General features: G+C 62.1%; 51 protein-coding genes and 2 pseudogenes. 27 read left to right on the top strand and 26 right to left on the bottom strand.

Annotated features, from left to right (window positions below):
* Window positions 1–83: 83 nt before the first annotated feature.
* Both AC0L2R_RS31595 and AC0L2R_RS31590 read right to left on the bottom strand, forming a co-directional pair.
* Window positions 84–1976 carry a L,D-transpeptidase family protein gene (locus tag AC0L2R_RS31595; protein WP_473513583.1) on the bottom strand — a complete coding sequence of 631 codons (1893 nt, stop codon included), beginning with the start codon at window positions 1974–1976 and terminating at the stop codon, window positions 84–86.
* A 344-nt stretch (window positions 1977–2320) separates the two neighbouring features.
* Window positions 2321–3232, bottom strand: a complete 912-nt coding sequence (locus tag AC0L2R_RS31590; protein WP_473513581.1) for an alpha/beta hydrolase — start codon at window positions 3230–3232, stop codon at window positions 2321–2323.
* Between the two features lie 47 nt (window positions 3233–3279).
* On the opposite strand from AC0L2R_RS31590, the gene AC0L2R_RS31585 reads away from it, so the two are divergent.
* Complete coding sequence (locus AC0L2R_RS31585) at window positions 3280–3732, top strand: MarR family winged helix-turn-helix transcriptional regulator (RefSeq protein ID WP_091590958.1); 453 nt, start codon at window positions 3280–3282, stop codon at window positions 3730–3732.
* Window positions 3733–3737: 5 nt separating this feature from the next.
* Here AC0L2R_RS31585 and AC0L2R_RS31580 read toward each other — a convergent pair whose 3' ends face one another.
* The gene (locus tag AC0L2R_RS31580) at window positions 3738–4349 is read right to left on the bottom strand and encodes a pyridoxamine 5'-phosphate oxidase family protein (protein WP_473513579.1); all 612 of its coding nucleotides are present in this window, start codon (window positions 4347–4349) and stop codon (window positions 3738–3740) included.
* A 65-nt stretch (window positions 4350–4414) separates the two neighbouring features.
* A complete protein-coding gene (locus tag AC0L2R_RS31575) occupies window positions 4415–4768 on the bottom strand; it encodes a gamma-butyrobetaine hydroxylase family protein (protein ID WP_023801862.1) in 354 nt (117 codons plus the stop codon).
* 326 nt (window positions 4769–5094) lie between these two features.
* Here AC0L2R_RS31575 and moaA point away from each other — a divergent pair, with 326 nt between their 5' ends.
* From moaA to AC0L2R_RS31530, 9 genes are all read left to right on the top strand, one after another.
* Window positions 5095–6090, top strand: coding sequence for a GTP 3',8-cyclase MoaA (gene moaA, locus AC0L2R_RS31570; protein WP_027151755.1), 996 nt, complete (start codon window positions 5095–5097; stop codon window positions 6088–6090).
* A 148-nt stretch (window positions 6091–6238) separates the two neighbouring features.
* Window positions 6239–7159: a DMT family transporter gene (locus AC0L2R_RS31565; RefSeq protein WP_473513577.1), complete on the top strand. Its 921-nt coding sequence runs from the start codon at window positions 6239–6241 to the stop codon at window positions 7157–7159.
* 63 nt (window positions 7160–7222) lie between these two features.
* Window positions 7223–7732: a molybdopterin-guanine dinucleotide biosynthesis protein B gene (mobB, locus tag AC0L2R_RS31560; protein ID WP_473513576.1), complete on the top strand. Its 510-nt coding sequence runs from the start codon at window positions 7223–7225 to the stop codon at window positions 7730–7732.
* Between the two features lie 234 nt (window positions 7733–7966).
* A complete protein-coding gene (locus tag AC0L2R_RS31555) occupies window positions 7967–8749 on the top strand; it encodes an ABC transporter substrate-binding protein (RefSeq protein WP_473513575.1) in 783 nt (260 codons plus the stop codon).
* A 113-nt stretch (window positions 8750–8862) separates the two neighbouring features.
* The gene (locus AC0L2R_RS31550) at window positions 8863–9576 is read left to right on the top strand and encodes an ABC transporter permease (RefSeq protein ID WP_287220749.1); all 714 of its coding nucleotides are present in this window, start codon (window positions 8863–8865) and stop codon (window positions 9574–9576) included.
* On the top strand, window positions 9573–10406 hold the full coding sequence (locus AC0L2R_RS31545; protein WP_128172519.1) for an ABC transporter permease: 834 nt from the start codon (window positions 9573–9575) through the stop codon (window positions 10404–10406). The genes AC0L2R_RS31550 and AC0L2R_RS31545 overlap by 4 nt, the downstream gene beginning before the upstream one ends.
* A gap of 62 nt (window positions 10407–10468) precedes the next feature.
* A complete protein-coding gene (locus AC0L2R_RS31540) occupies window positions 10469–11338 on the top strand; it encodes an NAD(P)-dependent oxidoreductase (protein WP_473513588.1) in 870 nt (289 codons plus the stop codon).
* An 8-nt stretch (window positions 11339–11346) separates the two neighbouring features.
* The gene (locus tag AC0L2R_RS31535; protein WP_473513572.1) at window positions 11347–12048 is read left to right on the top strand and encodes a DNA alkylation repair protein; all 702 of its coding nucleotides are present in this window, start codon (window positions 11347–11349) and stop codon (window positions 12046–12048) included.
* Entirely contained in the window at window positions 12011–12574 is a 564-nt protein-coding gene (locus tag AC0L2R_RS31530) for a GNAT family N-acetyltransferase (RefSeq protein WP_473513570.1), read from the top strand. Before AC0L2R_RS31535 ends, AC0L2R_RS31530 begins: the two co-directional genes overlap by 38 nt.
* Before the next feature lie 31 nt (window positions 12575–12605).
* Here AC0L2R_RS31530 and AC0L2R_RS31525 read toward each other — a convergent pair whose 3' ends face one another.
* Entirely contained in the window at window positions 12606–13961 is a 1356-nt protein-coding gene (locus AC0L2R_RS31525; RefSeq protein WP_473513568.1) for a DUF7986 domain-containing protein, read from the bottom strand.
* A gap of 321 nt (window positions 13962–14282) precedes the next feature.
* Here AC0L2R_RS31525 and AC0L2R_RS31520 point away from each other — a divergent pair, with 321 nt between their 5' ends.
* On the top strand, window positions 14283–14849 hold the full coding sequence (locus AC0L2R_RS31520) for a DUF3299 domain-containing protein (protein ID WP_473513566.1): 567 nt from the start codon (window positions 14283–14285) through the stop codon (window positions 14847–14849).
* Between the two features lie 11 nt (window positions 14850–14860).
* Here the strand turns inward: AC0L2R_RS31520 and AC0L2R_RS31515 are convergent, their stop codons facing one another.
* The 4 genes from AC0L2R_RS31515 to AC0L2R_RS31500 form a co-directional block, all read right to left on the bottom strand.
* On the bottom strand, window positions 14861–15352 hold the full coding sequence (locus tag AC0L2R_RS31515; RefSeq protein ID WP_006333679.1) for an Lrp/AsnC family transcriptional regulator: 492 nt from the start codon (window positions 15350–15352) through the stop codon (window positions 14861–14863).
* Between the two features lie 119 nt (window positions 15353–15471).
* Window positions 15472–16089: a uracil-DNA glycosylase family protein gene (locus AC0L2R_RS31510; protein ID WP_473513564.1), complete on the bottom strand. Its 618-nt coding sequence runs from the start codon at window positions 16087–16089 to the stop codon at window positions 15472–15474.
* Window positions 16090–16103: 14 nt separating this feature from the next.
* Window positions 16104–16715, bottom strand: coding sequence for a glutathione S-transferase (locus tag AC0L2R_RS31505; RefSeq protein WP_473513563.1), 612 nt, complete (start codon window positions 16713–16715; stop codon window positions 16104–16106).
* Window positions 16716–16852: 137 nt separating this feature from the next.
* Window positions 16853–17476: a thermonuclease family protein gene (locus AC0L2R_RS31500; protein WP_473513561.1), complete on the bottom strand. Its 624-nt coding sequence runs from the start codon at window positions 17474–17476 to the stop codon at window positions 16853–16855.
* 75 nt (window positions 17477–17551) lie between these two features.
* Here AC0L2R_RS31500 and AC0L2R_RS31495 point away from each other — a divergent pair, with 75 nt between their 5' ends.
* Window positions 17552–19072 carry a sensor histidine kinase gene (locus tag AC0L2R_RS31495; RefSeq protein WP_473513559.1) on the top strand — a complete coding sequence of 507 codons (1521 nt, stop codon included), beginning with the start codon at window positions 17552–17554 and terminating at the stop codon, window positions 19070–19072.
* A gap of 72 nt (window positions 19073–19144) precedes the next feature.
* Here the strand turns inward: AC0L2R_RS31495 and AC0L2R_RS31490 are convergent, their stop codons facing one another.
* Window positions 19145–20140, bottom strand: a complete 996-nt coding sequence (locus tag AC0L2R_RS31490; protein ID WP_473513557.1) for a nicotinate-nucleotide--dimethylbenzimidazole phosphoribosyltransferase — start codon at window positions 20138–20140, stop codon at window positions 19145–19147.
* 182 nt (window positions 20141–20322) lie between these two features.
* On the opposite strand from AC0L2R_RS31490, the gene AC0L2R_RS31485 reads away from it, so the two are divergent.
* Both AC0L2R_RS31485 and AC0L2R_RS31480 read left to right on the top strand, forming a co-directional pair.
* A complete protein-coding gene (locus AC0L2R_RS31485; protein WP_027151770.1) occupies window positions 20323–20556 on the top strand; it encodes a DUF1289 domain-containing protein in 234 nt (77 codons plus the stop codon).
* Window positions 20557–20563: 7 nt separating this feature from the next.
* Window positions 20564–21268, top strand: a complete 705-nt coding sequence (locus AC0L2R_RS31480) for a TIGR02281 family clan AA aspartic protease (protein WP_473513555.1) — start codon at window positions 20564–20566, stop codon at window positions 21266–21268.
* Between the two features lie 4 nt (window positions 21269–21272).
* On the opposite strand, the gene dusA is transcribed toward AC0L2R_RS31480, so the two are convergent.
* Window positions 21273–22268, bottom strand: a complete 996-nt coding sequence (gene dusA, locus AC0L2R_RS31475; protein WP_473513553.1) for a tRNA dihydrouridine(20/20a) synthase DusA — start codon at window positions 22266–22268, stop codon at window positions 21273–21275.
* A gap of 193 nt (window positions 22269–22461) precedes the next feature.
* The gene (locus AC0L2R_RS31470; protein WP_473513552.1) at window positions 22462–25308 is read right to left on the bottom strand and encodes an ATP-binding protein; all 2847 of its coding nucleotides are present in this window, start codon (window positions 25306–25308) and stop codon (window positions 22462–22464) included.
* Window positions 25309–25508: 200 nt separating this feature from the next.
* On the opposite strand from AC0L2R_RS31470, the gene AC0L2R_RS31465 reads away from it, so the two are divergent.
* From AC0L2R_RS31465 to AC0L2R_RS31440, 6 genes are all read left to right on the top strand, one after another.
* Window positions 25509–26783, top strand: coding sequence for an epoxide hydrolase family protein (locus AC0L2R_RS31465; protein WP_473513550.1), 1275 nt, complete (start codon window positions 25509–25511; stop codon window positions 26781–26783).
* 31 nt (window positions 26784–26814) lie between these two features.
* On the top strand, window positions 26815–27231 hold the full coding sequence (locus tag AC0L2R_RS31460; RefSeq protein WP_473513548.1) for an organic hydroperoxide resistance protein: 417 nt from the start codon (window positions 26815–26817) through the stop codon (window positions 27229–27231).
* A gap of 66 nt (window positions 27232–27297) precedes the next feature.
* The gene (locus AC0L2R_RS31455; RefSeq protein ID WP_473513546.1) at window positions 27298–28356 is read left to right on the top strand and encodes an alpha/beta fold hydrolase; all 1059 of its coding nucleotides are present in this window, start codon (window positions 27298–27300) and stop codon (window positions 28354–28356) included.
* A 19-nt stretch (window positions 28357–28375) separates the two neighbouring features.
* Window positions 28376–28888 carry a cytochrome P460 family protein gene (locus tag AC0L2R_RS31450; protein ID WP_473513544.1) on the top strand — a complete coding sequence of 171 codons (513 nt, stop codon included), beginning with the start codon at window positions 28376–28378 and terminating at the stop codon, window positions 28886–28888.
* A 115-nt stretch (window positions 28889–29003) separates the two neighbouring features.
* Window positions 29004–29780: an alpha/beta fold hydrolase gene (locus AC0L2R_RS31445; RefSeq protein ID WP_473513542.1), complete on the top strand. Its 777-nt coding sequence runs from the start codon at window positions 29004–29006 to the stop codon at window positions 29778–29780.
* Entirely contained in the window at window positions 29777–30745 is a 969-nt protein-coding gene (locus AC0L2R_RS31440) for a quinone oxidoreductase family protein (RefSeq protein WP_473513540.1), read from the top strand. The genes AC0L2R_RS31445 and AC0L2R_RS31440 overlap by 4 nt, the downstream gene beginning before the upstream one ends.
* 61 nt (window positions 30746–30806) lie before the next feature.
* Here AC0L2R_RS31440 and AC0L2R_RS31435 read toward each other — a convergent pair whose 3' ends face one another.
* Window positions 30807–30956 (bottom strand): hypothetical protein, encoded by a 150-nt coding sequence (locus AC0L2R_RS31435; protein WP_473513538.1) that lies wholly within the window; start codon window positions 30954–30956, stop codon window positions 30807–30809.
* 642 nt (window positions 30957–31598) lie between these two features.
* A complete protein-coding gene (locus AC0L2R_RS31430) occupies window positions 31599–32525 on the bottom strand; it encodes a LysR family transcriptional regulator (protein ID WP_473513537.1) in 927 nt (308 codons plus the stop codon).
* On the opposite strand from AC0L2R_RS31430, the gene AC0L2R_RS31425 reads away from it, so the two are divergent.
* Complete coding sequence (locus AC0L2R_RS31425) at window positions 32524–33192, top strand: phosphoribosyl-AMP cyclohydrolase (protein ID WP_473513535.1); 669 nt, start codon at window positions 32524–32526, stop codon at window positions 33190–33192. The genes AC0L2R_RS31430 and AC0L2R_RS31425 overlap by 2 nt on opposite strands.
* A gap of 77 nt (window positions 33193–33269) precedes the next feature.
* On the opposite strand, the gene AC0L2R_RS31420 is transcribed toward AC0L2R_RS31425, so the two are convergent.
* Together AC0L2R_RS31420 and AC0L2R_RS31415 are read right to left on the bottom strand one after the other, a co-directional pair.
* The gene (locus AC0L2R_RS31420; protein WP_473513533.1) at window positions 33270–33686 is read right to left on the bottom strand and encodes a hypothetical protein; all 417 of its coding nucleotides are present in this window, start codon (window positions 33684–33686) and stop codon (window positions 33270–33272) included.
* A gap of 95 nt (window positions 33687–33781) precedes the next feature.
* Window positions 33782–34009: a hypothetical protein gene (locus tag AC0L2R_RS31415; RefSeq protein ID WP_473513531.1), complete on the bottom strand. Its 228-nt coding sequence runs from the start codon at window positions 34007–34009 to the stop codon at window positions 33782–33784.
* Window positions 34010–34059: 50 nt separating this feature from the next.
* Here AC0L2R_RS31415 and AC0L2R_RS31410 point away from each other — a divergent pair, with 50 nt between their 5' ends.
* Together AC0L2R_RS31410 and AC0L2R_RS31405 are read left to right on the top strand one after the other, a co-directional pair.
* Entirely contained in the window at window positions 34060–34266 is a 207-nt protein-coding gene (locus AC0L2R_RS31410) for a hypothetical protein (RefSeq protein WP_473513530.1), read from the top strand.
* A gap of 24 nt (window positions 34267–34290) precedes the next feature.
* Window positions 34291–34470: pseudogene (locus tag AC0L2R_RS31405) on the top strand (FAD-dependent oxidoreductase); the annotation flags it as partial.
* A 158-nt stretch (window positions 34471–34628) separates the two neighbouring features.
* Here the strand turns inward: AC0L2R_RS31405 and AC0L2R_RS31400 are convergent.
* From AC0L2R_RS31400 to AC0L2R_RS31390, 3 genes are all read right to left on the bottom strand, one after another.
* Window positions 34629–35957: an aspartate aminotransferase family protein gene (locus AC0L2R_RS31400; protein WP_473513587.1), complete on the bottom strand. Its 1329-nt coding sequence runs from the start codon at window positions 35955–35957 to the stop codon at window positions 34629–34631.
* A gap of 85 nt (window positions 35958–36042) precedes the next feature.
* Complete coding sequence (locus AC0L2R_RS31395; RefSeq protein ID WP_473513528.1) at window positions 36043–36768, bottom strand: phosphotransferase enzyme family protein; 726 nt, start codon at window positions 36766–36768, stop codon at window positions 36043–36045.
* A gap of 609 nt (window positions 36769–37377) precedes the next feature.
* Window positions 37378–38046 (bottom strand): haloacid dehalogenase type II, encoded by a 669-nt coding sequence (locus AC0L2R_RS31390; RefSeq protein WP_473513526.1) that lies wholly within the window; start codon window positions 38044–38046, stop codon window positions 37378–37380.
* On the opposite strand from AC0L2R_RS31390, the gene AC0L2R_RS31385 reads away from it, so the two are divergent.
* Window positions 37951–38241: a hypothetical protein gene (locus AC0L2R_RS31385; RefSeq protein WP_473513589.1), complete on the top strand. Its 291-nt coding sequence runs from the start codon at window positions 37951–37953 to the stop codon at window positions 38239–38241. The two genes, AC0L2R_RS31390 and AC0L2R_RS31385, sit on opposite strands and share 96 nt — an antisense overlap.
* Here the strand turns inward: AC0L2R_RS31385 and AC0L2R_RS31380 are convergent.
* Window positions 38238–39302, bottom strand: a complete 1065-nt coding sequence (locus AC0L2R_RS31380; protein ID WP_473513585.1) for a LysR family transcriptional regulator — start codon at window positions 39300–39302, stop codon at window positions 38238–38240. The genes AC0L2R_RS31385 and AC0L2R_RS31380 overlap by 4 nt on opposite strands.
* On the opposite strand from AC0L2R_RS31380, the gene AC0L2R_RS31375 reads away from it, so the two are divergent.
* The 3 genes from AC0L2R_RS31375 to AC0L2R_RS31365 are packed head-to-tail and all read left to right on the top strand — an operon-like array spanning window position 39210 to window position 42068.
* Window positions 39210–40379, top strand: coding sequence for a four-carbon acid sugar kinase family protein (locus AC0L2R_RS31375; protein WP_473513525.1), 1170 nt, complete (start codon window positions 39210–39212; stop codon window positions 40377–40379). The genes AC0L2R_RS31380 and AC0L2R_RS31375 overlap by 93 nt on opposite strands.
* Window positions 40366–41379, top strand: coding sequence for a 4-hydroxythreonine-4-phosphate dehydrogenase PdxA (gene pdxA / locus AC0L2R_RS31370; RefSeq protein WP_473513523.1), 1014 nt, complete (start codon window positions 40366–40368; stop codon window positions 41377–41379). Before AC0L2R_RS31375 ends, pdxA begins: the two co-directional genes overlap by 14 nt.
* Window positions 41376–42068, top strand: coding sequence for a 4-hydroxythreonine-4-phosphate dehydrogenase (locus AC0L2R_RS31365; RefSeq protein ID WP_473513521.1), 693 nt, complete (start codon window positions 41376–41378; stop codon window positions 42066–42068). The genes pdxA and AC0L2R_RS31365 overlap by 4 nt, the downstream gene beginning before the upstream one ends.
* Before the next feature lie 112 nt (window positions 42069–42180).
* On the opposite strand, the pseudogene AC0L2R_RS31360 reads toward AC0L2R_RS31365, so the two are convergent.
* From AC0L2R_RS31360 to AC0L2R_RS31335, 6 genes and pseudogenes are all read right to left on the bottom strand, one after another.
* Window positions 42181–42376, bottom strand: a pseudogene (locus AC0L2R_RS31360) (ISAzo13 family transposase); the annotation flags it as partial.
* A 19-nt stretch (window positions 42377–42395) separates the two neighbouring features.
* Window positions 42396–43850: an aldehyde dehydrogenase family protein gene (locus AC0L2R_RS31355; protein ID WP_473513519.1), complete on the bottom strand. Its 1455-nt coding sequence runs from the start codon at window positions 43848–43850 to the stop codon at window positions 42396–42398.
* Complete coding sequence (locus AC0L2R_RS31350; RefSeq protein ID WP_473513517.1) at window positions 43847–45121, bottom strand: NAD(P)/FAD-dependent oxidoreductase; 1275 nt, start codon at window positions 45119–45121, stop codon at window positions 43847–43849. The genes AC0L2R_RS31355 and AC0L2R_RS31350 overlap by 4 nt, the downstream gene beginning before the upstream one ends.
* A 61-nt stretch (window positions 45122–45182) precedes the next feature.
* Window positions 45183–46352 carry an alanine racemase gene (locus AC0L2R_RS31345; protein WP_473513515.1) on the bottom strand — a complete coding sequence of 390 codons (1170 nt, stop codon included), beginning with the start codon at window positions 46350–46352 and terminating at the stop codon, window positions 45183–45185.
* Between the two features lie 19 nt (window positions 46353–46371).
* Entirely contained in the window at window positions 46372–47364 is a 993-nt protein-coding gene (locus AC0L2R_RS31340; RefSeq protein ID WP_473513513.1) for a GNAT family N-acetyltransferase, read from the bottom strand.
* Between the two features lie 128 nt (window positions 47365–47492).
* Window positions 47493–48800, bottom strand: coding sequence for an NAD(P)/FAD-dependent oxidoreductase (locus AC0L2R_RS31335; RefSeq protein ID WP_473513511.1), 1308 nt, complete (start codon window positions 48798–48800; stop codon window positions 47493–47495).
* Between the last annotated feature and the right edge of the window lie 292 nt (window positions 48801–49092).

The raw sequence follows: 49092 nt of genomic DNA, 5'->3' as shown, positions 1-49092 counted from the left end.
CCCAGCCAGCATGTTGAATCAAATCCCCGCTGATTTGGGAATCCCCCTTCGATTCAGCCTCTCTTCATCCCGCTCTAGCATCCTCAGATCGCCGGCGAGCGCACTGCTTGCGTGCTGTCGAGCGCCTGCTGCAGCCGCGCGTCGCGGTCGTAGACGTCGCTGAAATATTCGACCTTGCCGGACATATCAGGCCAGGCGGTGAAATAGGCGACATAGACCGGGATCCTGCGCGCTACCTTCTCCGTCGCATGTCCGTGCTTCAGCTTCTCCGCGATGTCATCGACCGAGGTGCCGAGCACGGCCGCTGCCATGCCGCGCGGATCCTGCAGGCGAACGCAGCCATGGCTGAGCGCGCGCATGTCACGCTGGAAAAACGTCTTTTGCGGCGTGTCGTGCATGTAGATGGCGTGCTTGTTGGGGAACAGGATCTTCAGTTCGCCCAGCGCATTGGCCTCGCTCGGCAGCTGGCGCACGCCATAAGGTATTTTTGCGCCATAGGCGCCCCAATTGACCGAGGAGGACGGAATGCGTTTGCCGCGCGCATTGACCACTTCGTAGCCGGCGCGGTCGAGATAGCCGGGATCCCTGCGCAGCCGGGGCAGCATCTCGTTGACGAGGATCGACTGCGGCACGCCCCAATAGGGATGGAAGTCGACCTGCTCGAGCTGGTCGTAGAAGAAGGAAGTCTGGTTGGTGGTCTTGCCGATGACGACGCGGGTCTTCAGCTTCTCCTCGCCATTTTCGATATAGCTCGCGGTAAACGCCGGCTGGTTGATGAAGACACGCGGGCTGCCGAGATCGGATGGCAGCCAGCGCAACTCTTCCAGCGCGACCTGCACCTTTTGAATCTTGTCGGCTTTGGACGTCCCGACCAGCGCCGCGACGGTGCGCGGACCGATGACGCCGTCGCCCTTCATGCCAGCCTTTTTCTGCACCGCCTTGATGACCGGCACCAGTTCCGGATCATAGACCTCGCTGGTGGCGAGCCTGGCCAATATCTCGCCATAGGCGCCGCCCATCTCGTCGTCGAGATTGCGCGCGATCTTCGCCAGAAGCTTCGGCAGTTCGGGGCTGGTCTCTTCCGGCTTCAGCAACAGCTTGGGATCGACGACGATGTCGTCGTCGGCGCTGGCCTGAAGTGATTCCAGTTCGACGCGCAGTGCCTGGTATTCGGCGTTCTGCGGATGCCGTGATTCGAGATAGGTGCGCACTTGCCGGGTGCGCGTCAGCGTTTTCAGCACGCCTTCCATGTCGAGCGGCTTGGCCGGGAAATCATAGTAGCCGGTGATGCGATTGGGATCGACGCGGCCACTGTGCGCGTCGCGGACATAGCGCAAGACGCGCGCTGACAGCGCCATCTCGAAGCGGACGAGCTGCTTGAGCCGCGCATCGGCGCTGCCGGTCGATGCGCCGGCGGCAGGCACTTCAACCGTATAGTCGGCCGGCATGAGGCCATAGCTGGTTGCCTCGCCAAGCACCCGCACCGCATCTTGCGCGCGACTGTTGGCATTGGCTCCCGTCACCCAGACGAAATCCGGATTGGCCGCGTAATAGGCGACGAGTGCCTTGGCGATGTCCTTCTCGGCGTAGAGCTCGTAATCGTGGAGTCCGGCAATCGCTTCGCGGAAGGCAGCGCCGGTGGCGGACGACGGCTGGAATGCGGCGTCCTGCGGCATTGCCGGCTCCGGCGCTGCCGTCAGCGTCGAGAAGTCGACGCGCACGAGCGGGTCGCTCTTGTAGGTGTAATAGGACGGGCTGCGGATACGAGAGGCAGCGGGCGCCGTGGCATATGGCTTGTATTTCAGCCTCTGCCTCGACGGCGGCAGGGGGAAATCACCTCGCGGCGAATGCCTGACACCACCGCCGAAGAGCCTCTCGAAAAACCCTTGCGCGTCTGCCTGCGGCACGCCGAAGGCCAGCATTGCCGCGACCGCCGCAAGCGGCATCACGGTTGCCTTGTTTCCGAGGAATTTCATGGAATCACCCGCTCCGGCTGCAGCCGGCTCCCGTTCCGCATCGCTTGACGGTCTCGCCCACCGCATCATGGATGTAGGGCGCGACTACACCGATTCATACTGATTTCGTTAAGCTTTCATAAATTTCAGAACGTCTCTGTTGCAGAACGGTTTCACAACGGTGGCAGCCGAAGCGAATCGGCTCCGCTCCGGCTCCAGCGAATAGCACTGAGGCCGGGCGATGACGCCGCCGGCGATGGGAATCAACTCGACCAGCCGCATTCGGTTGCAAGGAAGCGCTCTTCCTCGAATCGCTCTTCCTTGAAGCGGTCGACTTTTGACACGCAGGTCGAAGCCGCCGGTGTTTAATGCAGCGATACCGGCTGCCGGTGTTCGGCAACGAAGCCGACCGCACGCTCGACCACGCCCTTGTCGGCGAGGATGCGGCGGTGGCCGAGCCCGTCGGCCCAGTACAGCCGCACATGGTCGCCGGCCCCGGCATAGAGCCTTGCATGGTCGGCGGACACCTCGCGGTCGTCCGGCGCATGGATGACCAGCGTTGGCACCGGCGTGCCGGCAAGCTGGCGGTCGCCGGTGAATTCGTGCAGCGGCCGGCCGGCGATGCGTTCGACCCGGTCGGCCATGGCGGCCTGCGAGCGTGGGCCGACACTGAGCATGCGGCTGAAATCGTTGAAGATCGCCGGCAGCGAACTCGGTGCCGCGATCAGCACCAGCCGCCCGGCCGGCAGCGGCGGAATGGCCTTGACCGAACCGGCGACGGCATTGGCGGCGACGGCGCCGCCGAAGGAATGGCCGACGACCGCCACGAACGGGCCGAACCACTCGCCGGTCAGCCGAGCGGCCTCGACAGCGCTGACCAATGTGAGCCGGCGTCCCTGCGATTGGCCGTGGCCCGGCAGGTCGAGCGAGACAACCTTGTAGCCGGCGCCTCGATAGGCTTCGATCAGCGTGCGCATATATTCGGTGCGCGAACGCCAGCCATGGATGACGAGCACCGTTCCGGCGGCCCGCCTGCCCGGCTCTGGCCTGAATTCATGCACCATGACGCAGCCGTTTTTGGTCTTCAGCCGATGATGGCGCGCCTCGGCCATGAAGCCGGCGGCGCGGTCGACGGCGCGTCGCTCGCCGTCGCTGAGAATTTTGGCGTTCGGCGTGCGGCAGAACAGTTCGAATGCCGCGCGCCCGGTAAGGCGGGGAGCCACATGTTCGGCGGCGGCAAACACGCCCCGGATGACCTTCAATCCAAATGATGCCATAGTGGCGATCCATCCATTCGTTCAAGCATGAACATAATAGTTCAAACATGAACATTAAACAAGAGCTGCCCTGGGACAACCCGCGTTTTCGCAACTGGGTCGCGGTGGCGCGCGCCTGCCATGTCCTGGAACGCACGCTGGCAGTGAAGCTTGCGCCGCTGGACCTGAAGCCGGCGCAGCTCGACGTGCTGATGAACCTTTACCGCCATCCCGGCATGTCGCAGCACGATCTCGCCCGCCGGCTCCTGGTCGGCCGTTCCAACATCACCATGCTTTTGCCGCAACTCGAGACACGCGGCCTGCTGCGCCGCGAAGGCGATCAGAAGGACAAGCGCGTGCTGCGCCTGACCCTGACCGAAGCCGGCACGGAACTGCTGATGCAGGCGCTGAAGGTTCATATGGCGCTGATCGAGAAAGCGATGAGCCAGTCGACGCCGGAGCAATGCGACATGATCGGCGAGCAGATGCGCAAAATTGCCGACGTGCTCAAGGAAGCGTGACCCGCTCACCAGATCGACTTTTTCGCGCGCTCCGGCCATTCCCTGTCGTAAGCCTCGCCGTCGATGCCTTTCCGGCTGGTGATTTCCAGGATCTTTCCGGGTGTCGGCAGCGACTTCGGGTCGACATGCCTCGCCGGGTTCCACAGTTCCGACCGATGGACGGCGCGAGCGCACTGGAAATAGACCGAATCGACATCGATGACCGTGACCGAACGCGCCGGTCTGCCGTCGACGCTGAACGAGGCACACAGCGCGGCATCCGTGGTGATGTGGGCGCGGCCGTTGACGCGCAGCGTGGTGCCGCAGCCTGGGACCAGGAACAACAGGCCGACGCGCGGATCGCGAATGATGTTTTTTAGCGAATCGGCACGGTTGTTGCCGCGCCGGTCCGGCATCATCAGGGTTTTCGGATCATGGATGCGGACGAAGCCGGCGAGATCGCCGCGCGGCGAGCAATCCAGCCCTTCCGGCCCGCTGGTCGCGAGCGCGGCAAAAGGCGAGGCCTCGATGAAGGCGGCGTATTCGGGAATGACATGGTCGAGCTCCTTGACCAGCGACGTCTCGCCGGGCAGCCCATAGAGCGCTTCGAGCTGTTCGACCGTGGTGATGACGGACATGTTTTCGCCTCCGAGCATCCGCAGCCGCTACTCCAAATCGGTGACGCTTTGACCACGGGCCGGAGCTATCGATCGCGGCTTAGCCCCTTCTCTTCCAGCTCGGCGAGATAGGCGGCCCAGCGTGCGTCCTTCTCATGACCCAGCGTATGCAGGTAGTTCCAGGTGAAGATGCCGGTATCGTGGAAATCGTCGAAGGTGATGCGGACGGCATAGTTGCCGACCGGTTCGATCTTCAGGATCGCAACGTTGCGCTTGCCGGGAACGGTCACGCGCTGTTCGGGCGAATGGCCCTGAACTTCGGCGGATGGCGAGGCCACCCGCAGCAGCTCCGCCGGCAGCTCGAACGGCTGATGGCCAGGGAACGTCACGGTTAGCAGCCTGCGGTCCTTCGAGACCCTGAGTTCCTTCGGCGCCGTCATGGTGATAGGTTCCGCATCATCTGTCCTTCCCTACGCCGCTTCGCGCAGCGGGAAAAGGCCGCTTCGAAACTTCCGACACGATCCGTGGTGGCGCGATGTTGCCTAATGCATGTCGCGCAAAAGCATGCCCTCTGGCCTGACCCGAGGGTGTGCAGCGGTTTTGCGATAACGACATGCATAAAACAACAACCTAAAGCGCGTCGCATGAGACCGGTCGAACGCGACGCGCTTTAGGGATCGAAACTTCTTGTCTTGAATGGCAGGTTGGATCGTATCACATAGCCATATATAACGATGCCGTTCGCAACCACGGGAAACGCACCAGCATGGACATGATCGATCCTTTTGGTCGCACGATCAGCTATCTGCGCGTTTCGGTCACCGACCGCTGCGACTTTCGCTGCACCTATTGCATGGCCGAAGACATGGCGTTCCTTCCCAAGAAGGATTTGCTGTCGCTGGAAGAACTCGACCGGCTATGCACGGTTTTCATCGAAAAGGGCGTCAGGAAACTGCGTCTTACCGGCGGCGAGCCGCTGGTGCGCAAGAACATCATGCATCTTGTGCGTCAGATTTCGCGTCATCTCGAAAGCGGCGCTCTGGAAGAATTGACGCTGACCACCAACGGCTCGCAGCTTTCGCGCTTTGCCGCTGAACTCGCCGATTGCGGGGTCAAGCGCATCAACGTTTCGCTGGACACGCTGGACCCGGAAAAATTCCGTCAGATTACCCGCTGGGGCAATCTCGACAAGGTCATGGATGGCATCGACGCCGCGCAGGCAGCGGGACTGAAGGTGAAGCTCAATGCGGTGGCGCTGAAGGATTTCAATGACGCCGAACTGCCCGAGATGCTGCGCTGGGCGCACGGCCGCGGCATGGAGTTGACTGTCATCGAAACCATGCCGATGGGCGAGATCGACGCCGACCGCACCGACCAGTATCTGCCGCTGTCGCTGCTGCGCGCAGCACTCGAGCGGCAGTTCACGCTGACCGACATCCCCTACAAGACCGGTGGCCCGGCCCGCTACGTCCACGTCGCCGAGACCGGTGGCAGGCTCGGCTTCATCACGCCGATGACGCATAATTTTTGCGAAAGCTGCAACCGCGTCCGGCTGACCTGCACCGGCACGCTCTATATGTGCCTCGGCCAGGAAGATGCCGCCGACCTGCGCGCACCGTTGCGTGCATCCGAAGGCAACGAACTGGTCGCCGACGCCATCGACGAAGCCATTGGCCGCAAGCCGAAGGGCCACGATTTCATCATCGACCGCCGCACCAACCGTCCATCGGTATCGCGGCACATGAGCGTCACCGGCGGCTGATCCTTTTTGGTCGCACCGCCGCAATAGATCCAGCCGCTCTTGCGAGGAGGTTGTAACGAGCCGCCGAAGGCCGTGGACCAGCCCTTTGACGTTGCTGTCTTGCCGCCGGCTGGTAGAGGCTTGAAGCAGGACCACAGTGGTAACGCCTTTGCTTTTTTCCCCAAATCTTCGCGGTGCACTGTTCATGGTGGTGGCGATGAGTGGTTTCACCCTCAACGACGCGATCACCAAAGTCGCGTCGGAATCCATGAACATGGCGCAGGTCATGCTGATCCGCGGCGCCTTCGCTTCGCTTTTCGTAGGCCTGCTTGCCTGGCAACGCGGTGCGCTTGCCGTGCCCGGCTCGATGCTGCAGCCGATGGTGGCGATACGCGTGATCGGCGAAGCCGGCGCTACCGCGTCGTTTCTCATCGCCCTTGCCCATCTGCCGATTGCCAATGTCTCGGCCGTGCTGCAGGCGCTGCCGCTGGCGGTGACGATGGGCGCAGCACTTGTGTTCAAGGAAGGCGTCGGCTGGCGGCGCTGGCTGGCTATCGCCATCGGCTTTGCCGGCGTGCTGATCATCGTGCGGCCCGGCTTCGAGGGGTTCAGCATCTATTCGCTGCTGGCGCTGGCCTGTGTCGCCTGTTGTGCGGTGCGTGACCTCGCCACCAAGCGGATACCGCAAGCCATTCCGACATTGCTGGTGTCGACCACCACGGCAGTCGCCATGACCGTGCTCGGCGCGGCGCTGCTTTTGCCGATGGGCGGGTGGACACCGATGACGGGGGAAAGCACGGCGTTCCTGGCATTGGCGGCAGTGCTCGTGGTCATCGGCTACCAGTTCATCATCATGGCGATGCGGGTGGGCGACATCTCGTTCATCGCGCCGTTCCGCTACACGGCCCTGCTCTGGTCGATCCTGCTTGGCCTGTTCATCTTCGGCGACGTTCCCGACCTGCCGATGATCCTCGGCGCCAGCATCATCGTCTGCTCCGGCCTCTACGCACTTTACCGCGAACGGATCGTCGGCCGGCGCAAGACAGCCGCCGAAAGCGCTGGACCTGATATGGCGCCGGACGGCATATAGGCGCTTGCCGTTCGCCACGAGTAACCTTGTCCGTGTCGAGGGTCAGTTGCAGAGCATGAAGCCATGATGAGACGCGTCTTCGGTATCACCGGCTGGAAGAATTCCGGCAAGACGACACTGACCGAAAAGCTGGTCGCCGAACTCGTCCGGCGTGGCTGGAAAGTCTCGACGGTAAAACACGCCCATCATGCCTTCGACATCGACAAACCGGGGGCGGACAGTTTTCGCCATAGGCAGGCCGGGGCCACTGAAGTCGCCATCGTGTCGGACAGGCGCTGGGCACTGATGCACGAATTGCGCGGCGAGGACGAGCCGACGCTGGATGCGATCCTGTCGCGGCTCGGCACCGCCGACATCGTGCTGGTCGAAGGCTACAAGCGCGAGGCGCACAGCAAGATCGAGACGCGGCGGATGGAGGCCAAGGACTGGGCACCGCTTTCGGCAAATGATCCGCACACCGTCGCTATCGCCGCCGACTTCGCCATAGCCGACGAAAGCCTGCCTGTCTTCGATCTCGACGACACCAGATCGATAGCCGACTTCATCGAGCGCGCGACAGGTTTGACGCGCTGAGGGTACTGCCGAAGAAGCATCGGCCGCCCCCTGTTTCCTCGTTGCCCCCCTGTTTTCCTCGGTTGTTTGCCTGCCGCAACGTCAGCATTGTCCGGCAATGCGAAACCCGCAAGCAACGGTTTTACAGTTGCTTTTTCTTGGGAAAGAATGGGAGTATCGCGCCAGCGGGCGGTCAACAGAACCGCCTACAGAGCCGTTTGGAACGACGGCCGGGAACATACAGAGAGGACTATCATGCGTATTGCACTGCGTATAGCGCTCGCCGCATCGGCGGCGCTGCTGACCTTGGGCGTTGCCCAGGCTCAGGAAAAAACCTTGAGGATCGGCACGGAGGGAGCCTATCCGCCGTTCAACAACCTGACCGCTGATGGCCAGCTCGAGGGCTTCGACATCGATATCGCCAAGGCGCTTTGCGACGAGATGAAGGTGACGTGCACTTTCGTCGCGCAGGATTGGGATGGCATCATCCCGGCGCTTCAGGCCGGCAAGTTCGACGCCATCGTTGCCTCGATGTCGATTACGCCGGAGCGTGCCGAGAAGGTCGACTTCACCAACAAATACTACAACACGCCGCCGGCGATCGCCGCGCCCAAGGACAGCGATATCAAAGGCGTGACCAAAGAGGACCTGGCCGGCAAGACGATCGGCGTGCAGGCGTCCACCACCCACTTCAATTATTCAACCAAAACTTATGCCGACAGCACAATCAAGCCGTACCCGACCGCGCAGGAATACCAGCTCGATCTCGCCAATGGCCGCGTTGATGCGGTCAACGACGACATCACCGTCATCGAAGGCTGGCTTGCCACGCCGGACGGCGCCTGCTGCAAGCTGATCGGCGCGATCACACCCGACATCGAGATCCATGGTCCGGGCGCCGGCATCGCGGTACGCAAGGGCGATACCGCGTTGGTCAATCAGTTCAATAAGGCGATCGACGCCATCCGCGCCAACGGAAAGTACAAGGAAATCAACGACAAGTACTTCAAGTACGACGTCTACGGCGGCGAGTCCTGATCCTTCCGGGTTGACGGCGAACGGCGGGACATCCCCGCCGTTTGCACAAGGCGCGGCGCGCCAGGGCTGACGCCGCGCTCTCAAAAAAAGCATAGAGGAGAACAGGCAGGCGGATGCAAAGCGTTTGGACGCTGCTCAGTTGGGGACCCGAAGGCTGGCTCGACGACATCGCCTATGGTGTTTTCATCACCGTTTCGCTTGCAGCCGCGACCCTGCCTCTCGGTCTGGTGATCGGCTTTCTGGTTGCGCTGGCCAAGCAATCCAACGAGCCGTCACTGCGGCTGGCCGGCAATATCTACACCACGATCTTTCGTGGATTGCCTGAGTTGCTGACCCTGTTCATCATCTTTTACGGCGCGCAAATCGGCATTCAGCAATTGATGCGCCTGTATGACCCGACCGCCGCGGTCGAAGTGAATGCTTTTGTTTCCGGCATGATCGCGCTCGGCGTCGTCTTCTCGTCCTACGCCAGCGAGGTCTTCCTCTCGGCATTCCGCGCCATCCCGAAGGGACAGTATGAGGGCGGCTATTCGGTTGGCCTGTCTGGCTGGCACACGATGCGCCTTGTGGTGCTGCCGCAGCTTATCCGTATCGCACTGCCGGGTCTTGCCAATCTGTGGCTCATCCTTCTCAAGGATACCGCCTTGGTTTCCGCCATCGGTCTTACCGACATATTGCGGCAAGCGGGCGTCGCCGCCCGCGTCACCAAGCACGCCTTCCTGTTTTTCGGTGTTGCCGCGCTTATTTATCTGCTCCTCGCCATCATATCGTCCTTCGGCATCAATGCGATCGAACGTGCGGTCGGCCGCCAGCAGGTGCAGCGATGAGTGCGGCAGCAGCCGACGTGGCGAGGAAGGTCGAAAAACCGCCAGCAATCCCGCACGGCTGGCCGCGCCAACGTATTCTCGGCTACGCGCTGGTCTGTATGTGGATAGCTTTTCTCGCCGGGATTGCTGCCTACCTCATTGTCGCCTGGAACGGCGAGCTTTTCGCGAAATATGCGCCATCCTATGTGACAGGGCTAGGTGTGACGCTTTTGCTGGTCGCCATCTCGATCGTGCTTGGCGCCGTCCTGTCGGTGCCGATCGCCTATGCCCGCATGTCGAAAAACCGGTTTCTTTCAGGTCTTGCCTACGCCTATGTCTATTTCTTCCGCGGCACGCCGCTGCTGGCCCAGACCTTCCTTGTCTATTACGGCGTAGGCTCGTTCCGGCCGCAGCTCGATATGATTGGCCTCTGGGGTTTTTTCCGGGAGGCGTTCAACTGCGCAATCTTCGCTTTCTCGCTCAATACTGCCGCCTATCAGGCTGAAATCCTGCGCGGCGCGATCGAGAGCGTGCCCAGAGGCCAGTGGGAGGGCGCCGCCTCGCTCGGCCTGCACAAATTGCAGACGATGTGGAAGATCATCCTGCCGCAGGCACTGATCGTGGCGCTGCGTCCCTACGGCAACGAGATCATCCTGATGATCAAGGGCTCGGCGATCGTAGCCATCATCACCGTCTATGATCTGATGGGCATCACGAAGCTCACCTATTCGCGCACTTTCGACTTCCAGTCCTATGTCTGGGCGGCGATCATCTATCTGATCATTGTCGAGATACTCCGCCACGCGGTCGAGTGGATAGAACGGCGCATTACCATACATCTGCACCGCTGACTCCCATAGCTTTGCCTGATCCGCTAAGAAGGCCGGAAACAGGATTGAAGGGATTCGAAAACATGGCATCGGTGGCATTTCTCGGTCTTGGCGTCATGGGCTATCCAATGGCCGGACATCTCCGGAACAAGGGCGGCCACGACGTCACCGTCTACAACCGCACCAAGGCAAAGGCCGAGCAATGGGTTGCCCAGCATGGCGGCAGTGTTGCCGACACGCCCGCTGAGGCCGCCGACGGCAAGGATTTTGTCTTTTGCTGCGTTGGCAATGACGACGATTTGCGCGCGGTGACGATCGGAGCCGAGGGTGCGTTCCAGTCGATGAAGAAGGGAGCCATCTTCATCGACAACACCACGGCCTCGGCTGAAGTCGCGCGCGAACTGGCGGAGAAGGCGCAAGTTCGCGGTTTTTCGTTCCTCGACGCACCGGTCTCCGGCGGTCAGGCCGGCGCCGAAAACGGCATCCTGACCGTCATGGTCGGCGGCGAGCAGAAAGCCTTCGAGCAGGCGAAGCCTGTCATCGATGCCTATGCCCGCATGGTCGGGCTGATGGGCCCGGCCGGCTCCGGCCAACTCACCAAGATGATCAACCAGATCTGCATCGCCGGCCTTGTCCAAGGGCTGGCCGAAGGCATTCATTTCGGCAAGAAGGCCGGGCTCGACATCGAAAAGGTCATCGAGGTGATCTCCAAGGGCGCGGCCGGCTCATGGCAGATGGAGAACCGCCACAAGACGATGAATGCCGGCAAATATGATTTCGGCTTCGCCGTCGACTGGATGCGCAAGGATCTCGGCATCTGCCTGGCGGAGGCCGACCGCAACGGCGCCAAGCTGCCGGTGACGGCACTTGTCGACCAGTTCTACAAGGATGTGCAGGGGATGGGCGGCAAACGCTGGGACACGTCTTCGCTGCTGGCGCGATTGGAGAAGTAGGTTTTGTCGTGGCCGAGCTTTCGCCTCACTCCAGCGCCGAGGAGATTGTCGCCCATCTGCGCTCGATCGGCTCGCAGGAGAACCGCCTTGGCATGCTGCGCTACGGCATCAAGATCGAACGTGCGCTCGGAATCTCGCATGGCGTGCAGAGGCAGATTGCCAAGAAAATCAAGTGCAACCATGAGCGTGCCTTCGAACTATGGGAGTCGGGCATCATGGAAGCGCAGTTCATCGCTTCCGTCACAGCCGATCCGAAGCGGTTTTCTGCTGCGGATGCAAGACGATGGGCGGCGACTTTCGACTCGTGGGATATCGTCGACGGCGTCTCCGACCTCTTTGTCGATTCGGATTGCTGGAAGGAGCTGATAGAAGAGTTTGCGGCCGACGAACACGAGTTCGTTCGACGCACGGCTTTTGCCATGATGGCCTGGTCGGTCGTCCACCGGAAGAAGGAGCCAGAGGCGACCTTCCTCGACTTCCTGCCGATCATCGAAGCGCACGCCGCCGATGGCCGTAATTTTGTGAAGAAGGCGGTGAACTGGGCGCTTCGCTCTATCGGCAAGCGATCGGTGAATTTGCACGGCGCTGCCCTTGCCTTGGCACAGAAGCTTGCCGGTTCGACCGACAAGACGGCGCGCTGGATCGGCAAGGACGCTGTACGGGAGCTTTCCGATGCCAAGACGCTCGAGCGGCTCGCCAGGAAAGGCTGACCGGAGCCAGATCCGTTTTACCGAGGTGACGCGATTGACGCGCGCCGATTTCGAGAACCTGTTCGAGCAGCCTGGCGGCCCGAAATATTGCTGGTGCATGGCCTGGCGCCACCTCGAAAACCGCGAGCACGCGTCCAACGATGAGAGGAGACGGGCCATGATGGCGCTCATCGAAGCCGGCACGCCGGTCGGTATCGTCGCCCATGCCGAAGGCAAGACCGTCGGCTGGTGCTCCGTGGCGCCACGCGAGACCTATCGCAAGCTGTCGCAGGAGCAGGACGACAGCGAGGCGGGCGTCTGGTCGATCGTTTGCTTCTATGTGCCGAGGGCGTCGCGCGGCCGTGGACTGGCAAGCGCCCTGCTTGACGCGGCCATCGATCACGCCTTCGCCAAAGGCGCCAGGACCATCGAGGCCTATCCGGTCGACCAGGCATCGCCGAGCTACCGAGTTTCATGGGCTTTCGAGAGATGTTCGTGGCCCGCGGATTCCACGAGATCGGCATGGCCGGCTCGCGCCGGCATGTGATGCGCCTGGAGCGCGTTGAGGACGCCAGACGCTATCGGCGCAGGTCGCGAACGCCGAGTTCCGTCCACATCCAATCAAAACTGTAAACGGCCATAGGATGGGAGCGGTCAGGCTGCTTGGCGGTCTGGTTTTCCAGATGTTTGAGCCATTCGGCCACCTTTTGCCGGCCTGTTTGGGTCTTGACGGCCTGACGCGGTGTCTTGCCATCAAGAACTTGGACCGGCTGATCGAGGGTATCCCGATAGTGTTGATCCAAGTATTCGTGAATGACCTGTTCAGTGACTTCCGGAGGAATCTTCGATGAGGGCGTCCTGCCCTCCTTGGCTGGCCGTTCAGCCATCATCTGCTTTACGGTACGGATTTCGGTAAGAGGTGTTCGGACCAGATCGCCGAGGGCTCGCTGGATCAGGGCCGTCCCTTTTTCCGCCCGCTCGGCGGAATTGGCGGATAGACACAGGAAACCGCCTTTCAACTCGACATTGCCCAACACGCGCCGACCGTTGTCCATTGTGGTGTCCAGGGAAAGCGTGCCCGCCTGCTTGGGTCTGTCCTCGCCTTGCGGCGAGTATTCCAGCCAGTTCCAGAACTGCGCATTTTCCTGCGACATGCCCGCTATGCCGTTCAGCCGGGCGGTGATGTCCTCCTGCGACGCGCCGGCGGCCAAGGGAAAGCGGACATCATGAAACATGAATTCGTCGCCTTCGGCATTTTGGACCCTCGGCATGTTCATCACCTTGTCGAGGGCGTCGAACACCCATACGAGCGTGAACATGGACGCCACCGCCCGCAGGTCTTCATCCCTCATGGCCGGCAGCTTTCTTGCGTTCTTTTTGCCGAACGTGTCCAACAGGCCATCGAACAAGGATTGGGTGGCCTCTCGGGTGAAGGGAAGAACACCGCCGGCAAGGATATTCTTTCCGAGGACGGGCACGATTCTCGCCGCGATCTTGTCCCACTGCTTCAATGTCTTGGTGGCGGTGCCCTCTTTGACGAGGATCGGCTCGCCACCGCGGAGAAGATCGCGCGCCATGAACGATTGTCCCGGAACGACGTCGCTCACCTCATACAAGGTCATGATGGAGGTGCGTAGCGCGCCGATATACGCTCTCGTTTGCGCATTTTCCTTCCAGCCTCTGCGCTTGAGATACTCATCGACGATGTTGCTGGGTTCGCCCTCGAAGTCCTGGGTCAGGAAATCCTCGAAGGCGCAGCCCCAAAGGTTCATAACTCTGTCTTCACCCAGGATCTCGGCGAGTTCTTCGAATTCCATGTCCGCGTCGCCGAGGATCGGGCCGAAATGATCGTCGAACACTTCCGCGAAACATTCGCTCCATTCGTCACGGCTGAGGAATTTCATCAGCCCGCTGAGATCATGGCTGGTCGGCATTTAATTTCTCCAGGTTCAGGCGATATTCGAAGATAGGGTCTCTGTCGTCTTGCGTCGTTTGGTCGGGTTATTCTGCGCCGCTGAGCCGACTGGGCAAGACGCTTTCGGCGATTTCCTTGCCTTTCTTCGGATCGAACTCCCCGCGCCGGCGCCGCTCTGCCTTTCGGTGTGGGCGGCAGCCCCAACGACGGTTTGCCCCGGTTAGCCCCACGGGCATGGCACTCGATGTTGCATTCTGCGATAACAAGTGGATCACCCCGTTGCCGATACTTCACGACGGGTTTACCCGATCCAGCCACGGACTGGCGAAGCATGAAGCCAATGAACAATTGTCTCAAATCAGGCGCGGCCTTGGCTGTCGCACTCGGCCTCTCCAGTGCCACCACTTCCGCCGAAACGGTGCGCATATTCTGGAGGGACCTGCGCCCGGCGACCCAGCCCGCTGCCGAAAGTGTCGGATTGCCGATGGTCGCGGCAAAAATGCCTGACCGTGGCGAGACGCTGTCTCTCAATTTGCGAGACAAGGCCATCCAACTGGCGGGCTACGCGCTGCCGCTCGATCGGGACGGCGATCTCGTCTATCAGTTCCTGCTGGTGCCGTGGACAGGGGCGTGCAGCCACATGCCGACGCCGCCGCCCAATCAGATCGTCCTCGTCACGCCCGCCCGCCCCTACAGAATGTCGCAAGCCTATCAGCCGATTGCCGTGACCGGCGCGCTGGAGCCGGGCATGGAGAAAAGTCAGCTCTTCATCCTCGACGGTGTCAGCGTGATCCAGTCGGGTTACACCGTACGCAAGGCGGAGGTGACGGATGTCGATCTCGTGCCGGACACGATCACGCTACCGGCAAACTCGCCGTGGAGTTTCCTCAACAAAAAGAAGAACTAAGCGAAAACTCCTTAGGCCGCGTTGGCGCCCGATTCCTTGTCCAGAACCATGTAGTCGAGCGGCATTTCTGTCGTGTATTTGATCTGTTCCATGGCAAACGACGACGAGACGTCGCGGATCTCGATCTTGGCGATCAGTCGCTTGTAGAAGGCGTCGTAAGCGGCGATGTCGGGCACCACCACGCGCAGGAGATAGTCGACGTCGCCGCTCATCCGGTAGAACTCGACCACTTCCGGAAATTCCTGGATGACCTCCGAAAAGCGCCGCAGCCACTCATGGCTGTGCGAATTGGTGCGGATCGACACGAACACGGTGACACGCACATTGACCTTTTCATGATCGAGGATGGCGACGCGCCGCTTGATGACGCCTTCCTCCTCGAGCTTCTGGATGCGCCGCCAGCAGGGCGTGGTCGACAGTCCGACTTTCTTGGCGACATCGGCGACCGCGAGCGTCGCGTCCTCCTGCAAGAGGCGGAGGATTTTTCTGTCAAGGCGGTCCATTTGGGCGCTCCCACGGGATAGATCAGGAATAGATTGGCTATAGTCCTTCTTATTTGGGCTATTCACAAGAAAGAAATTCTGTCAGATGGCGCAAAAGCGAGTGATTTCTTGCTTACGCGTCAGCCGAGGCGATAGCGGATTTCCGATCTCAGAAACGGCAGCAAATCCATTTCAAACCACGGATTGCGCTTCAGCCAGCCGGTGTTGCGCCACGACGGATGCGGTAGCGGCAGCACTTTCGGGATGGTGGGCGCATCCCAGATGGTGCGCCAATCCATCACCGTCTCGGTCAGCGAGGGCCGGCGCGCAGCGCCCATGTGCCAGGATTGCGCATAGAGGCCGATCGTCAGCACCAGGTCGATATGCGGCATCAGCGCCATCAGCGGCGCACGCCAGGCCGCTGCACATTCGCGGCGCGGCGGCAGGTCGCCGCCCTTGGCATCCTGGCCGGGAAAGCAAAAGCCCATCGGCACGATGGCGAATTTTGTCGTGTCGTAGAATTCTTCGCTGCTGACGCCCAGCCAGTCCCGCAACCGATCGCCGGAGGCGTCGGTGAACGGCATGCCTGACATATGCACCTTGGTGCCCGGTGCCTGGCTGGCAATCAGGATGCGGGCGCTCGACGACGGCCTGAGCACAGGGCGCGGCTCATGCGGCAGCGGCCGGCCGACCGGGTTTTCGACGCAGATTCGGCAGGCGCGTACCCTCGCCGCGAAGTTTTCCAGCTCTTCACTCATGCCTGTGGCCATTCTCAGGCGGCGGCGCTCGGCCGGCTGGAGATCGCCTGATACCAGCGCAGCACGTTGGCACAGTCTTCCGGCACCTTGATACGCGCCGGCTTCATGAAGTCGATGGCGATCAGCCCGGTGATGTCGGCGATCGAATAGGCGTCGCCGGCAACGAATTCGCGGTTCGCCAGTTCGTCGTCGAGCAGTTTCAGGAATGCAACGGCTTTCGGCTTGTTAGCCTCGCCCCATTCGGGAATTTGCGGGATCTCCCATTCCTTCATCGCCGGATGGACGTGTCGGAACGCGGCGCTGACGCAATTGAGCAAGTTGAGCTCCATCCGTCTCTGCCACATCTCGACCAGCGCCTTGCCGAGCGCGCCGCGGCCGAACAACGCCGGTTCCGGGTGCAGTTCCTCGAAATAGCGGCAGATGGCGACGGATTCGGTGATGACGGTGCCGTCGTCGAGTTCGAGCACCGGCAGGCGCTGCAGCGGGTTGCGCAAACTGACCGGCTGCTCTTTGTGCTCCAGCGCTCCCATGTCGACGGGCACCAGCGGAACCTCAAGCCCCTTTTCAGCGAGGAAGACGCGAACCCGCCGTGGATTGGGCGCCCTGCCGCCGTCGAAGAGTTTCATCCATCCTCCTTTCGCACCGGCCCGACCGGAATCGATTGCCGGAAAGCACGACGCGAAGATTAAAAAAATCTCAGCGCATGGCTTGTATCGTCCGACTGGACGCACCTCGCTCTGTTGCAACACTATAGGGTTGACCATCACCAGAAGCGAAAAATTTCTCGCAAGCCATCGCCGATCGAAGCCAAGCGACCGTGCTTTCTTTCGACCACTTCGTGATCGCGGCTCTCGCGCCAGTCGTGCGGCTCGTCGAAAGTGCCGGCCCAGATGCCGGCCTTGCCTGATCGGGCAGCGGCCTCCTCGGTTTCAAAATCGCCATAGGCAACTGCCCAGCCGGCCTCGACCTGGGCGCGGTTGAGATCCCTGCCGCCGGCGTTGCAATCGCCGAGCAGCCGGCGGTATCGGTCGCGCTGCCAGCCGGTGCAGGAGACGGGTTTGCCTGCTATCAGACGTACCAGCGACTGCCGCGCCAGCTTGCCGCAGGGATAGCCGGCGCCGTCCTTGCGGCAGATCTGCGAATATTCTGGCGCATCAATGCCGCGCATGCGGATACGCTCGGTACCGAGCGTGATCGTATCGCCGTCATTGACGACGGCGGCACCCTCAGCCTTGCGCGTCTCGATCCGATCAAGGCGCGCCGCCAGAAGGATCAGCAGACCGAGGACAAGCATGGCCAGTGCGTAGTCCACCAGCCGGCGCCAAAGGCTTCGCGGCCGCGGCGGGACGTATCGCAGTCCCGGCCGCCGCGACCACGAACGGCTCATATGGCAAACCGTTGGTTAATCATTCGAACGTAGCTTAACAATTTGAAACCGCTGCCCGCATAAATTGAAGTCTCCATGCCCTCGCAACGTTCGACCACAGCGGACAAGTTTATTGTGGACCGCCGGAAACCCCATCGCAACAGCGATGTGGCGCGCGCGGTGCGCAAGACGCGCGACCGTCTTTCGCAGCAGGCCGGAAATCCTGATTTCGACCGGGAGCTTTTGAAACTCCACGCCCGTGCGATGATAGGCGGCGCGATCATAGTTCCGCTTCTCGTCCTGGCGACCGCCGCGACCGGTCTGTTTGCTGGCGTCGGAAAGGCAATTGGCGTCTGGGCGCTTCTTATACTCATCTGCTACGCCATCGTCGTGTTCATGGCGAGGCGCGTCGACCGAACGGAAGCTGCCGAACTCAACCCGCTGCAAACGCACCGTGATTTCCTGATAGGCCATTTCCTTTGCGGCCTGGGTTGGGCCTGGCTTGCCTTGCTCGGTTGCGACACCTGCCAGGTCGACCAGTTCCAGTTGATCGAGGGTGTGGTGCTGCTGCTTGCCATGGCGGCGACGGCGATCACAGCGTCATCGTTGCGCGGTGCGTTGCTGGCGACTTTCGCCGTTCCGGTGGCCGCCTATGCCTATGCCGGCGCCAGGCAGTGGATGCCGGTCGAGTTGATCATGGCCGGGTTGCTGATTGTCGCGCTGCCCTTCTTCGCCTATGTGGCGCGCCGCCTCAATCGCTCGTCCTTGATGCTGCTCTCGTTCCGCTCCGAAAAGGACGCGCTGATTGCCGAATTGGATACGGCGAAATCGATGTCGGACGAAGCGCGCCGACGGGCGGAGGACGCCAACCTGGCAAAGTCGCGGTTTTTGGCCTCGATGAGTCATGAGTTGCGGACGCCGCTCAACGCCATTCTCGGTTTCTCCGAGGTGATGGCGAACGAGGTGCTCGGACCGATGAGCAATCCGACCTATCGCGACTATGCTCGCGACGTCCATGACTCTGGTCAGCACCTGCTCGACCTGATCAACGAAATCCTCGACCTGTCGCGCATCGAAGCGGGCCGCTACCAACTCAACGAAGAGCCGATGATGCTGCTTTCCGTCGTCGAGGATTGCTGTCACATGATGGAGCTGAAGGCGCGCAACAAGGACATCCGCATCGTCCAGGATTTCGAAAACGCCTTGCCGCGCCTGTTCGCTGACGAACGCGCGGTGCGCCAGATCGCGCTCAATCTTTTGTCGAACGCCATTAAGTTCACCGGAACTGGCGGCGAGATCCGCGTGCGCGTCGGCTGGACAGCGGGCGGCGGCCAATACCTCTCCGTCAAAGACAATGGGCCCGGCATTCCGGAAGACGAGATTCCGGTCGTGCTGTCCGCCTTCGGCCAGGGCTCCATCGCCATCAAGAGCGCCGAGCAAGGCACCGGGCTTGGCCTGCCGATCGTCCAAAGCCTGCTCGCCATGCATGGCGGAGAGTTCGAACTCCATTCCAAACTGCGCGAAGGCACCGAGGCGATCGCCATCTTTCCGTTGAGCCGGGTGATGGAGGAATTGCCGGCGCTGCCGACCAGGGCCGTTGCTGCGCGCCGGCGATAGACGCTTAATGCATGTCGCCGCAAAACAACAACCTGAAGCGTGTCGCATGAGGCGGGTCGAACGCGACGCGCTTTAATGCAGCGCCGCTGCCATGCCCGAGGCGGTGAGCGCAGCGGCTTTGACCAGGCCGGCCGCAAGTGCCGCCCCTGCCCCCTCGCCGTGGCTGACGCCGAGATCAAGCAGCGGGCGCAAGCCGAGCCGCTCGGCGGCCCGAGCGTGCGCAGGCTCTGGCGACAGGCTGGCAAGCAGGCAATGATCGAGCGCAGTGGCGTCGGCGGCATGCAGCGCCGCCGCAGCGGCTGTCGCCACCAACCCATCGAGCAGGACGGGGATCTTCTGCGTCCGGGCGGCGAGGATGGCGCCGGCAATCGCTGCGAACTCACGGCCGCCAACCCGGCGCAACGCTTCCAGCGGGTCCCTGAGACCTGTGCCGTGGAAGGCTAGCACGGCATCGACCACTTCCGCCTTGCGCACCCGCATCGATGCATCGGCGCCCGATCCGGAGCCGACCCAATCTGCGCCACTGCCGCCGAACAGTGCGGCAAGCAAGGCCGCGGCGACGGTGGAATTGCCGACGCCGAGGTCGCCAAGGCAAAGCAGATCGGCGCCGCCGGCGATCGCCTCCATGCCGAAGGCCATGGTGGCGGCACAGCCGCGTTCGTCAAGTGCCGCCTCCTCGGTGATGTCGGCGGTTGGAATGTGCAGCGCAAGATCGAACACTTTCAGCCCGAGATTATTGGCGATGCAGATCTGGTTGATCGCCGCACCGCCGGCCGCGCAAAGCTCGACGGCGTTCGCCGTGGCAGCGACAGGCCGTGGCGAAATGCCGTGGCGAGCGACGCCGTGATTGCCGGCGAAGATCGCCACCAGGGGCCGGTTCACTGCCGGCGGCGCGCGGCCGCTCCAGGCGGCCAGCCAAGCCGCGATGTCCTCGATGAGGCCGAGCGAACCTTTGGGTTTGTCGGCCTTGGCAAACAGCGCACGGACGCGGGCTTCGGCTGCCGTGTCGGCCCGTGGCAGGGTCGCCAGAAGATTGCGAAAATCGTCGAAGGGCAGCGCGCTGGTCATGTCGTTGATGATCGTTCCCGGAGTTGGTGAGCGGCATAGCCGCCTTGCTCGGCCGGCACAACTGCCTGCATTGACGCGAAAGCGGCTGCCGGCGGCGCATTCCGGAGGGCTTGCATTGGCGTTGCCGTTATACCATGTGGAGGCGAGACGAGGGATTCCTTGGGAATCCTGAGAGAATAAACATGACGGCCATCGAATCCCCATGCGTCCTGGTCTGTTCGATCGATATGAAAACCGGCTTCTGCTTCGGTTGCGGCCGCACGCGCGAGGAAATCGGCGCCTGGATCGAGATGACCCCTGAAATCCGCCGCAGCGTCATGGCCGAGCTGCCGGCCCGGCTGGAAACGGTTGAGCGCAGACCGCGCCGCGAAACCCGCCGCACCCGCCTCGCGCGCGAACGCGACGCTCTCTCGTGAACCACATATGAGCCGGGTTTTCTGGGTTTTGATGATCCTGATCGGGGTAGGCGTTGTCCTGCTCATGCTTAACGATTCCGCGGGCAGCACATTCGGCGTCGAGAATGACGATTTCAGCCGGCTGATCTGGCTTGCCGCACTGGTCGCGCTCATCGGCGCCGGCCTGCTCAGATCAGGCAGGCCCTTGGGCACGATGGCCCGCAGCCTGGGCACCTGGGCCGTCATCGTGCTCGCACTGATCGCCGGCTACCAGTACCGTTATGAATTGCAGGATTTCGCCAGCCGGGTGACGGCCGGCCTTGTTCCCGGCAGTCCACTGGCGTTGGGCCTCGACGACGGCCATGCCACGGTGACCCTGGACAAGGCCGGCAATGGCCATTTCGAAGCGCGCATCCTGGTCAACGGCACGCCGGTCCGGGCTGTGGTCGATACCGGCGCAACCAGCACCGTCTTGACCGCGCAGGACGCGCAAGCGGCCGGCTTCAACCCAGCCGCTCTCAATTTCACCATACCGGTTTCCACCGCCAACGGCATGGCGCGCGCCGCAGTCGTGAGAACCGACGAATTGGCGATCGGCGGGATCGTGCGCAAGGACATGCCGGTCATGATCGCCGCGCCCGGCATGCTCGGCCAGAGCCTGCTCGGCATGAATTTCATCGGCTCACTGTCCGGTTTCGACGTGCGCGGCGACCGAATGATCTTGCGCGATTGAACAGTCAGGCGGCTTCCGCGTCTGTCCCGCTAAAATCGACTGCGGCGAAGGCTGCCTTCAGCACATCGGGCCCGGCGCCCGGCCTTGTCGCATCGGTCGAAAGGATCTGCCGGTAACGGCGCGCACCGGGCAGACCGTGGAACAGGCCGACCATGTGACGGGTGACATGGCCAAGCCGCCCGCCCCGCTCGATGTGGCGTGCCGCATAATCCGCCATCGCATCGATCAGCGCGGCAAAATCGAATGTTTTGGGCTTCTCGCCGTAAAACGCCGCGTCGACGCCTGCCAGAATGCCCGGCGTATGATAGGCGGCGCGGCCGAGCATGGCGCCGTCGACATGATCAATGTGGTCAAGCGCCTCTTCAAGAGATTTAATTCCGCCGTTGATGCCGATGAATTTGTTCGGCTTTTTTGCCTTCAGTCGATACACTCTGTTGTAGTCGAGCGGCGGGATGTCGCGGTTTTCCTTCGGGCTCAGCCCTTCGAGCCACGCCTTGCGGGCATGCACCCACAGCGCGTCGGCGCCGGCCGCGAAAACCCCGTCCGCCAACGTATCGAGCGCCGGCTCAGGATCCTGCTCGTCGACGCCGATGCGGCATTTGACGGTGACCGGAATGCCGACAGAGGCCTTCATCGCCGCGACGCAATCGGCGACCAGGTCCGGTGCTTTCATCAGGCAGGCGCCGAACGTACCCGACTGGACGCGGTCGGACGGGCAGCCGACATTGAGGTTGATCTCGTCATAGCCGAACGCTTCGCCGATGCGCGCCGCCTCGGCAAGCTTCTGCGGATCGGAGCCGCCGACCTGCAACGCGACCGGATGTTCCGTATCATCGAAGCCTAGCAAGCGCTCGCGCTCGCCGTGGATGACCGCGTCGGCCACCACCATCTCGGTGTAGAGCAAGGCCCGGCGTGTCAACTGGCGATGGAGGAACCGGCAATGCCGGTCCGTCCAGTCCATCATGGGAGCTATGGCGAATTTTCTATATTTTTCAATCATTTATACACAGATTTTAAACCACGAGATTGGACGGACTGACACTGCCGGCGCATATGATATGTGACTCATTTCATTCTTTTTTTCAAAGCGTAACCATCAATGTCACTTCACACCGCTTTTCTGCTCATGGCACAATATAATGGTAGGGTCACCATTCCGCTCGATGAGGTCCGTCGCGATTGCCGAGCCAAGACTAACTGTGCGTCGCGAGCAGACGTGCAGCTGACTTCAGATCAGCAGTATCCAAACCCTCAACGAAGCGCTCGAACCGCGGCTGGAGATGCGCCCGGGCGGTTTCGTGTTGTCTGCGATCGATCAGAAGGGTAGCCAGGTCGACCGCGGCGCGCAGCTCCCACCCCCACGCGCCCCAACCCTGGCTCATTTCGAGTGACCGCCTGAAGTAGGTTTCAGCCTCGTCGCCAGACTGCACTGACGCCAAAACAAGGCAGCCCTTCACGCGCAGCAACTCCGGCATATAGCAGAGATCTCCGTTCGCCTCGACCGACAGGATCGTGTCGTCGAGCAGTGCGAGGGCCTCCGCGAGCCGGCCCGTGGCGGCAAGGCCTTGAACGAGCGCGACGTTGAGCGGAGTGGTGAGCAGTTCGTAGGGTGCTGCGTGGAGCTCCGCGAGACTGCCTTGCAGGCTCTCGATTCCCTTTTCCGCATCGCCTCGACGAATGGCCAGTTCTCCCTTGAAGCCTCGTCCTAGCGCCAGATACGGCCCGAGCGAGTGGGGTTCCGCACGCAAGCAGAGACGGTCTATATGCTCGTCCGCGCGGTCGAGATCGCCGACCCAAAGGAACACGGAAACGGCCCAGACAAGAGCGATCGAAAGCGTCAGCGGATGGTTCAGGATCTCGGCGTCCTTGATCGTCAGCAGCGCGCGTTCCACCGCCCGATCCGGATGGCCTTGCAGCCAAAGCGTTCTTGCTAGGATCGCGCCGGCCAGGATTCTCCCGTCGAAGCCGAGATAGTTGGTCGTGGTCCGACCGGAACGCGGCCCGTATCGCAATGCTGCCGCAAGCGAGGTCTGGGCGCGAGCTAGTTCTCCATTGAGGTGAAGCGATATTCCCATCAACGAATGCGCCAATGTCGTGGAAACGGAGTCTTCCAGCGCGTCGGCAATGACGGTGCAACGCTCCGCGTAGCGGAGTGCGGTCCTGAAATCTCCGGTACGCAAATGGAACATCTGCAGCGGCCCGAGAACCTGAATCTGGTCGAGCGCATCGCTGCGTTGCTCGGCAATGGAGAAGCTTCTGTTCAGCGCCACGCGCGCTGCGTCCCTTCCCCCGTGCGTGAACATCAGGGAAACTCCAAGGGCCGCCTGAAGGTGCATCTCCTCGCGTCCGCGGCGCATGGAGTCGTCGAGAGCGAAAATTGCCCGGGAGCTCCAGCGATGGCACTCGGTGAGCAAGGACATCGACAGGAAAAGCGGAGCAGCGGCGGCGGCAAGACGAATGCCGAGCCTGGCATCCCCGTTGGATCCGAAACACCAATCCAGAGCCCCACGCACATTGGCAAGGCCCGCGAGGTGCAGTGATCGTTGCGACGCGCTCGACAACGTAGGCCACTCATTCCCCGTATCCTCCAGCCATCGCAGACAGTAGGTCGCGTGCCGGGCGGCCAGTTCCGTGAGTTCCGAATCCTGGACCTCGAACTGAAGGGCATAAGCCCGCGTCGTATCGAGCAGTCGATAGCGCATCGTTGCACCGGCTGGCCTCGCCGCGACCATCGACTTCGCCACGAGGCTATCGATGGCGCTGAATACGAGCGCATCGTCCACGGTCGGGCTCGTTACTATTGTCAGCGCGGCATCGATCGAAAAATGACCGACGAAAACGGCAAGCCGGCGAAGCACCAGGCGCTCGAATTCGGACAGAAGCCCGAAGCTCCAGTCCAGAGTAGCCTGAAGTGTCTTCTGGCGCGGCGGTGCGCTGCGCTGCCCCGGCCACATGAGGGCCAGGCGTTCGTCGAGAAGCATCGCGGTCTTCTGCAGGCCGTAGCTCGCAACCCGTCCTGCTGCCAGTTCGATGGCAAGTGGTACGCCATCAAGCTTCCGGCAGATGTGCGCCACGACCCCCGCATCCGAATCGTCGAGGTCAAGACGAGCACCGCTCGCTGCTGCGCGCTCCAAGAACAGCTCGGTCGCAGGGAACGCCTGCGCGACTGCCGCGGTGGGTTCCAGATCGTCCGGCGGGTAAGCAAGCGGCGCCAGCTTGTAGACGTGCTCGCCTTCGACCTGGAGAGCCTCCCGGCTCGTCGCCAGGATGTGGGCCTGCGGCGCGGAAGCGAAGATACGGGCCGCCAGGTCTGCCGCCGCGTCTATGACATGCTCGCAGGTGTCCAGGATCAGGAGGATTCTCTTGTCAGCCAGGTATGTGATGAGAGCGGACGTGGCGTCGTCAGACTGAAGCGACAGCCCCAGCATCGACGCTACAGTCGGCGCGACCAGGTTGGGATCATTCAGCGCGCCAAGATCGACGAAATGCACGGCGCCAGCGAACGCATCGACCACGTGATGCCCGGCCGCCAACGCAACGGTGGTCTTGCCGACCCCACCCGTCCCGACGATCGTGACGAAGCGCGCTGCCGCCAGCTCCGCGGAAAGCGCGGCCGTGTCGTCGGTTCGCCCGACCATGCGGGCTAGTCGGCTCGGGAGGTTGGCCTGCGGGTAGCTGGCGGCAGCCTCGCTTCGCGCATCGTTGCGACCACCCGATCGCGAGACCGGCGCCACGAAGCAATAGCCCCGGCCCTTCAAGGTAGCGATGTAGCGCGCGCCGTCCTTGCCGTCGCCCAACGCCTTTCTGAGATTGGCCATGTGAAACCGCAGACTACCCTCCTCGACGGTGACGTCGGGCCAGACGTTCGCCAACAAATCCTTCTTGCTGATCACCTCGTTGGAGCGGGCAGCCAAAGTAGCCAGGATATCGAAAGCCCGCCCGCCCAGATCGACGGTGGTGCCTTGCCGCAAGAGCAGCCGTTCGCGGACGGCAAGCGTAAAGGGACCAAATGATATCGTGTCGCTTGCAGGCCCTGCCATGACACTCCCTTCGCGGCCTGCTCCATGCAGGCGACCACTCAGCTATGAGAAGAACAAAAGTGGGGGCTTCGCTGCAAGCCTGCATTCGCCGACGAGCGCTAACGTTGCATCATAATGCATAACGGGCGCTTCGGGCGATCTCCTTCTATGTGTCGAAAGCAGCAAGAACCTCTCTGCCGACGGACCCAAGGAGAACGACCATGCCCGCATCATCGCCATCGCTCACGCGGCGAAGCCTGCTCGCCGCATCAGTGGCGGCAGGCGCCTTGAGCCTGCTTCCCGCGAGGGCGCGCGCGAGCGTCGACATCGAAGCCGTCCATCCCTTTCGCGTCGACATCACGGAAGAGGCAATCGTCGATCTTCGTCGACGTCTGGCAACGACGCGCTGGCCCCTGCGGGAAACCGTCACGGATCAGTCGCAGGGCGTGCAACTCGCAAAGCTCCAGAATCTCCTTCGGTATTGGATGACCGATTACAACTGGCGGAAGGTCGAGGCGAAGCTCAACGCTCTGCCTATGTTCGTCACCGAAATCGACGGCGTTGCTATCCACTTCATCCACGTCCGGTCCCGCCATGAGAATGCTATGCCGATGATCATGACGCATGGTTGGCCCGGCTCGATCCTAGAATTCATGAAGGTCATCGGTCCGCTGACCGATCCCACAGCCCATGGCGGTGCTGCCGGGGACGCCTTCTATCTCGTCTTGCCTTCAATCCCCGGCTTCGGCTTTTCCGGGAAGCCGACTGAGACCGGCTGGGGCTCAGACCATATCGGCCGTGCCTGGGGCGTGCTGATGGGGCGGCTGGGTTACGACCGCTACGTCTCGCAGGGTGGCGACTGCGGTTCGGTCATCTCCCACCGCATGGCGCTGCAGAAGATGCCTGGGCTCATTGGTATACACGTCAACATGCCGGGGACCGTGCCGCCGGAAATTGCATCAGTGTTGGCGGCCGGCGGGCCGGCGCCGAGCGGACTGAGCGAGAAGGAAAGAGCGGCGTTCGAGGCGCTCGACACCTTCTACAAGGACAGTTCCGGCTATGCCGCCATGATGGTCACGCGGCCGCAGACCATCGGCTACTCCCTGGTGGATTCGCCGGTCGGCCTGGCGGCGTGGATCTACGAGAAGTTCGCGCAGTGGACCTATAGCGGTGGCGACCCCGAGCGGGTTCTGACCATGGACGAGATGCTCGACGACATCTCGCTCTACTGGCTCACTGAATCCGGAACCTCCGCGGCTCAGATCTACTGGGAAGACCACTCCAACAATTTCAATGCCGTGGACATTGCCGATCTTCCGGTCGCCGTGACGGTATTTCCCGGCGAAATCTACTGCACGCCGCGAAGCTGGGCCGAGCGCTGCTACCACAACCTCATCTATTTCCATGAGGCCAAGACCGGCGGGCATTTCGCGGCCTGGGAACAGCCGGAAATCTTCACCCAGGAGGTCCGTGCAGCTTTCAGATCGCTGCGCTGATCGAAGATCCGATTTCATCAGGATGCATGCCATGATTACCCAAGCAAAACGACTCTACACAGCGAAGGTGCACACAACAGGCGGCCGGGAGGGTGGCTCACGCAGTTCCGACGGCAGGCTGGACATCAGGCTCTCGACGCCCGGCGGCGCGGGCAGCGGCACCAATCCCGAACAGCTTTTTGCTGCCGGTTGGTCGGCATGTTTCGAGGGCGCGATGGCGATCGCCGCGCGCAAGATGAACGTCGTGCTGCCAGCGGACCTTGCGATCGATGCGGAGGTTGATCTCAACAGCGGCGACGGCGCCTTCTTTCTCAGCGCCCGACTCAATGTGAGCCTGCCAGGGATGGATCGCAACGACGCCCGGGCCGTTGTCGATGCCGCTCATCAGACCTGTCCCTACTCGAAGGCCACGCGCGGCAACATCGAAGTCGAAATCAACCTGATCTAGTCCCTCGGTTTCGGCAATCGCGCCTGCCGCGACTGCCCTGGAAACATGAACAAAGGTAGTACTCCCATGAACGCAATCAAAATTCCGGAAGTCGTCGACCATCATCGCCGACGCCTGTTCGGCATCGCGGCCGCGACCGTGGCGTTGGCTCAGTTAGGAGCGGTCCGAACCTCCACTGCTCAGGCCGGGACGCAGACGACAGTAGCCGGCGGGACAGGATCGCGAAACTCATTCGCATCGCTCAAGCAGATCGAGGCGGGGCTGCTTACCGTCGGATATGCCGAGGATGGCCCAGCAGATGGACCTCCCGTCATACTGCTGCACGGCTGGCCCTACGACATCTACAGCTATGTCGATGTCGCGCCGCTGCTTGCAGGAGCCGGCTATCGGGTCATCATCCCTTATCTGCGCGGCTACGGCACGACGCGGTTCCTGTCGGATGCCACTCTTCGCAACGGCCAGCAGGCCGCGCTGGCGGTCGATATCATCGATCTGATGGATGCCCTGGGCGTCGAAAAGGCGATCGTCGCCGGCTATGACTGGGGCGCGAGGACGGCAAATATCCTTGCCGCGCTCTGGCCGGAGCGCTGCCAGGCCATGGTGTCGGTCAGCGGCTATCTGATCGGAAGCCAGGCGGCCAACAAGGCGCCGCTGCCACCACAGGCCGAACTGCTATGGTGGTATCAGTTCTATTTCGCGACCGATCGTGGCCGTGCCGGCTACGCGCAATACACGGACGACTTCGCCAAACTGATATGGAAACTCGCCTCGCCGCACTGGAACTTCGACGACGCGACCTTCGCCAGAAGCGCCGCTGCGTTCAAAAACCCCGACCACGTCGACATCGTTGTCCACAACTACCGTTGGCGGCTCGGCCTTGCGGAAGGCGAGCGCCGCTATGTCGAACTGGAGGAAAAGCTTGCCAAGCGCCCGGAGATCGACGTGCCAACGATCACGCTGGAGGGCGACGCGAACGGTGCGCCACATCCCGATCCCGACGCCTATGCGAAGAAATTCTCCGGCAAATACGAGCATCGGCTGATCACCGGCGGCATCGGACACGACCTGCCGCAGGAAGCGCCTGAAGCCTTCGCCAAGGCAATCATCGACGTCGACAAGTTCTGAGCGCGGACGGAGCGAGCGCATGAGACGCAAGCTTGCAATTGCAGCCGTCATCGCCGTGTCGACCGCTCTCGCTATCGGCTGCGTTGAGATCGACAGCGTTCGAGCTCAGAACGCGGAAGCCTCGCCGATCTATGGCGTGACGATCCCGGTCGGTTACCGCAGCTGGGAGCTCATCGGGCCGGCCTTGGAAGGCGATCCGCTGAACGAGCTTCGCGCAGTGGTCGGAAATACAGTTGCGATGGATGCCTATCGAAAAAGCACGCTGCCGTTCCCGGACGGCACCGTCCTCGTCAAGCTTGCATGGAAGCAAACGCAGTCGACCGAGTTCGGACCCGCCTCGGTTCCCGGCGCGGCCACGACGGTGCAGGTCATGGTCAAGGATTCGAAGAAATACGCGTCGAGCGGCGGCTGGGGTTTTGGCCGGTTCATTAATGGCAAGCCGGCCGACGTAGCGCAGCACGAAACATGTTTCGCGTGCCACGAGGCGCGTGTCCAGCAACACGACTTCGTCTTCACTCGCTACGCGCCGTAACTCGGTCCACGCAGGAAACGCCGGGCGGACACAGGTCGGGTCTGCGGCACTCCGCTCCTCCTCACCCTGCGCTCGGCACAGTGAAGACCGCACCCCACAACGAAAGGATGTTCAGATGAAAATCTTGCTCGCAGGCCTAGCCATTATCGCGGCCTCGTTGGGCAACGCCCACGCGCAGTCCGGCAAACCTACCGTCGTCTTGGTTCATGGCGCCTTCGCCGACTCTTCGAGTTGGAACGGTGTCGTTGAGATTCTTGAGAAAGATGGCTTCCCCGTAGTGGCGGCAGCCAATCCGCTGCGAGGCGTCAGAAGTGACGGAGACTATGTCGCCGATGTGCTTTCCTCGATAGAAACGCCGGTCGTTCTAGTCGGCCATTCCTATGGCGGGTCGGTGATCAGCGATGCCGCCGATGGTCATTCTAACGTGAAGGCTCTGGTCTATGTCGCCGCATTTGCGCCGGAGGTGGGTGAAACCGCGGCGCAACTTGCAGGAAAGTTTCCAGGCAGCACGCTTGGTCCGACACTCGCTCCTCCTGTCGCGCTGTCAGGCGGCGGAAAGGACCTCTACATCCAGCAGGACAAGTTCCACGATCAGTTCGCGGCAGACGTCTCCGATGCCGAGGGGAGGCTGATGGCCGCAACGCAGCGGCCGATCACGGAAGCGGCCCTCAACGAAGCCCAGACCAAGGCTGGCTGGAAGAATATCCCAAGCTGGTTCATCTACGGCGACGCGGACAAGAACATCCCGCCGCGTGCATCTGCCTACATGGCTGAACGGGCTCACGCCCGCGAAACGGTCGCAATCAAGGGCGCTTCGCACGTAGTGATGGTGTCGAACCCTGAACCGGTAGCGCGGTTGATCGAGAATGCTGCCAGGGAGATATCGCGATGAAAGCCGTCGTCATGAACCGCACCGGGGGACCGGATGCGCTCGAATTCGTCGAGCGCTCCGAAACTGCTCCCGCGAGCGGCCAAGTTCTGGTCGAGGTCACCGCGGCGGGCGTGAACTTCATGGACATCGGCGTCCGAAAGGGCATGGCCTGGACGGAGATGCCTGATCCAAAGATTCTGGGCGTAGAGGGTGTCGGACGGGTGCTCGCCGTGGGCGATGGAGTAGAGCATTTCCGGCCCGGGCAACGGGTTGCCTGGGTATACGCGCCGGGAAGCTATGCCGAGCGTATCACTCTTTCTGCGGACGCGCTCGTGCCGCTTCCGGACGGGATCGATGATCGTACGGCCGCTTCCGTGATGATGCAGGGGCTGACCGCCAGCCACTTCGCCACCGACTTCTATCCCGTCCAGCCCGGCGACGTGGCGCTGGTCCATGCGGCGGCGGGCGGCGTCGGATTGCTGCTCACCCAGATCATAAAGCTGAGAGGGGGGCACGTGATCGGCCGCGTCTCGTCCGCAGACAAGATCGCCGTCGCAAGAGAGGCCGGAGCAGACCATGTGATCGTGGACACCGAGGGGCGATTCGCCGAGGAAGTCGTTCGCCTGTCCGGCGGTGAAGGCGTCCATGTCGTCTATGACGGTTCCGGCCCGAAGACCTTTCAGGCTTCGCTCGACTCCCTGCGCCGCTCCGGCACCTTCTGCTGGTACGGCCCGGTGCTGGGCGGTCCCGGACCGCTCGACATCATGAGCCTGCCGAAAAGCATCAAGATCGGCTACGCTAGGTTCTTCGATCATATTTACACCCCGGCACTGCTTCGCGCCCGCACCAGCCAACTCTTCGACTGGATCGTGAAGAGGAACCTGAAGATCCGGATCGGCGGCGTTTACCCGCTCGCCGAAGCAGCACGCGCCCATGGCGACATGGAAAGCCGCGCCACGACGGGCAAGCTTCTGCTCATTCCCTGAGCCATCCGGCCTGCCTCGCGATACGGTGCTCGCGAGGCCCAAGAGGGCGAAGTTTCCGAGATCACTCCGCCGGTTGGCGCGCCGACAAATCGCAAGGACGGTCTCGTCGTGGTTGACCAGCAATCAGCGCGTCATAGCCCGTCAGGCCCGCCTCTATGGTCTCGACAGGGTCGATGTTGGGATGATCGGTGAGCTCGAAGACGGCGATCAACCCGTCCCCCAGGTTCTCCGCGCACGTAGGCAAGGAAGACCCTATGGGCGTAAGCGGAAACGGGAGATACTTAGGCGCCACTGCACCAGCATTCCGGCTCGAAAACTCAAACCTGAAGTTCACAGGTTCAAACCCTGCACTAGTCACGCAACGGCAAAACGCGGCCCATTTTGTGCCCAAGCACTCTGGACGAGTACAACAACAGCACAACTCAGAGAAACGGAACCACCTAAGTTATTGGATATGCGTTGCTTTTCGCGATGTCCGTCCAATCCATCATCGGCGCGATGGCGAATCTCATATGTCTTTCAATCATTTATACACATTTTTTAAACGGCACTGAGATTGGGCAGACTGACATTGCCGACCACTATGATATGTGACCCATTTCATTCTATTTTCAAAGCGTAACCATCAATGTCACTCAACACCGCTTTTCTGCTTGAGGGGATCTTTCCTGTTGCCCGATAGCAAGACGTCGCCGGCGACCACCCTGGACATCGTAGTTGCGCCAATTCCGGTCATTCGTAACGCTTCTTCAAACCGGACGTTCGCGCAACGGCTGCTGAGGTTTTCGGAGGGAAGGCCGGTTCCGGCGCTCACCAGCAGGTACAGGAGGCAATCACTCAAGGCAAACACGGGCTAGGGAAACTGCTCTCCGCGGGCTGCTCGGATTTCCTCCTTGACCGCCACAAGAGCGGCGGTCAGCTTCTCGAAAGCCGAATTCATGGGTGAGCTACGACGCCAATGAAGGGCGATCTCATGTCGCGCTTCTGGATGATCAAGACGGCGGAGGATGAATTCCGGGTCCCGGATCGCCTCTCCCAACGCATAAAGCGATGGCAACACGGCGACACCAGCGCCCATGACAGCCATTTGGCGAACGGCGTCAAGGCTCGCGCCCTGATAGTCCCGGCTAACCTGCGTTCCCGCCAGTGCGGCAAGTCGCTCGACTATCTCGGTGAGCCGGTATCCCGGGCTCAGGGACAAAAGCGGCTTCGCGGCAAGATCCGCAAGCGTAACGGGGCCGTCTGACGATGAGAGGGGATCATCGGCCGCAGCGCAGATCCACAGGGTTTCAGTGAACAACGGGCGGGTGCGAAACTCGCGGTTTTCCGTCGGGGAACCGATAACTGCATCCAACCGCCCCTCACGCAAATGGTTCAGCAAATCGCGCGTCGCCCCCTCCTGAACGGCAAGCCTGAGATCGGGGAAAGACGCATGCAGTCGGCGGGTCGCCAATGGCATGTAGTAGGCTCCGACCGATGGCAGCACGCCGATGTTGAGGCGCAGGTTCAGCTTGCCATCGGCGTGTCTGGCCAAACTCCGGAAGTCTTCTAGATCCCGCAAGATCGCGCGCGCTCTGGGCAAAAGGATTTCGCCCAGTGGCGTGAGCTGCACGCGCCGGGAGGTGCGCTCGAACAGGGCGATGCCAAGTTCTGCCTCCATGGTCGCGAGCTGTTTGGACAAGCTGGGCTGGCTGACGGCCAAATCCTGAGCGGCTGCGCCAAATGCGGACTGATCGGCGACCGCCACAAAATACTGAAGCTGGCGGAACGTGGGGCGCATGATGAATGTTCCTCTGATTGATAGCTGGAAGCTATCGATTCAACAGAAAATTACCATTGGTTTCATCGATCTCCGGCACCAACTCATCCCCGTGGGCGGCGATGCCCGTGTAGCAAACGGAGAAAACAGAATGCTCAACAAGATAGCGATGTCAGCCAGCGTAATTGCCCTGATGGCCGTAGGATCCGCGCAAGCCAAGGGAATGACTCCGGTTACGGCGGACGAAGTCGTAGCGCTTCAGAAAGCCTGGGGCGAGGGTATTGTCGACATCGGGCAGGTCTTCACTGATGGCGGCGACTACAGAGCTGCTGCCGAGGAGCATCTCAAGAAATTCTATGCCTGCGGAAAGGAAGAAGTTCTGTTCAAGCCCACCCTTGCAAACGAAGACCAGTTCCGCGGCACTTTTGAGGAAGCATTGTCATATTTCGTCACCGGAACCGTGAGTGAAGACAAGGGATTTGCGATTGCGCCCTACACCAAGGTGCGCTGGGAAAACGAAGGCACGATCGTCGACAGCGATAGTGCCATGTCGATGGGCAACTACTATTTCACGAAGACGGACGGTTCCGAGACCAAGGTCGAATACTCTTTTGGAATTGAGCGAATGGGTGACGGTCAGCTGAAGATCGTCCTGCACCACTCGTCGCTGCCTTATTCGCCAAACTGATCTGGGTGTAAGACGAGAACCTCTTCAGGTTGCGGCAGTAGGCGAGCAGGGCCGGATCGACCGGCCCCGCTTCGCTTTTAGGGTGCCCGCACCTTGCCCGGCGCTCTGCCTGGGCCGACCGTTAGTTCCGCCAGAATCCTCACCCAACTGCGTATCCCCTTGCGGAGTCGTTCGACATCGTACCGCTCGTTAGGGGCATGAATGGCATCGTCAGGCAGGATAAAGCCCGTTACTATGCAATCGACGCCAAGGCGGTCGGCAAGCAGTCCCACCAAGGGAATCGTGCCGCCCGTTCCTTTGATCAGGGTTGGCTCTGGCCATTCTGCGTCAAGCGCCCGCACCGTGGCTGCAATGTAGGGGCTGGCTTCGTTCACCGACACCGCCGAGTTCCCGCCGGCTCCCTCGAACATGATGCGGCAATCGGCAGGAAGCTGAGCCTCGACGAAATGTCGAAACAACGCGCGGATGTGTTCCGGTCTCTGCCCGTCAACCAAGCGGAACGACAACCGAGCCGAGGCCGATGAGGGAAGAACCGATCGTTCGTCCGGGCCTGTATTTGCGGACGAGGCTACATCCCGCCTCGACCCGGTCAGCCAGAAGGAGGTCGCTGCTTGCGCCCTTCGATCCGCCGCCGCTCAGGATCGACAAGTTCGATCACTGGAGCCTTGGCACCTATAATTCGGCCATCCAGGCGGGCATCATGCCAGCGATCCGCCTGCATCGCCGGATCGGCGTCGAGAGGATCCAGCGGCGCCTCAGCGAACTCACGCGGTACTGGATCCAGCGCGCACGCGACATTCCGGGCTTTCGCCTGCATACGCCGCTTAATGCCGGGTCCCTTGATGCCGAGCCAGTTGATGCCGCGCCGTGGCGCTCTTTTCCATCGACGGCGTCGATTCGCGGCTGCTCGAGCGCGTGCTGCGTGAGCAGCACCGGGTCCATGTCAAATATCGCCGGGTCGAGGATATCGCCGGGATGCGCGTTTCCCCGCACATCTACATGCACAAGGACGAACTCGATGTGTTTGTCGATGCGCTGCAAGCGACCGTCAGCGGAGCGCGCGCATCGTGCTGACGCCGCGCATCGGCACGTACCGTCTATCCGCGCGCCGGCACCGCCGATGGCCTGATCTACGGCATGGGCTATTCAGGACATGGCGCGCAGCTCTCGACGCTGATCGGAAATGTCCTGGCGGACATTGCAATGGGCCGCACGGATACCAATCCAATCGGCGGCATGGACTGGAATGCCGTCCCGCTGCATACCGGCAAGCCGTGATTCCTGCCAATGGTGGGGCACCTAACATCGGCTGAAGGATATGCTTGCCTGATCCAGCCGACAGGCTCCAAAGCGGCCGACCCGACACCGCCAATCTCGGCATGCATTGACCAGGACCTGGGAACAAGGACCTGGCCACCTGCTCGCAGCTATGCGGTCTAGCCTGCGACCTTGATGAGCGCCCGCTCCATGGCTGCAAGGAAGAGGTCGACATGCTCGGCCTGGCAAACGAGCGGCGGGCGCACTTTGAGGGAATCCTCGTTGGCCCCTGTTGTGCTGACAAGGACGCCGTCGTCGCGCAGTGCGTTCACGACATCCAGCGCCATTGCCCGCCGGCTTGCCGCCGGGGCACCCTCACGCCCGATGTCGATGCCAAAGAACAGACCGGCGTTTCGGATAGCGCGCACTCCATATGGCTGATGCGCGATTTTCTCCAGCCCGGCTCGGAGGCGCTGGCTCATGGCAAGCGCTTTCTGGGGGATCTGGTCGCGCTGCAGGATCGCCAGCACGGCGTCGGCGGTCGCTATGCCAACCGTATTTCCGGCGAACGTGTTGGAGTAGCGAGCGGTTGCGCCAAATTGCTCCATCGGTGCTTTGCGACCAACGACCGCGCCAATTGGAAATCCGTTGCCCATCGGCTTGCCGAGGGTAGCGAGATCGGGAACGATCCCGTGCCGTTCAAAGCCCCACATATGAGCGCCGGTTCGCCCAAAACCCGGCTGAACCTCGTCGGCGATGACGAGACCACCTGCCTCTCGCACCGCCGCAACTCCACCGGCAATGAAGCCAGGAGGATCGACCCATACGCCGTCGCTTGAAAAAATACTGTCGATGAGCAGGGCCGCAACGCCGATGCCACGACGGTTCAGATCTACGATGGCCGCGCGTACTTGCGCCTCGAAGAAGTCCGCAGCTTGTGATTCCGGCACACCCGCCGGCCCCGGCAGGGAGACCATGCGCACGAATGGGCTGAGCTTGACGGCGTCGCCCAGGTTCGGGGAAACCGCGGCGACAGCCGCGCTGGTGCCGTGATAGGCGTAGCTCGAGACGATCACGCCTTCATTGCCGCTCGCAAATCGCGCGATACGCAGGGCCAGATCGTTGGATTCACTCCCCGTGCAGGTAAAAACCACCCGGTCGAGCCCGCTTGGGAAAGTGTCGACCAGTCGCTCGGCATAGTCGATAAGTTTTGGCTCGAGATAGCGCGTGTTGGCGCTTATCCGGCCCGCCTGTTCAGCCATTGCGGCGTTTACTTCGGGGTGGCAATGGCCGAGCGACGGCACGTTGTTGTAGAAATCAAGATAGGCACGCCCGTCAGGGTTGTAGAGCCACATGCCTTCGCCGCGAACGAAGTGCACGGGCCGGCGGTACTGGAGCCGATAGGAGGCCCCAAGTACTTCGTCACGGCGAGCAATGAGCTCGGAGTCGCGCCTCGGAAGGTCGGATTCGCCGGGCCTGTAGCGATTAGGCATGAGATCTGTGGACATGTGCTGCTGCCTCTCTGAAAGAGCACCTTGATCAATTCGCGGTTCGTCTTTTGGCTGGCGTGCCGGTCGAGCGAACCGAAATGCGTTACGGCTGAAACGACGACATTGCCGCCAGGACGGCCGCCTCGCCCGATGCGACACCAAGAGGCGCCAGGATGGAAAGTCCGTGCTCGGCCCGCGAGACATTCTTTTTGATGTATAGGGCATCGGCCGGAAAAAGGTGGGACCGCCAGTAGTTGACCAGGATCAACGCGCTTTGTCGCGCCCGCATCAGTCCGACGAGCAATTTTGCTTCCAGTGCCGAAAGTGCAATGACAGAGGCATAGCCGGCAATAAGATGCTCGGCTCCACCCAAAGGAAGTGCCGGATCCCCTACGACGTGACTTGCTGCGATCGCCAGATCCTGGATCCTGGGGCTCCAGCAGCCATCGCCGAAATCGATGAAACCCATCCCCTGGCCTGTCACCATCATATTGAACGGGCTGGGATCATTATGCGTTACCTGCCACGCCACGTCAGAGATTTGTGGCTCAACGAACTCCGCATACTCCGACATCGCGACGCGTACGCTATCGGCAACGCTCGGGGATGGCAGGTATTGCTCCAGTTCCATCAACCTCGACCAGCAACCGATGTGCCAAAGAACGGGACGGTGAGCCGCGGGCACACTGACCAGCTCAAGAGCCAGGTCCAACCGGGCGAGAGCACTGCCGGTGCGAAAAAACAGGTCGGGAGTGGGCGTCGCCTGGTGCAGCGGAATGCCCTCGATCCGGGTCTGCAAGTACCCGCATACCCCCTCTTGCTCGAACATCCCTCTTGCTCAAACATCAATGCGCCGCTGGTCGTGCGGAGCACTTCGGGTGCGACGAAGCCGGTGAACCCTTGCAATCCGGCCATGGCGGCGGTTTGAAAACGAAAGCTGTCGACCGCCTCCGCTGTTGCCGACGTCTTCAGGATCAACCGGCGGCCGTCCGGCAGGTTGACGTCAACGGTGCGCTCAACCTCGGAGGACAATGTCGCGATCGATCCCGTCAATCCGTAGTGGCGCTTCAGTAGTGCCGCCGACATGTCCGGTTCGGAAGCGCCCGGCCGCATCGCCAGGCTTGCGGCGGCAGCGCGAAAATAAGCTTCGGTTGAAGCTGCCGCGTAAGCCAGATGGTCGCGTCCTGCCGTCATGGAGCCCCCTGCCTTCACAGAGCCATTGAGCTGACCAGCTTCTTCATCGGGGACCAGATCACCATAAGCACCCAATTCGAAAGATCCTCGCCTGTTGGGGAACCGTTGTCCTTCATGCTTCGACAGATGGAGCGCTTCAGCGATGACGCCCTGCAGTTCCATTTCTCGCGATGTTGAGACGCCGCCGCTGGCCGCCCCTCGAAAATTGGCGCAGTGCTCTGTGGGGCTCCGGCCTCCTCGCCCCTCAGAGTCCGAAAACGCCGGGCAGCTGCGTCACATCGCGGATTTCGGTGTATTCGTAAAAGGGATTGGCCGGCTCGTGGCCGCGGTTGACCCAGACCTTGCTCTTGATCCCCAGGTCATAGGCGGACATCAGGTCGTGGCGGAAAGACGAGGACACATGCGTAATGTCCTCCGGGCCGCAACCCAGCGTGTCGAACATGTACTCGAACGCCTTGAAGTGCGGCTTGTAGGCACCCGCCTCTTCAGCGGTCAAGACGGCATGAAACGGCGCACCGAGCCTTGCCACGTTCGACGGAATCTGGGCCACCATTGAGTTCGTCAGGGTGACCAACGGAATTTCCCTGGCCAGTTTGGCCAATCCCTCGGGGACGTCGGGATGCGGCCCCCAGGTCGGGATGCGGTTGTAGATCGTTTCGGCGTCTTCAGCACGGAATGCGACGCTGTTGCGGCGGCAGGTGCGTTCCAGTGCGTTGTGAACGACATCTGCATAAGGCTTCCAGTCCTGCAGCACCTCATCGAGGCGGTAGCCCTGGAAGTTTCTGATGAATTCGTCCATGCGCGGCCCATCCAGAAGATGACCGAACAGATCCCTGGCGGCGTCCGCCATCTGGAAATTGATGAGCGTGCCGTGGCAATCAAACGTCACGTATTTCGGCCGGAAGCGATCCATGTCCTTGGTTCCTGTCAATCTGCCCTATCAGCCAAGCATAATCGCAGGCGCTTGGCAGAATGTGCCGCAATGCATGGTCATTCAGCACAAGGCTCTCCGGTCGACCGCCAAACCAGCACGCCCTTTCGCATTGCTGTCTGTTTCGCCGCCCTGAGCCGATACGGACGCAAAGGCGACCTTATTTTCTTAGTTTAGCTGTTCTCAAGCACCTGCCGCTTGAACGATGTCTCGGACTCTGCGGTCAGCCAATCGCGCAATGCGGAGAGGCCGGTTGAAACAATGATCGACTTCGGATGGATCAGGCCGTAGTCCGTCCCGTCGCGATCAAAGCCGAGTGGTGCTTCCAATCGCCCATTCGCTACGTCATCCGTTGCAATCGCCTGGGGGGCAAGAGCAACGCCAAGACCACCCAGGGCCGCTTCTGCCATCAGGAAATGATGATCGAGCAATCGGGTCGTTCGAGGACGCGGCGCATCCATGTGCGCGTCGAGCCACGCTTCCCAGGCATCCGGTCGCGTCCGTGATCCGAGCGCCACATAGTCGCCACTCTCGAACCGCTTGCGCAGGGATGGCAGCATGACCGGACCGACGCGCTCGGGCATCAGCCTGATGATGGTCCATTCCGGGTCCACCGGAAAATCGAGACGGCGGATCGCAAGCGTCACCCGGTCACGCGCGAAGTCGAGCCCTCCGCCGCCGGTCGACAGATGCACCTCGACATCCGGGTATCGATCCTGAAACCCAGACAGGCGCGGGATCAACCAGCGCATCGCCAGCGAGCGCTCGCAGGACAAGATGATCGGAATGGGCGTCGAGCTGGATCTGATCTCTGCCAAGGCATCAGTGATTAAATGGAACGCCTTGCCTGTCGCCTCCGCCAGCTTCGCGCCATCGGAGGTCAGACGCACGCCTCGCCCGTCCGCTTCAAGCAAGCGCAGACCAAGATCGGCGGCCAGTTTGGAGACGCGGCGGCTGACTGCACCATGCGTCAGAGCGAGTTCGGCCGCCGCAGCACGCACAGATCCCAGACGCGCCACTGTTTGGAAGGCACGCAGGTCATCGAGCGAAGGTATTTCAGAACGCTTCATTGGTGACGTCATATCACCACAACTTGTCAGATCATATGGATATTCGGTTCCGACGGTTCTGCTATTCTCACCAACATGAAGCAGACCACATCTCTCCTCGTCGGGATAATCGCCGACGACCTGACCAGTGCTACCGACGGCGCGGCGGCCTTTCTCGCGAGAGGCTATGCACCTGTGATCAAGCGACAGGTCGACGGCGCGGAGAATGGAGCGATCACTTCTATCGATACCAACAGCCGCGCCTCCGACATCTGGCAGGCGACAAGGGCTATCGCCGACGCCGTGTCGGCCCTCTCGCATGCCCGCCTTCTGTTCAAAACGATCGATTCGACCCTGCGCGGCCATATCCGCGAGGAAGTCGCCGCCGCCTTTCGCGCCAGCGGCCGGAGCAGGCTTGTCATCGCTCCAGCCTTTCCCGAAGCGGGGCGGCTCACCGTCGGCGGGATCCAGACGGTGAACGGCATTCCCGTGAGTCAGAGCGTCTACGGCCGTGACCCAGTCCATCCCGCAGGCACATCGCACATTGCCGATCTGGTCGACCCGTCCCTGGGGATACCGATCATTCTCGCAGCAAACAGTTCCGGCGATGCGGCGACGAAAGGGTCCATTCTGATCCTCGACGCCGACAGCCAGAACATACTGAACCGGCAGGTCGCCGACATTCCCGATCCCGAGACTGTCCTTTGGGTGGGCTCCCCTGGTCTCGCCATCGCGCTGGCATCGCTGGTCCCTGCAGTGCCGGACGAACGCCCGGTAACGGGCAAAGCCGCCGGGCGGGTGGTGATCGTCGCAGGAAGCGCCAATCCGGTGACGCGCGCCCAATGCGAGACCTTGCAGGTACAAGGCGTTCCCGTCGTCAGCGACCTGGCCGACCCTCCCGGCGACGCCCGTGTGATTTGTCTTCGGGCGCCGCTGCAACGGCAGGAGAATGCCAGCGCGGTGATGACGAACCTCGCCGGACAAGCAGCCGCAGCGGTCGCCCGGCGCGACTATGACGCGGTGATCGCCACCGGCGGCGAGACGATGGCCGCGATCCTCGACCGCCTCGGCATCAACGGGTTCCTTCTCACCCGCGAGTTGGAGCCCGGCTTTCCGGTTGGCCGCGCCGAACGGGCGGACGGAACGTCGCTCACCATCGCCATGAAGGCGGGAGGCTTCGGCTCACCCTCGGCACTCCTTGATGCCGCCCGCGACCTGCTGGCCAAACCGCTTTCAAGAAAGGCTCTTCTCCATGACCGCCCATGACGCTCCACTAGCCGTGACCATGGGTGATCCCTCCGGCATCGGCCCCGAGATCATCGCAAAAATGTATCTCCGTCGACCGGACAAGCGACACTGGATCGTCGTCGGTGATCCGCTGGTGATGACCCACGCCCTTTGCGCGCTTAACTCTGATGTGCGGGTTCGGCCGATCGCCTCCGTCGATGAGACCGTGCTCGATGACGGAACCCTCAACGTGCTTTGCTCCTCGCAGCTTTCCGCCCTGCCACCGGTCAGCCAGGTTTCGGCCGTCAGTGGACGCGCGGCGTTCGACGCCATCGTTGTCGCGATCGGACTGGCGCGGGACGGTTGGGTGGGCGGCATCGTAACGGCGCCGATTCACAAGGAAGCACTCGCAGCAGCCGGTTTGCACTATCCCGGCCACACCGAAATCCTGGCCGATCATGGCGGGGCTCCCAAGGTCGCCATGATGCTGGCGAACGAGGACATTCGCACGGTCCTCGTCACCATCCATTGTTCGCTGTCCGAGGCGATCCGCAAAGGCGATTTCGCGGCGCAGATGGATGCCATCCGGTTGGCCGATGCCGGTGCGAAGGCGCTCGGCATCTCCCATCCGCGCGTCGCCGTCGCCGGCCTCAATCCGCATGCCGGCGAAGGCGGTCTCTTCGGAGACGAGGAAATCCGCATCATCCGGCCGGCGATCGAGGCGGCCCGTGCCGAAGGTATCGACGCCTCCGGCCCATGGCCAGGCGACACCGTGTTCATGCAGGCCCGTAAGGGCCGGTTCGACATCGTGGTCGCCCAGTATCACGACCAGGGTCTCATCCCGGTCAAATATATGGGCCTCGACCATGGCGTGAACGTCACGCTGGGCCTGCCATTCGTGCGCACCAGCCCCGATCACGGCACCGCCTTCGACATCGCGGGGTCCGGCGTTGCCGACCCCTCCAGCCTGGAGACCGCCTTCGACTACGCCCTTAGGCTGAAGACCTCCCTCCCTAACCAGAAAGCCGTCACCCCATGACCCAATTCGACTTCATCTTCATGCTGACACGCAATGACCGCACGGTGACCGACGCCGCCGTCCACGCCGAAACGGCGCTCGGAGCCGGAATCCGCCACATCGGCTTCAAGGACATCGGCCTGCCGCTCGACGCGCTTGCCGCCCTCGCCCGCCAGATCCGCGAGGGCGGAGCCAACACTTATCTCGAAGTTGTATCGCTCGACCGCGACAGCGAGATCCGCTCGGTCAAGGCGGCGATCGACCTCGGCGTCGACTTTCTTCTCGGTGGCACCCATGCCGAAGACGTGCTGCCGCTGCTGGAAGGGACGCCCATCCGCTACTATCCGTTTCCGGGTCGCATCGTCGGGCACCCGAGCATTTTGGAAGGATCTCAGGCCGAGATCGTCAACAGCGCCGTCGCGCTCGCCAGCCATTCCGGTGTCGCCGGTCTCGACCTTCTCGCCTACCGTTCGGCAGGCAATGTGCCATCGCTGATCGACGCTGTGTGCCGGGCCGTGCCCAAGCCCGTTATCGTCGCGGGATCGGTGGACCGGCCGGATCAGATCAACACCATTCGCAACAGTGGCGCAGCGGGATTTACCGTCGGCACCTCCGCGCTGGACGGCCGGTTCCCGGCAGAGGGCCCCGCACTGGAATTCCAGCTGCGGGCGATCTCGGCGTGCCTCGAAGGACATCACGTGGGAGGTTAGTCCTGGTCAAAATAATCTAATCACAAATTGAACTCAGCACGGCGGCGCTTCAAACGATCGAGGAAGCTCCAGGCCAGAGCTCTCTGCCACTACATTCGATCGTAAGACAAACGCCCTGTCGACGCACCTGCCCGCGCGCCGTCGCAACATCGAGGTCTCTGATGCCACGCCCGATCGTCGAACGGGCCAGACCGGTGATCTCAGACACCCCCGCAAGCCCACAACCCGCAGCACGAGCCTCACTCGCAGCGAATACCCGGCGGCCACGCTCGTCCGCTTCGAGCGGTCCGCCTCCACCGCTGCTCGATTGCCTGGCGAAGATGTCGCCTAGAAATAGCCGAGGATGGATTTGACCTCGAGGTACTCCAACATGCCTTCGATGCCATATTCGCGTCCGTTTCCGGACTGCTTGAAACCGCCAAACGGGGCGTGCGGGTCCCAGGCGGGGTAGTTGAGATGAACCTGACCGGCGCGGATCCGCGAGGCGACGTCCCTGACGGCGCCCATATCCGTGCCCTGCACATGGGCCCCCAGGCCGTAGACCGTATCGTTGGCGATAGTGACGGCCTCCTCGACCGTGTCGTAGGGGATGATGCACAGAACTGGCCCAAAAACCTCTTCCTGGGCAATGCGCATGCCTGTGTGCACGTCGGAAAAGATGGTCGGATTCACATAGAACCCGACATCTAGGCCGTCCGGACGGCCCAGTCCGCCGGTGAGCAGCTTCGCGGCCTCCGAAACGCCGACGCCGACCATTGTTTGGATGCGGTCGAACTGGGACCGGTTGGCGATTGCACCGTGAGTGGTGGCTTCCGAAAGCGGATCGCCGACGATGATCTGGGCTGCGGCCCTCCTGGCGATTGCCTCGATCTCGGACAGCCGCTCGCGCGGCACGATCATGCGCGTCGGCGCGCTGCATGACTGGCCGAGATTGCGGAAGGCGGCGGCTACGCCCCGTGAAACGGCACGGTCGAGATCGGCGTCGGGCAAAATCACGTTCGGCGACTTGCCGCCGAGCTCCTGCGACACGCGCTTGACCGTCGGCGCGGCGGCCTGGGCCACCGCGATGCCGGCACGGGTGGAGCCGGTAATGGAGATCATGTCGACATCCCTATGGGAGGCGAGACCCATGCCCACGCCTGGGCCGTCACCATTGACGAGGTTGAAGACACCGGCAGGGAAGCCGGCTTCCTCAATCGCCTCGGCGAACAGCAGGGCGTCCAAAGGAGAGAGCTCGCTTGGCTTCAGCACGACCGTGCAGCCTGCGGCGAGCGCCGGCGCAACCTTGGCGGTGATCTGGTAGAGCGGCCAGTTCCAGGGCGTGATCAGGGCGCAGACACCGATCGGTTCGTGGGTGACGGCGGTGTGGCCGCGCTGTTCGACGAAGGGGAAGGTTTTCAGGACATCGCGAGCGACTTGCACATGGGCGATCGCCAGCGGCACCTGCGCGGTGCGCGCATATCCGATCGCCGCGCCCATTTCGAGGCTCAAGCATTGCGCAAGCAGTTCATTGCGCGCTTCGAGCAGCGCCTGCAGGCGATCAAGCAGACCCGCGCGGTATTCCGGCCTGGTACGGCTCCAGGTGGCGAACGCCCGGCGGGCCGCTGCAACGGCCGCGTCCACATCCCAGCTGTTTCCGAGCGGAAACCGGGCCACGACCTCTTCGGTGGCGGGATTCACCACGACGCTCTGGGCGGTGCCTCTCGGCTCGACCCATTGACCGTCGATGAAGAACTTGTCGAGGCGGCCGTTGCGGGACAGGTGTTCGAGGGGCGAAATCATGTGACAAGGTCCTTCATGCGGTAATAGGCACCGAGGATCGGCAGGAACCAGGGACGCCCAAAGTATCCAGGGATCGCCGGCCAGTCGAAATCCTTCCAGGGGTTCAGGTCCGGCCGCCCGTCCATGACATCGGCCATGATGCTGCCCATCAGCGTCGACATATGGGTGCCGTGGCCGCTATAGCCCATGGAGTAGTAGATTCCGTTGCGCTCCCCGGCGCGCGGCAGGCGGTCGCGGGTCATGTCGACCATGCCGCCCCAGCAGTAATCGATGCGGATGTCGGCCAGTTCCGGATAGACCTCGACCATCGCCGCTTTCAGGATCCGGCCGCTCTTCTCGTCGGACTGCGGGTTGGATGCAGCAAACCGGGCCCGCCCGCCGAACAGCATGCGATTGTCCGGGGTCAGCCGCCAGTAGACGACGAGATTGCGCGTGTCGACGACATTGCGTCGGGTCGGCATGAGGCGCTCGAGTTGCGAAGGCGACAGCGGTTCCGTCACGACCAGGAAGGCGCCGACCGGCACGATGCGGCGGCGGATCCATCCGAGCGGACCGACCTGGGAAATGCCGCTCGCCAGCAGGACCTGCCGCGCGACGATCTTGCCGCGCGGGGTCTCGACCTCATGCCCGCCGGCGACCTTGCGCAACGCCATGACGGGGGCGTTTTCATAGACCTCTGCGCCGCGCCGCGCCGCCGCGGTCGCCAGACCCCGGACGAAACGGCCGACATGCATGCTGGCGCTCTTGGGAAAGAGCAGCCCGCCATAATAGCGGTTGGTGCCGACTTCGTCTCGCAGGTCGGCGCGCGCGATCATCCTCGTTCCGGGATCGACATTGGCCGCCAAGAGTTCCTGACTGCGTGCCAGCACATCGTAGTGCTCGAGCTTGGCGGCAAGCTTGAGCTTGCCGACGCGGGAGAAGCTGCAGTCGATCTTTTCTTCCTGCACCAACCGCTCGACCATATCGACGCCGGCGTCGAAAGCCTTGTAGAGCGCGTTTGCGGCCGGCTTGCCGTGCTTGCCGGCCATGATTGCATAGTTCTGGGCAAAACCGTTATTACACATCCCGCCATTGCGGCCGGATGCGGCGTTGCCGATCGTTTCGGCCTCCAACAGTGCAACCCGGGCGCCCTTCTTGGCGAGGGCCAGAGCCGCGGAGGATCCAGTCAAGCCGCCGCCCACAACCGCCACATCGTAGTGGCCTTCGAGCGGTTTGGACGCGCCCTCATTGAACGGCTGAGAGGTGTCCAGCCAATAAGATGTAAGCTTCATGATTGCACCACCAGTGCGTCATTTTGCACGGGCGCCATGCAAAGCGTTGCGATTGCAGCCCCTACCATCCGCGGATCCGCTCCCAACGGGCTTCGATCCGGGGACTGTCCCCGTTGACGACGCTGTAGAAGTGGTGCTGGGCGGCCATCGCGCAGGCATGGTTGGGCAGAATCCGGACCCGAGCCCCGAGCGGCAAATCGGGCATGGACTTTCCAGAACCGGCACGAATGGCGAGGATACCGTGTTCCTGGCTGGCCTGCGCCACGATCACATCTTCAAGCACCCGCCCCTTTTCATCGCAGACGACACCGTAACCCTGGTCGACCTGCTGGTTTGCGGTTCCGCGGTCGCGCGAAAGCGCCATCCAGCCCGCGTCGACCAGCACCCATCCTTTTTCCGGCTTGGACCCGATCACCGTGGCCAACACGGAAATCGCGATATCGTCGAGACGGCAGACCCCTACCCCGTGCTGGACGAGATCGAAGAATATGTAGACCCCGGCGCGCAGCTCCGTGACGCCTTCGAGGTCCTCGGCGAAGTGCGCCGTCGGCGTCGAGCCGAGGCTGACGATCGGGCAGGCATGGCCGTGGGCGCGCAAGGTTTCGGCGGCGCGCACGGTGGCCGAACGCTCGCTCTCGGCTGCCTTGACCAGCGCATCGGGCGTGCTCAAGCCATAGGACTCGCCGGCATGGGCGAGGACGCCGACCAGGTTGGAGCCAGCTGCGACGATCCTGTCGGCCACATCGAGCAGCTTGGGATCGTCCGGCTTCAATCCGCCGCGATGGTCGTCGCAGTCCAGTTCGATGAAGACGGACGGCGTCACACCGGTGGCTTCGCGTACACCGGCCAGGGCGTCGGCCTGCTCCACGGAATCGAGCAGCAGCTTCACATCAGCGCCGGTGCGGCGACAAAGCTCCATGGCGCGGACGGCCGACGCCGGCGACATGCCGACTGCATAGGTGATGTCGCGAAAGCCGTGGCCGGCGAAATACTCCGCCTCGGCGATGGTCGAGACCGTGATCGGGCCGGTTTCGCCGGGGAACACATGTCGGGCGACGTCGATGCTTTTGGCCGTCTTCATATGCGGGCGCAGCACTACGCCAAGCTCTCTGGCATGCTCGGCCAGACGCTGGATGTTGCGCTCGATCCGCCCCCGGTCCAGAAGCAGCGACGGGGTGATGAGGGCATCGATCGTTTGTGCCGCCTCACGGATATCTGCATTCGTATCCATCGCTACCCTACCTCATTCCTCAACCGAACGACTGATTTGCCAAGGCATACATGCGGGCCGTCCCGTCGCAGACGGGCCGTCGCCCCTTGACCATCGCGATCACAGCACCGACACGCGCGAGGCCCAGGCTATCCAGCCAGTCGCCCAATACGTGTTCGGCATAGACGTCGATGCGCACGAATTGGCCGTGAAGCGTCGCAAGCTGGGCCAGGATCAGAAGCCGCGCGTCTTGGGCGCTTTCTGCTGCAACAGGGCCGACGACATAGCCGCGGCCGAACCGTCTGGCGATGGCGTAGCCTGCAATCCGCCCCGCGCGTTCGATGACCGAAACATTGCCCGCGTCAGCGAGGCCAGCCACCATAGACGGCCGGGGCATGCCTGTGGCCCGTTCGTCGAAGGCCTGGATCGCCGCGAGGTCGGAGACCGTCGCCTGACGGATGTCGTCGCGCGCACTCTGCGTCACGGCAACGGTCAGCAGGCCCTGGTGCTGAACCACCGTACCCCAGGCAGTGAAGCCGCGTCGCTTGTAGAGCGCGAGCCCCTCTTCCGTCGAATTGAGCAGCACGTCGCGCCCGTCCGTGGCCTGAAGCAACCCGTCAAAAAGCCGGGAGCCGTTGCCACCGCCTTGCGCCGAGCCAGTGACTATGATCATCCCGGCAGTGGCATGGGCCTGTCCGTAATTCCAGGACATGGCAGTGCCGATCACCTGTCCTGCCCGCTCGAGGACCAGGCCATTGCCGACCGTCACGGCAAATTCCCAGTCCTCCTGGCGATAAGGCCAGCCCATCTCCTGCGACAGCTTCAGCGCGCCCGGCAGATGGCGGGTCTCGAATTTCATCAGCTCGGTCGGGGCGCTGACGCTATCCCTGTCATGATCAACGGTCATGAGTGCAACGCTGTCGCTTGATCCAAAGTCACATTTGTAGTCGGACCTTAGAGTGGCGTCCGGCGGGCAGATTTCGCTGCTGTTATGCCCCTTCAATTCAGCGGGATCATTCGTTTTGAGCAGCACGGCGGCATGCCATATGGCGCAAATCGGGCGAGGAAGGCGGCAAGGCCACTCGGGCGTCGCTCAGCCGAAGTGCAATGCAGATCTCAGCGGCATCATTCGGTCGCTGCCTGCCACGCGCCTGACCAACCTCAATGCAATTTGAGACGCGGACGGACAACCCGGTTGACATGGCCGACCAGGATAAGAGCCAGGCCCTTGATCCAGCCATGTATGGCCACCAGGTGCATGCGGTACAGAGATACGTAGATCATCCTGGCTAGCCGCCCCTCGATCGCCATCCGCCCTCCGACGAGGTTTCCCATCAAGCTGCCGACGGTGGAAAACCGGCTCAACGACACGAGCGAGCCCTTGTCCCGATAGACAAATGCTTCCGGCGTTTCCCCGGCAATCAAGTGAAGAATGTTGCGATAAGCGGTCGATGCCATCTGGTGGGCGGCCTGAGCGCGTGGCGGCACCGGGCCGCCCGCCCCTTCTGGCTTGAAAAAACAGCAATCGCCGATAGCGAAGATGCGCTCGTCCCGGCTCGTTTGGAGGGTGGGAAGGACGACAAGTTGCCTGCTGCGCGCCACCTCAAGCCCGTCGAGCTTTCCTAGAATATTTGCCCCCTGCACTCCTGCAGCCCAGACGCAAATATCGGCGTGTATCTGCTCCCCGGTAGCACACCTCAGTCCCTGTTCCGTTGCTTCGGATACAGCCGTGTTTGCGAGCACCCGGACGCCGAGGGCCTCAAGTTCCTGATGCGCGGCCTTTGCTAAAGCTTCTGGGAGAGCCGGAAGAATCCGCGGCCCGGCCTCTATCAAAGTGACCCTCAGCCGGGTCTCGTCGAAGACTTCCAGGCCATAATGTCTGAGAGATGATGCAGCATTGTAGAGTTCAGCAGCGAGTTCGACGCCTGTCGCGCCGCCACCTACGATAGCTATATCAACGAAGGCGTCGTCGGTTGGATTGGCTGACATTGTCCTGGAAACTCGAAGACAATGATTCAACAACTTCAATCGAAAGCGATCTGCTTGATGACGGTCTTCGAGGAAAAGACAATGATCCTTGACTCCGGGAGTGCCGAAGTCGTTTGAAACCGACCCGATTGCGATAACGAGGTAGTCGTATCGGAGCCGATGTCGACCGACCAGTTCCGACCCGTCATCGTCGAATATCGGCGCCACTGTGACCTGCCGCGCGGTGCGATCGATGGCCTCCAGCGACCCGTAGAAGAAGCGGTAGCCCCAACGGTGCCCGTGGCCGCGGTAGCCCACTTCGTCAAGATTTGCATCGAGTGAGCCGGCCGCGACCTCATGGAGGAGCGGCTTCCAGACATGGGTGTGGTTCCGCTCGACAAGTATGATATCGAAATCCTTGCGGCCGAGCCGTGCTCCGAGCCGCCGCACGAGCTCAAGACCTCCAGCCCCACCGCCAATGACGACTATTTGAGTCTTCATTCGTGCTTGCCCGGTCTCGTTGAGGGATGCCTCTCGACACGACTACCCGCTGTCAGCGGCTGGCGCGCCAGATGGCAATCAAGTCCTGGATTCGATAGCCCTGAATGATAAAGAAGCGTCATCATCGCCCTCGCGAAATCCGAAAATCGCCCTGCCCCTGGGCGTTCATGTCCACAGATGACGAGCCTGGAGTCTAGCCCCAAGCGCCGCCGCCTTCACCAGTCCATCACCACCTTGCCGGAATTGCCGCTCTTCATCGCATCGAACCCGGTCTGGAAGTCGTCAATCCCGA

This window comes from Mesorhizobium sp. WSM4820, from assembly GCF_055811075.1.
Note: the sequence above shows the minus strand (reverse complement) of the source record. Positions and strands in the feature narration are given on the sequence as shown.

Bases quoted from the DNA above. Each gene is read 5' to 3' on its own strand.
- AC0L2R_RS31595 (WP_473513583.1), bottom strand. From the start codon at position 1,976: ATGAAATTCCTCGGAAACAAGGCAACCGTGATGCCGCTTGCGGCGGTC.
- AC0L2R_RS31480 (WP_473513555.1), top strand. From the start codon at position 20,564: ATGAGCCGGGTTTTCTGGGTTTTGATGATCCTGATCGGGGTAGGCGTT.
- AC0L2R_RS31345 (WP_473513515.1), bottom strand. From the start codon at position 46,352: ATGGATACGAATGCAGATATCCGTGAGGCGGCACAAACGATCGATGCC.
- AC0L2R_RS31390 (WP_473513526.1), bottom strand. From the start codon at position 38,046: ATGGATCGCTTCCGGCCGAAATACGTGACGTTTGATTGCCACGGCACG.
- AC0L2R_RS31555 (WP_473513575.1), top strand. From the start codon at position 7,967: ATGCGTATTGCACTGCGTATAGCGCTCGCCGCATCGGCGGCGCTGCTG.
- AC0L2R_RS31430 (WP_473513537.1), bottom strand. From the start codon at position 32,525: ATGCGCCCCACGTTCCGCCAGCTTCAGTATTTTGTGGCGGTCGCCGAT.
- pdxA (WP_473513523.1), top strand. From the start codon at position 40,366: ATGACCGCCCATGACGCTCCACTAGCCGTGACCATGGGTGATCCCTCC.
- AC0L2R_RS31450 (WP_473513544.1), top strand. From the start codon at position 28,376: ATGAGACGCAAGCTTGCAATTGCAGCCGTCATCGCCGTGTCGACCGCT.
- AC0L2R_RS31490 (WP_473513557.1), bottom strand. From the start codon at position 20,140: ATGACCAGCGCGCTGCCCTTCGACGATTTTCGCAATCTTCTGGCGACC.
- AC0L2R_RS31485 (WP_027151770.1), top strand. From the start codon at position 20,323: ATGACGGCCATCGAATCCCCATGCGTCCTGGTCTGTTCGATCGATATG.
- AC0L2R_RS31445 (WP_473513542.1), top strand. From the start codon at position 29,004: ATGAAAATCTTGCTCGCAGGCCTAGCCATTATCGCGGCCTCGTTGGGC.
- AC0L2R_RS31590 (WP_473513581.1), bottom strand. From the start codon at position 3,232: ATGGCATCATTTGGATTGAAGGTCATCCGGGGCGTGTTTGCCGCCGCC.
- moaA (WP_027151755.1), top strand. From the start codon at position 5,095: ATGGACATGATCGATCCTTTTGGTCGCACGATCAGCTATCTGCGCGTT.
- AC0L2R_RS31460 (WP_473513548.1), top strand. From the start codon at position 26,815: ATGATTACCCAAGCAAAACGACTCTACACAGCGAAGGTGCACACAACA.
- AC0L2R_RS31525 (WP_473513568.1), bottom strand. From the start codon at position 13,961: ATGCCGACCAGCCATGATCTCAGCGGGCTGATGAAATTCCTCAGCCGT.
- AC0L2R_RS31580 (WP_473513579.1), bottom strand. From the start codon at position 4,349: ATGTCCGTCATCACCACGGTCGAACAGCTCGAAGCGCTCTATGGGCTG.
- AC0L2R_RS31530 (WP_473513570.1), top strand. From the start codon at position 12,011: ATGCCAAGACGCTCGAGCGGCTCGCCAGGAAAGGCTGACCGGAGCCAG.
- AC0L2R_RS31505 (WP_473513563.1), bottom strand. From the start codon at position 16,715: ATGAAACTCTTCGACGGCGGCAGGGCGCCCAATCCACGGCGGGTTCGC.
- AC0L2R_RS31455 (WP_473513546.1), top strand. From the start codon at position 27,298: ATGAACGCAATCAAAATTCCGGAAGTCGTCGACCATCATCGCCGACGC.
- AC0L2R_RS31375 (WP_473513525.1), top strand. From the start codon at position 39,210: ATGAAGCAGACCACATCTCTCCTCGTCGGGATAATCGCCGACGACCTG.
- mobB (WP_473513576.1), top strand. From the start codon at position 7,223: ATGATGAGACGCGTCTTCGGTATCACCGGCTGGAAGAATTCCGGCAAG.
- AC0L2R_RS31400 (WP_473513587.1), bottom strand. From the start codon at position 35,957: ATGTCCACAGATCTCATGCCTAATCGCTACAGGCCCGGCGAATCCGAC.
- AC0L2R_RS31540 (WP_473513588.1), top strand. From the start codon at position 10,469: ATGGCATCGGTGGCATTTCTCGGTCTTGGCGTCATGGGCTATCCAATG.
- AC0L2R_RS31470 (WP_473513552.1), bottom strand. From the start codon at position 25,308: ATGGCAGGGCCTGCAAGCGACACGATATCATTTGGTCCCTTTACGCTT.
- AC0L2R_RS31575 (WP_023801862.1), bottom strand. From the start codon at position 4,768: ATGACGGCGCCGAAGGAACTCAGGGTCTCGAAGGACCGCAGGCTGCTA.
- AC0L2R_RS31585 (WP_091590958.1), top strand. From the start codon at position 3,280: ATGAACATTAAACAAGAGCTGCCCTGGGACAACCCGCGTTTTCGCAAC.
- AC0L2R_RS31395 (WP_473513528.1), bottom strand. From the start codon at position 36,768: ATGTTCGAGCAAGAGGGGGTATGCGGGTACTTGCAGACCCGGATCGAG.
- AC0L2R_RS31520 (WP_473513566.1), top strand. From the start codon at position 14,283: ATGAACAATTGTCTCAAATCAGGCGCGGCCTTGGCTGTCGCACTCGGC.
- AC0L2R_RS31510 (WP_473513564.1), bottom strand. From the start codon at position 16,089: ATGAGTGAAGAGCTGGAAAACTTCGCGGCGAGGGTACGCGCCTGCCGA.
- dusA (WP_473513553.1), bottom strand. From the start codon at position 22,268: ATGATTGAAAAATATAGAAAATTCGCCATAGCTCCCATGATGGACTGG.
- AC0L2R_RS31425 (WP_473513535.1), top strand. From the start codon at position 32,524: ATGATGAATGTTCCTCTGATTGATAGCTGGAAGCTATCGATTCAACAG.
- AC0L2R_RS31545 (WP_128172519.1), top strand. From the start codon at position 9,573: ATGAGTGCGGCAGCAGCCGACGTGGCGAGGAAGGTCGAAAAACCGCCA.
- AC0L2R_RS31385 (WP_473513589.1), top strand. From the start codon at position 37,951: ATGACCGAACAGATCCCTGGCGGCGTCCGCCATCTGGAAATTGATGAG.
- AC0L2R_RS31415 (WP_473513531.1), bottom strand. From the start codon at position 34,009: ATGCAGGCGAAAGCCCGGAATGTCGCGTGCGCGCTGGATCCAGTACCG.
- AC0L2R_RS31515 (WP_006333679.1), bottom strand. From the start codon at position 15,352: ATGGACCGCCTTGACAGAAAAATCCTCCGCCTCTTGCAGGAGGACGCG.
- AC0L2R_RS31550 (WP_287220749.1), top strand. From the start codon at position 8,863: ATGCAAAGCGTTTGGACGCTGCTCAGTTGGGGACCCGAAGGCTGGCTC.
- AC0L2R_RS31465 (WP_473513550.1), top strand. From the start codon at position 25,509: ATGCCCGCATCATCGCCATCGCTCACGCGGCGAAGCCTGCTCGCCGCA.
- AC0L2R_RS31500 (WP_473513561.1), bottom strand. From the start codon at position 17,476: ATGAGCCGTTCGTGGTCGCGGCGGCCGGGACTGCGATACGTCCCGCCG.
- AC0L2R_RS31365 (WP_473513521.1), top strand. From the start codon at position 41,376: ATGACCCAATTCGACTTCATCTTCATGCTGACACGCAATGACCGCACG.
- AC0L2R_RS31440 (WP_473513540.1), top strand. From the start codon at position 29,777: ATGAAAGCCGTCGTCATGAACCGCACCGGGGGACCGGATGCGCTCGAA.
- AC0L2R_RS31335 (WP_473513511.1), bottom strand. From the start codon at position 48,800: ATGAAGACTCAAATAGTCGTCATTGGCGGTGGGGCTGGAGGTCTTGAG.
- AC0L2R_RS31350 (WP_473513517.1), bottom strand. From the start codon at position 45,121: ATGAAGCTTACATCTTATTGGCTGGACACCTCTCAGCCGTTCAATGAG.
- AC0L2R_RS31355 (WP_473513519.1), bottom strand. From the start codon at position 43,850: ATGATTTCGCCCCTCGAACACCTGTCCCGCAACGGCCGCCTCGACAAG.
- AC0L2R_RS31495 (WP_473513559.1), top strand. From the start codon at position 17,552: ATGCCCTCGCAACGTTCGACCACAGCGGACAAGTTTATTGTGGACCGC.